General features: G+C 48.9%; 45 protein-coding genes (1 of these 45 cut by a window edge). 26 read left to right on the top strand and 19 right to left on the bottom strand.

Going from position 1 to position 57,671, the window contains the following annotated elements:
- Together ACJJIJ_RS13500 and ACJJIJ_RS13495 are read left to right on the top strand one after the other, a co-directional pair.
- A protein-coding gene (locus ACJJIJ_RS13500) for an aminotransferase class I/II-fold pyridoxal phosphate-dependent enzyme (RefSeq protein WP_252083093.1) crosses the window boundary here: on the top strand, positions 1-1,677 show its 3' portion. Its footprint begins 387 nt before the window's first position; the window shows 1,677 of its 2,064 coding nt (coding positions 388-2,064); its start codon lies off the left edge, out of view; it ends in the stop codon at positions 1,675-1,677.
- Positions 1,678-1,709: 32 nt separating this feature from the next.
- Entirely contained in the window at positions 1,710-2,450 is a 741-nt protein-coding gene (locus tag ACJJIJ_RS13495) for an SDR family NAD(P)-dependent oxidoreductase (RefSeq protein WP_252083092.1), read from the top strand.
- Between the two features lie 4 nt (positions 2,451-2,454).
- On the opposite strand, the gene ACJJIJ_RS13490 is transcribed toward ACJJIJ_RS13495, so the two are convergent.
- From ACJJIJ_RS13490 to ACJJIJ_RS13465, 6 genes are all read right to left on the bottom strand, one after another.
- Positions 2,455-4,215, bottom strand: a complete 1,761-nt coding sequence (locus ACJJIJ_RS13490; protein ID WP_444937618.1) for a hemopexin repeat-containing protein — start codon at positions 4,213-4,215, stop codon at positions 2,455-2,457.
- Between the two features lie 200 nt (positions 4,216-4,415).
- A complete protein-coding gene (locus tag ACJJIJ_RS13485; protein ID WP_444937617.1) occupies positions 4,416-5,117 on the bottom strand; it encodes a UTRA domain-containing protein in 702 nt (233 codons plus the stop codon).
- Positions 5,118-5,196: 79 nt separating this feature from the next.
- On the bottom strand, positions 5,197-6,006 hold the full coding sequence (gene phnX, locus ACJJIJ_RS13480; protein WP_444937616.1) for a phosphonoacetaldehyde hydrolase: 810 nt from the start codon (positions 6,004-6,006) through the stop codon (positions 5,197-5,199).
- 49 nt (positions 6,007-6,055) lie between these two features.
- Positions 6,056-6,610: an HD domain-containing protein gene (locus tag ACJJIJ_RS13475; protein WP_444937615.1), complete on the bottom strand. Its 555-nt coding sequence runs from the start codon at positions 6,608-6,610 to the stop codon at positions 6,056-6,058.
- Positions 6,600-7,784 (bottom strand): TIGR03364 family FAD-dependent oxidoreductase, encoded by a 1,185-nt coding sequence (locus ACJJIJ_RS13470; RefSeq protein WP_444937614.1) that lies wholly within the window; start codon positions 7,782-7,784, stop codon positions 6,600-6,602. The genes ACJJIJ_RS13475 and ACJJIJ_RS13470 overlap by 11 nt, the downstream gene beginning before the upstream one ends.
- A gap of 19 nt (positions 7,785-7,803) precedes the next feature.
- Positions 7,804-9,267 (bottom strand): DUF5690 family protein, encoded by a 1,464-nt coding sequence (locus tag ACJJIJ_RS13465; RefSeq protein ID WP_444937613.1) that lies wholly within the window; start codon positions 9,265-9,267, stop codon positions 7,804-7,806.
- A gap of 134 nt (positions 9,268-9,401) precedes the next feature.
- Between ACJJIJ_RS13465 and ACJJIJ_RS13460 the strand changes: the two genes are divergently transcribed.
- Positions 9,402-11,987 (top strand): TonB-dependent receptor, encoded by a 2,586-nt coding sequence (locus ACJJIJ_RS13460; protein WP_444937612.1) that lies wholly within the window; start codon positions 9,402-9,404, stop codon positions 11,985-11,987.
- A gap of 65 nt (positions 11,988-12,052) precedes the next feature.
- Here the strand turns inward: ACJJIJ_RS13460 and ACJJIJ_RS13455 are convergent, their stop codons facing one another.
- Positions 12,053-13,741 (bottom strand): acyl-CoA dehydrogenase family protein, encoded by a 1,689-nt coding sequence (locus ACJJIJ_RS13455; protein ID WP_444937611.1) that lies wholly within the window; start codon positions 13,739-13,741, stop codon positions 12,053-12,055.
- 668 nt (positions 13,742-14,409) lie between these two features.
- Here ACJJIJ_RS13455 and ACJJIJ_RS13450 point away from each other — a divergent pair.
- From ACJJIJ_RS13450 to ACJJIJ_RS13425, 6 genes are all read left to right on the top strand, one after another.
- A complete protein-coding gene (locus ACJJIJ_RS13450) occupies positions 14,410-15,093 on the top strand; it encodes a LuxR C-terminal-related transcriptional regulator (protein WP_444937610.1) in 684 nt (227 codons plus the stop codon).
- Entirely contained in the window at positions 15,072-15,503 is a 432-nt protein-coding gene (locus ACJJIJ_RS13445) for a CsgE family curli-type amyloid fiber assembly protein (protein WP_444889576.1), read from the top strand. The genes ACJJIJ_RS13450 and ACJJIJ_RS13445 overlap by 22 nt, the downstream gene beginning before the upstream one ends.
- Entirely contained in the window at positions 15,503-15,904 is a 402-nt protein-coding gene (locus ACJJIJ_RS13440; protein ID WP_444937609.1) for a curli assembly protein CsgF, read from the top strand. The genes ACJJIJ_RS13445 and ACJJIJ_RS13440 overlap by 1 nt, the downstream gene beginning before the upstream one ends.
- Before the next feature lie 42 nt (positions 15,905-15,946).
- Entirely contained in the window at positions 15,947-16,795 is an 849-nt protein-coding gene (locus tag ACJJIJ_RS13435) for a CsgG/HfaB family protein (protein WP_444937608.1), read from the top strand.
- Between the two features lie 321 nt (positions 16,796-17,116).
- Positions 17,117-17,596 carry a hypothetical protein gene (locus ACJJIJ_RS13430; RefSeq protein WP_444937607.1) on the top strand — a complete coding sequence of 160 codons (480 nt, stop codon included), beginning with the start codon at positions 17,117-17,119 and terminating at the stop codon, positions 17,594-17,596.
- A 55-nt stretch (positions 17,597-17,651) separates the two neighbouring features.
- Positions 17,652-18,842: a hypothetical protein gene (locus tag ACJJIJ_RS13425; RefSeq protein WP_444887022.1), complete on the top strand. Its 1,191-nt coding sequence runs from the start codon at positions 17,652-17,654 to the stop codon at positions 18,840-18,842.
- 95 nt (positions 18,843-18,937) lie between these two features.
- On the opposite strand, the gene holA is transcribed toward ACJJIJ_RS13425, so the two are convergent.
- The 3 genes from holA to leuS all read right to left on the bottom strand — a co-directional run bounded on the left by holA (position 18,938) and on the right by leuS (position 23,176).
- Positions 18,938-19,942, bottom strand: a complete 1,005-nt coding sequence (gene holA / locus ACJJIJ_RS13420) for a DNA polymerase III subunit delta (protein WP_444937606.1) — start codon at positions 19,940-19,942, stop codon at positions 18,938-18,940.
- A gap of 11 nt (positions 19,943-19,953) precedes the next feature.
- Complete coding sequence (locus ACJJIJ_RS13415; RefSeq protein WP_252083076.1) at positions 19,954-20,478, bottom strand: LPS-assembly lipoprotein LptE; 525 nt, start codon at positions 20,476-20,478, stop codon at positions 19,954-19,956.
- Between the two features lie 100 nt (positions 20,479-20,578).
- Positions 20,579-23,176 (bottom strand): leucine--tRNA ligase, encoded by a 2,598-nt coding sequence (gene leuS, locus ACJJIJ_RS13410; RefSeq protein WP_444937605.1) that lies wholly within the window; start codon positions 23,174-23,176, stop codon positions 20,579-20,581.
- A 162-nt stretch (positions 23,177-23,338) separates the two neighbouring features.
- Between leuS and ACJJIJ_RS13405 the strand changes: the two genes are divergently transcribed.
- The 3 genes from ACJJIJ_RS13405 (at position 23,339) to ACJJIJ_RS13395 (ending at position 25,159) form a co-directional block, all read left to right on the top strand.
- Positions 23,339-23,788: a zinc ribbon-containing protein gene (locus ACJJIJ_RS13405; RefSeq protein WP_252083074.1), complete on the top strand. Its 450-nt coding sequence runs from the start codon at positions 23,339-23,341 to the stop codon at positions 23,786-23,788.
- Positions 23,785-24,582 carry a YdcF family protein gene (locus ACJJIJ_RS13400; RefSeq protein ID WP_444937604.1) on the top strand — a complete coding sequence of 266 codons (798 nt, stop codon included), beginning with the start codon at positions 23,785-23,787 and terminating at the stop codon, positions 24,580-24,582. Before ACJJIJ_RS13405 ends, ACJJIJ_RS13400 begins: the two co-directional genes overlap by 4 nt.
- Before the next feature lie 163 nt (positions 24,583-24,745).
- Entirely contained in the window at positions 24,746-25,159 is a 414-nt protein-coding gene (locus ACJJIJ_RS13395) for a hypothetical protein (RefSeq protein ID WP_252083072.1), read from the top strand.
- A 39-nt stretch (positions 25,160-25,198) separates the two neighbouring features.
- Here ACJJIJ_RS13395 and ACJJIJ_RS13390 read toward each other — a convergent pair whose 3' ends face one another.
- From ACJJIJ_RS13390 to miaB, 6 genes are all read right to left on the bottom strand, one after another.
- Positions 25,199-26,116, bottom strand: a complete 918-nt coding sequence (locus tag ACJJIJ_RS13390) for a TIGR01777 family oxidoreductase (protein ID WP_252083071.1) — start codon at positions 26,114-26,116, stop codon at positions 25,199-25,201.
- A gap of 114 nt (positions 26,117-26,230) precedes the next feature.
- Positions 26,231-27,796 carry an apolipoprotein N-acyltransferase gene (gene lnt, locus ACJJIJ_RS13385; protein ID WP_444937603.1) on the bottom strand — a complete coding sequence of 522 codons (1,566 nt, stop codon included), beginning with the start codon at positions 27,794-27,796 and terminating at the stop codon, positions 26,231-26,233.
- Between the two features lie 81 nt (positions 27,797-27,877).
- Positions 27,878-28,771: a CorC family transporter gene (locus tag ACJJIJ_RS13380; protein WP_435583622.1), complete on the bottom strand. Its 894-nt coding sequence runs from the start codon at positions 28,769-28,771 to the stop codon at positions 27,878-27,880.
- A 65-nt stretch (positions 28,772-28,836) separates the two neighbouring features.
- The gene (gene ybeY, locus ACJJIJ_RS13375) at positions 28,837-29,307 is read right to left on the bottom strand and encodes an rRNA maturation RNase YbeY (protein ID WP_444937602.1); all 471 of its coding nucleotides are present in this window, start codon (positions 29,305-29,307) and stop codon (positions 28,837-28,839) included.
- 17 nt (positions 29,308-29,324) lie between these two features.
- Positions 29,325-30,353 carry a PhoH family protein gene (locus ACJJIJ_RS13370; RefSeq protein ID WP_444937601.1) on the bottom strand — a complete coding sequence of 343 codons (1,029 nt, stop codon included), beginning with the start codon at positions 30,351-30,353 and terminating at the stop codon, positions 29,325-29,327.
- Positions 30,354-30,567: 214 nt separating this feature from the next.
- Positions 30,568-31,935: a tRNA (N6-isopentenyl adenosine(37)-C2)-methylthiotransferase MiaB gene (miaB, locus tag ACJJIJ_RS13365; RefSeq protein WP_444937600.1), complete on the bottom strand. Its 1,368-nt coding sequence runs from the start codon at positions 31,933-31,935 to the stop codon at positions 30,568-30,570.
- 181 nt (positions 31,936-32,116) lie between these two features.
- Between miaB and ACJJIJ_RS13360 the strand changes: the two genes are divergently transcribed.
- From ACJJIJ_RS13360 to olsF, 3 genes are all read left to right on the top strand, one after another.
- Positions 32,117-32,449: a DUF1820 family protein gene (locus ACJJIJ_RS13360; protein ID WP_211214910.1), complete on the top strand. Its 333-nt coding sequence runs from the start codon at positions 32,117-32,119 to the stop codon at positions 32,447-32,449.
- A gap of 317 nt (positions 32,450-32,766) precedes the next feature.
- Positions 32,767-33,558 carry a UDP-2,3-diacylglucosamine diphosphatase gene (locus tag ACJJIJ_RS13355; RefSeq protein ID WP_444900017.1) on the top strand — a complete coding sequence of 264 codons (792 nt, stop codon included), beginning with the start codon at positions 32,767-32,769 and terminating at the stop codon, positions 33,556-33,558.
- The gene (gene olsF, locus ACJJIJ_RS13350; protein ID WP_444937599.1) at positions 33,555-35,240 is read left to right on the top strand and encodes a bifunctional ornithine lipid synthase OlsF; all 1,686 of its coding nucleotides are present in this window, start codon (positions 33,555-33,557) and stop codon (positions 35,238-35,240) included. The genes ACJJIJ_RS13355 and olsF overlap by 4 nt, the downstream gene beginning before the upstream one ends.
- Positions 35,241-35,299: 59 nt before the next feature.
- Here the strand turns inward: olsF and ACJJIJ_RS13345 are convergent, their stop codons facing one another.
- A complete protein-coding gene (locus ACJJIJ_RS13345; protein WP_444937598.1) occupies positions 35,300-36,586 on the bottom strand; it encodes an aspartate aminotransferase type Ic in 1,287 nt (428 codons plus the stop codon).
- 143 nt (positions 36,587-36,729) lie between these two features.
- Entirely contained in the window at positions 36,730-37,596 is an 867-nt protein-coding gene (locus ACJJIJ_RS13340; protein WP_444937597.1) for a DUF6279 family lipoprotein, read from the bottom strand.
- A 308-nt stretch (positions 37,597-37,904) separates the two neighbouring features.
- Here ACJJIJ_RS13340 and nagB-II point away from each other — a divergent pair, with 308 nt between their 5' ends.
- Both nagB-II and nagA read left to right on the top strand, forming a co-directional pair.
- Complete coding sequence (gene nagB-II, locus ACJJIJ_RS13335) at positions 37,905-38,903, top strand: glucosamine-6-phosphate deaminase NagB-II (protein ID WP_444937596.1); 999 nt, start codon at positions 37,905-37,907, stop codon at positions 38,901-38,903.
- A 51-nt stretch (positions 38,904-38,954) separates the two neighbouring features.
- Positions 38,955-40,082, top strand: a complete 1,128-nt coding sequence (gene nagA, locus ACJJIJ_RS13330; protein WP_444937595.1) for an N-acetylglucosamine-6-phosphate deacetylase — start codon at positions 38,955-38,957, stop codon at positions 40,080-40,082.
- 16 nt (positions 40,083-40,098) lie between these two features.
- Here nagA and ACJJIJ_RS13325 read toward each other — a convergent pair whose 3' ends face one another.
- Complete coding sequence (locus tag ACJJIJ_RS13325) at positions 40,099-41,172, bottom strand: LacI family DNA-binding transcriptional regulator (protein WP_444937594.1); 1,074 nt, start codon at positions 41,170-41,172, stop codon at positions 40,099-40,101.
- Positions 41,173-41,980: 808 nt separating this feature from the next.
- On the opposite strand from ACJJIJ_RS13325, the gene edd reads away from it, so the two are divergent.
- The 9 genes from edd (at position 41,981) to tnpA (ending at position 57,254) form a co-directional block, all read left to right on the top strand.
- On the top strand, positions 41,981-43,798 hold the full coding sequence (gene edd, locus ACJJIJ_RS13320) for a phosphogluconate dehydratase (protein ID WP_444923244.1): 1,818 nt from the start codon (positions 41,981-41,983) through the stop codon (positions 43,796-43,798).
- Positions 43,799-43,852: 54 nt separating this feature from the next.
- Entirely contained in the window at positions 43,853-45,313 is a 1,461-nt protein-coding gene (gene zwf / locus ACJJIJ_RS13315) for a glucose-6-phosphate dehydrogenase (RefSeq protein ID WP_444887006.1), read from the top strand.
- Between the two features lie 56 nt (positions 45,314-45,369).
- Positions 45,370-46,080 carry a 6-phosphogluconolactonase gene (gene pgl / locus ACJJIJ_RS13310; protein ID WP_444900023.1) on the top strand — a complete coding sequence of 237 codons (711 nt, stop codon included), beginning with the start codon at positions 45,370-45,372 and terminating at the stop codon, positions 46,078-46,080.
- A 21-nt stretch (positions 46,081-46,101) separates the two neighbouring features.
- The gene (locus tag ACJJIJ_RS13305; protein WP_444937593.1) at positions 46,102-46,731 is read left to right on the top strand and encodes a bifunctional 4-hydroxy-2-oxoglutarate aldolase/2-dehydro-3-deoxy-phosphogluconate aldolase; all 630 of its coding nucleotides are present in this window, start codon (positions 46,102-46,104) and stop codon (positions 46,729-46,731) included.
- A 163-nt stretch (positions 46,732-46,894) separates the two neighbouring features.
- Entirely contained in the window at positions 46,895-47,929 is a 1,035-nt protein-coding gene (gap, locus tag ACJJIJ_RS13300) for a type I glyceraldehyde-3-phosphate dehydrogenase (protein ID WP_444937592.1), read from the top strand.
- A gap of 153 nt (positions 47,930-48,082) precedes the next feature.
- Positions 48,083-49,519 (top strand): pyruvate kinase, encoded by a 1,437-nt coding sequence (gene pyk / locus ACJJIJ_RS13295; RefSeq protein WP_444883994.1) that lies wholly within the window; start codon positions 48,083-48,085, stop codon positions 49,517-49,519.
- Between the two features lie 826 nt (positions 49,520-50,345).
- A complete protein-coding gene (locus ACJJIJ_RS13290; RefSeq protein ID WP_444937591.1) occupies positions 50,346-55,472 on the top strand; it encodes an RHS repeat-associated core domain-containing protein in 5,127 nt (1,708 codons plus the stop codon).
- Positions 55,472-56,599 (top strand): ADP-ribosylglycohydrolase family protein, encoded by a 1,128-nt coding sequence (locus ACJJIJ_RS13285; protein ID WP_444937590.1) that lies wholly within the window; start codon positions 55,472-55,474, stop codon positions 56,597-56,599. The genes ACJJIJ_RS13290 and ACJJIJ_RS13285 overlap by 1 nt, the downstream gene beginning before the upstream one ends.
- Before the next feature lie 220 nt (positions 56,600-56,819).
- A complete protein-coding gene (gene tnpA / locus ACJJIJ_RS13280) occupies positions 56,820-57,254 on the top strand; it encodes an IS200/IS605 family transposase (RefSeq protein WP_444937589.1) in 435 nt (144 codons plus the stop codon).
- Positions 57,255-57,671: the final 417 nt, after the last annotated feature.

Genomic DNA, 57,671 nt, shown 5'->3' with positions numbered 1-57,671 from the left:
AAGAGTGGGGTTAAGTCACTGACCAACCTGCGCCGCCGCTTTGACGAGTTGTTTGATCGCCGAGAGGGCAATTTCAACCATATGTTCCGCCTGGTACAGGCGTTTATTGCCCGCCGCGCCTCCACGCCTTTTGCCGATACCCTGAAGGAATATGTATTCTCCGCACGTGACGCTTGGCATACTCCTGGTCACTCCGGTGGCGACAGCCTGCGCAACAGCCCCTGGGTAGGGGACTTTTACCGCTTTATGGGCGAGCATGTATTCAATACGGATTTGTCTGTTTCCGTACAGATACTCGACAGCCTGCTGGAACCGCACTCGGTAATTCAGGAAGCACAGGATCTTGCCGCCCAGGCGTTTGGTTCGCGCCATACCTTTTTCCTGACCAATGGCACTTCTACTGCCAACAAGGTCGTGATTCAGCAGATACTCGGTGGCGGCGGCAAGATTATCGTCGACCAGGCCTGCCACAAATCGGTTCACCATGCGATAGTGATGAATCGCTGTGAGCCGGTTTATCTGAAGTCGGTACTGCACCCTGAATTCGGCATTTATGGCCCGGTGAAGCGCTCGGATATCGAGGCGGCGCTTGATGAACATAGCGATGCGCGCTTATTGGTTATCACTTCCTGTACCTACGATGGTCTGCGCTACGATTTGAAACCTATTATCGATTATGCCCATGAGCGCGGTGTCAAGGTGCTGGTCGATGAGGCCTGGTTTGCCCACGGTTTCTTCCATCCAGAATTGCGCCCGACCGCGCTCGAGTGTGGCGCCGACTATGTGACCCAGAGTACCCATAAGATGTTGTCGGCTTTCTCCCAGGCCAGCATGATTCATGTGCAGGACCCGGACTTCGACGAATTCCGTTTCCGCGAAAACCTGAACATGCATGCGTCTACCAGCCCGCAATACGCCATGATCGCCAGTCTCGATGTGGCGCGTAAGCAAATGGCGATGGAGGGTTATGGACGTCTCAAGCAGTGTCTGCAGATGGTGGAAACCCTTCGCCGTGCAGTCAATGAAACCGGAGTATTCCGAGCCCTGACCCGCGACGACCTGATTGCTGAGCCTCTAGCAGGTGACAATATCGGCCTGGACCCCACCAAGGTAACCATCGATATTTCCCGCAGCGGTTTCTCGGGCAACGAGATGCAGATCAAGCTGTTTGATCAGTACGGTATTCAAGTGGAAAAGACCACCTACAATACCATCACAGTACTGGTAACCCTGGGCAGTACTGAGAGTAAATTGTTGCGCTTGATTCATGCGCTGAAGCAGCTGGCGGGGAATACTCACAAGCGTATTCATGTCGGTACTCCGCGCCGCCTGCCTGAGTTTACCCGCTTCACCTGTCTGCCGGCGGATGCCTACTTTGCCGATACGGAAGAGTTGCCGTTGATGGACAATGGGGTGGACGCTACACAGAATCTTATCAGTCGCACCAGCGCCGATGAGATAGTGCCTTATCCGCCGGGCATCCCTGTTCTGGTACCTGGCCAGGAGATTTCTGAGCAGATAGTGCAGTACTTGCAGCAGTTGTTGCAGGGGCAGAATACTACGGAGATTCACGGCCTGATTTTCCGCTCAGATGAACCTATGCTGCGTGTAGTCAAGGAAGTCGCTGAGAAATCAGAAAACAAAGACAAAAAGTCCGGCGGCAAAAAGGCAAAATAAAGCCACACGAGCTATCCGGCATGGAGGCCGGTATGTTTGATCAACCAAGGATGGTATTACTGGCTGGTGCCTCGGGCGGTTTGGCTCGCGCGATCGGCGCCGAAATCGTTCGGCGCTATCCCGATATTACTTTGGTGACTTTGAGCCGTGGTACAGTAGATCGGGTACCTGGACACGCCGGCGAGCGTCGTCACCTGACAGTCTCTCTCGCGGACGAGCACTCTATCAGGGCTGTCGAGACTTTCCTTTCTGAATTTTCCTCTCCGCCTGACTGGGTAATTAACTGTTGTGGATTGTTGCACGATGAATTCCATGGCCCGGAAAAATCTCTAGCGCAATGTGAGGATGATTGGTTGATACAGTCTATGCGTATCAACCTCCTTACTCATATGCATCTGGCCCAGGCGCTGGATAGAAAATTACAACGCAAGCAGCCGCTGCTATGGGTATCCCTGTCTGCCAAGGTGGGTAGTATTGGCGATAATGAGTTGGGGGGCTGGTATAGCTATCGTATCAGCAAGGCGTCACTCAATATGTTGGTAAAAAACCTGTCTATTGAATGGGGGCGCCGATTGGAAAACAGTTGTGTGGTAGCAATTCATCCGGGCACTACGGATACAGCACTTTCCAAACCCTTCCAGGGTAATCTGGCGCCGGGAAAATTATACAGCCCGGCACTGAGTGCCGGGCGTATTGTGGATGTACTACAACAACTGGCGCCCGCCGATAGTGGTAATCTGTTTTTTTGGGATGGTAGCCGTTTGCCCTGGTAGTGAATCAGGGGGTCATCAAGCCTGGCCAGGTTTCATTATCTGTTGTTCTCGGATACCCACTGTATGCTTGATCAGATGTGATGGAGTAGCGTATATAGCGCTGGTTTTTGAGGAAAAAATATGCACGAAATGCGTTCCATTGGTGGGCTGCGGTAATCTCCGTAGCATAAGGACCGAGTCCTGGCCAATTGCTGTCATTGATAGGTTGGGGGTAGCCGCTGTCAAGTTGGTCTTCTTCCAGGTCATAGCGTAAATAATTCCCGTCTTTGAGAAAGAAATAAACTTTGCTATTAGGCCATTTCAGGACAGCGCGAATTTTTGTCGCGTAGGTAGCCAAACCAGGCCAAGTATTGTTGTCCACCAATTTGGGATAGCCGGAATCGACCCGATCTTCATTGAGGTCATAGCGCAGGTAACGCCCGTCATTTAAGAAGAAATAGCCTTTGTCACTGTTGGCTTTAAATGCAGCAACAATCAGGTGGGCATAGTCGCCCAAGCCAGGCCATGTACTGTTATTGGTTATGCGTGGATAACCGCTAGAGGCTTTGTCCAGGGTTTTATTGTAGCGTACATATTGATCGTCACCGCGAAAATAGTAAGCACGTGCAGTGCTCCAGTCCAGGCCAGCAGTAATTTCCAGGGCCGATTTACGCAAAGCAACTGGGGTATCGTTATGTACGAATACATAGTCCAGGACTCCCTGTGCTTCTGTATAGTCGGTCCAGCTTTGTGAGCTAGCGTCGACGACATCAATGAACTGGTCGTTCTGGTGAATCTCCACGGGTCCGCTATCTGTGGAATACCATTTAATTGTCTTATTGTCAGCAGCCATCATTTTACGTATTCCAGGGCTGCCAATCAGTGGGTTACCATCCAGCTTCCAATTCGTTTGCAGCTCAATATCCATAAAACGCAACACCGTTGGTGCAATGGAGGTTTGGGCAGCATGGCCATAAATTCCATTGAAATCTCCATTGTGGATATCTCCAATAAACTCGCTGTGCTCAGCATTTAACGGCAAATTACTGCCAATAAAAATTGTTTTCTCGCTGGCAGTTTGTGCCCCATGCCCGCAGCCGCGAGAATCACGGCCGTGGTCTGTAGTTACAAGCACTAACCATTCTTCACCTTTTGCAATACGTGTATCTACGGCATCTAACAGAGCGCCCAGCTGAGTGTCGCTTGTGCGAATGCTTTCGTTATAGTGATTGCCAAAACAGGAGCTGTGACCGACACCATCGGGATCATCCAGGTGTAGGAAAAGGAAATCTACATGACCTGAGGCTATTTCCTGCACGCCGCGTGTGGTGACATCCGCATCGGAAAGGCCACTTAAAACCAGGTTAGCCTGTGCCAGGTCGGTAGTAAAAAAGTTGGTATTTATAGGGCTCCAATGGGATATGCTGCCCACCCAAAGGCTATTATCAGCCTCCTTTATCCGTTTGAACAAACTGGGGAATTCTGCATTTGCCAGGCCTGAGTCATTGGACGTGACTTGGTGCTTGTCAACCCAAACTCCTGTAAGGATAGTGGACCAGCCGGGGCCACTTTTAGTGTCCTGTTGACTTTGAGAGCCACTGATACCACCGGTATAAGCCTTGTGTAGAATTAATCGATCATAATTGGGGGTGTCTATATCCTTGAGCTTTTCGTACTGCAGCCCATCAACGCCAATTAGAAGTACCTTTTTATTATTCTGGGCAAAAACGCATTGGTTACTGGAAACAAACGAAATTAACAACAGGCAGGAGATAAGTGTCTTCATATCGAATATCCCGTATTTTCAATGATTTTCTGGTCTAGACCAGTAATGATAGAATAGACGATAGCTATTAAATCCCAATGAAGGGATTTTTACAGCGATACTGCAAAGAAAAGACAGCTATTTAAAAGCTAACAACTAACCAATCTCCCTCATTAAAATTAAAGAGCAAGGAATTTTTTAGGTGCGTTAAAAAATAAGTACTATCTAGTGGCTACTTCCATTTCTATGGCGTGGGGTAGCCAGTATTCAATATTGTAATCAATCAGATATTCAGCAGAATCATAGCGAAGTCTTAAGATTCTCAGGCCTGGAGCACCAGCGTGTATACCCAATGGCTCTGCATATTGCAACTCCAGGTTCGCAACCTGAATATTACAGCGCTCGTGAGTGATATTTAGCATATAATTATCTTGCAATATTTCGGTAATAGATCCGGATAAATCGAAGTCAGATAATTCAGGAAAACACTCTGATGAGAGATAACTCTCTTCTACCATGACTGGCCTTTGGTCCAGGTAGCGGACTCTTCGGATTTCAAAGTACCTGGTACTTTTAGTGGCGTTAAAGGCGGAATAAATATTGTGTCTTACGGTCAGCTTACGGACCCCAAGTACTTTGGTGGTTGCTCTAAAACCCTGTTGTCGGGCCATGGAGTTGAAATTTACCTTTTGTGTCGGGTTCATCACAAATCGATTTGGTGCAACAAACCAGCCTCTGCGATTTTGTCGGTACACCAGTCCCTCACCTTCAAGACGGTTTAAACCATCTCGTAAAGTAATACGTGTGACTTGCAGCTGCTCCGCCAGCTCGCGCTCAGCGGGCAGCTTGTGATTGGCGGCCAGGCGACCATTACCGATCAACAATTGGATATGTGATTTAATTTCTACGTAACTGGAGGACACAGTATTTCTCTTGGGTTTGACTGAAACTCGGTGTTAAGCCTGGGCTACCAAACTGGTATTCCTGAAGTTTGATAGCCTATCAGGGGCGTTGTCCAAGAGCCAGTCGGCGATTGATATCGACCAGTACGGGTTCAAGCTTATTGATATCGTCTATCAAATAATGAGCGCCGCAATTCTCAAGTTTTTGATAAGCGACAATACTGTGATTTCTTTTTTCTTCCTCCGAGAGTGCTTGCCAACTTCCCAGGGATAATCCCGAAGCATTTCCTGAAAGTACCACTGCAACTGTCCACATGCCGGCATTGCGCCCCTCATGAATGCCTGCGGCGGTATCATCGATCTTGACACATTGGCTGACAGAAGGGATTTCCATTTCAATGACGTTCTTTAATGCAGCTGCGGGTCCTGGTCTTGCGCCCACAGCTTCATCTGCTGCAATAACACAGTCGGGTGCTAGGCCTTGTTGTTGAGCTTTTGCCAGCATGCCCTCTATCATTATGCGACTGTAACCTGTGGTGCTACCAATACGTATATTACGCTCACGTAAGCGGACAAATAGTTTGTCGGCTCCGGGTATTATTTGGCTGTGCTTATCGATCTCCTGAATCTGTATCGGGGCCAGACGGCGATATAGTTCGTCTATATCAGATTCCTGGGATGGGCGTCCATGAACCGCGTGCCAGGCAGTTTGAATGGAATTTTGTTGTAGCATCTGGCGGATATGTTCTTTCTTCTCTGTACCCATTGGAATACGGGTTTGCTCTTCACTGACCGTAACTCCAGCCTCAGCAAAAATTTGCATAAACGCTCGTAAAGGGGCGCGGGAGCCAAAATCTACTAAGGTTCCGGCCCAGTCGAGGATAGCAGCTTTAAGTTGCAGTGGTTCCATGGATTATCTCCTTTTTGGTAATTGATAAGGGAGTTGAGCGGTAAAATATCTATCGACTAAGTACCTTTGAGCAGATCTTTAGCCAGTGATCCAAAGGAGCTACGGCTAAACCAGGCACTTTTCCTGAATCATCCCACTCGCGCAGACGCAGAGCATCCTCGGCGAAGGGGGTATTAAGAAAATTATCTTTTTCTTTATCTGTCATTATTTTGCCTTGTTTTTTTAGGGTTTTGTGGCTTGCCCCGGATAGCCGTGTCTCATAAAAGCTATCTGTACTTATTAAAAATTTTTTAGCTTGAACATGTAGGGCGATAGGCTTCGTGACTGTATTAGGAAAACCCCACCTTTCGAGTAAATCTGCACCTATTAGGTCATGTGCACTGTAGCCTTCAGTATCCGTCCCGGGTATTTTTTCCTTTATAGCGTGGAGATGGCCGATATCATGAAGAAACGCAGCAACAGTCATTTCATCGGAGATACCAGAGTGTTCCGCCAGGGTGGCACACTGGTTAGCATGCTGTAGCTGCGTGCATTTTTCTCCAATTGTTAAATTACCGTACTGCAAAAATAACTGTTTAATTTTATCTACAACATTAGCTCTCATCGATTAAGCACTCATCTAGAGGGATCTTGTCCGAAATACCCTTCATCACCCGTTCCATTAATGCTGGTCCAGTTGTCATACCTTTTCCTCCAATACCGGTTATTAAATGAATATTTTCTGTTGCGGATTTTAGGAATACGCCTTGGCTACTTTCCTGGCTGTAATAGCCATTCCAAATCCTGGCAACATTTAAATGGGGTAGATTAAGGATACGCTTGGCTTCGGCTAACATCAGTGAGTTGATTTCCTGACATATTTCATAGTCCAAAGTGCCTGAGTCCTGGGCAGTGAAGTACTCATGAGAATCGCCAATGATGATGCTGCCATCGGCAGATTGTCGAAACAGAAGGTGGATGCCAAATTTTCCATAGTTTGGATCAATATGGGGCTTCGGTAAATTTTTATAATTAGGGCAACTTTTAAATGCTTCATAGCGGCGTATTGTCAGACCTGTAAGCAGGTTCCCTGGTATTTTGACTCCCTTGATTTGTTGGGTACGCAACATCTGCAATTTACTAAGCTGTAGTTGTTCTGTTTGTAATAAGTGCGGAAATAAATGACTAAGTTGGTGGCCACAACAAATCATTACCTGTTCTGAAATAAAAGACTCACCTGTTGAACAGCGAAGCTGGACCCCATTTTTGACTTCCTCTACGGCTATTACCGGAGATGCCTTCTTAAAATGTAAATTTTCCGTGTCTTCAAGTAGTTTCCAAAAATACTTCATTAGCAGGGAGCTTTCGGCACTCATTTCCTGTGGATAGTAGAGGCCTCCATGGCAGTAACTCTGCTTTAGTAAATTAATTTGCTTGTGACACTGCGTCGAGGTAAGAAGCCTGGAAACGTAGTTAGTCTCACGATTAATCTCATGCATTTCCTCTAGTAGATTGGCCTCTTCTAAAGAAGAAGCCACGTAGAGAGAGCCATGCTGCCAGAGTGCGTCCGGCATTATTGTCGCCAACTCGCCATAAAGTTCCAGCGATCTTCGCCCCAGATTTCGCCATAGTTTTAGATTCATACCAGATGGTACTACTTGGCCAAAATTGCGTACCGTGGCTCCGTGAGGCTTAGTGCTTGCTTCAATTAACAGTACTTTTTTTCCGGATTTGAGTGCATGGTAAGCAGCAAAACTGCCTAATATCCCGGCACCGACAATGGCAATATCAAATTTCATAACTGCTCTATAGTCTTTTTTACACTGGAGAAGTAATAAGCCTCGACCGTGAAGAAGAATTACGGTGCAAGCGGCGAAAGAAAAGGAGCGAGAGCAGCATTAACAAAATACATGTAAAACCAGTAGCATAGGAAAGTTGCTGAGTAAACTGTAACCAGTTTAGGTTTGGTTGCGCGAAAGTCTTATAGAGCATGACGCTAATGCTGCCGATATAACCCACACTATCTGCCAGATAAATCACAAATCCCGCGTTACCTAGGCTCTTGGTGCAGGCGACCAGACGTTCAAATAACAAACAGTTAAATGGAACATAGCCTATATAGAGCCCGATATTGATCCCAATCATCCAGGCCGCCCCGGATACAATATCTAACTCAAATGCGAGTGTTGAAGTTATACAGATTGCTCCCCCAGCCGCGACTAATAGCTGGTTTAGCTGCAGTGCGCGATAGTTGTTACGTACAAAAATAAGTAGCGCCAAGGATGCTAAAACTACCAGTGCCACAGGTAGAGTACTGGTAAGGAAGATCTGGGGTGCTTGGCCATGACCCAAAGTTTGCCAAAGCTCTGCAGCGAAATTATCAGAGAAGTCACGAAATGCCGTTAGGAATACATAAGCGATGATTAAAGCCAACAATCCCAGATTCGTTTCGTTGACGAAAGTCCAACGCATTTCATTCGTCATTGGTACTCTTTGTTTTCGTGCACGGATGTCTGCTTGGTTGGGTTGGGGAATTCTACTGAGTGTAAATGTCGATAGAATCAGTGCAGGTAAAAATAATAAGCCCACGGTTGCAGGCATCCAGATTTCCGGCACTTTCCATTCCAGCATTAGATATGCGGCTACTGCTTTTACGGCTCCTGAAGAGACGATTAAGCTAACACATAAAATGGCGCCTAGTGCTTCAGTAAGACGACGCCCCTCTAAATAGCTGAATACTAGTCCCCACACCATTCCAAGCGGGAGACCATTAAAAAAAAGCATGACAATATTATAAGGAGCGGGGATCAATGCGAATGCTATCAAGGCCAGATGACTGAAAAGAATTAGAATTACCAGCATTCTTCCCCGCTGCAATGGCCGTAACTCTGAGACAACCTTAATCCCGATAATTTTTGAAAACGCATAACCCAGTACTTGGGAAATTATAAGTGCGGTTTTAAAGTCTAGAGTGAATTCCCAGCCGGAAATGTTGGCGTAAGATGCTGCTGCAAAGGGCTTGCGGAAAGCATACATACAAAAATAAGTGAAAAATGCAGCAACTCCGGAAAAGAGTAGCAAGAAAAGCTCACTATTGAAATCTTCACTGGAATCAGATTCCTGTTTTTTACCGGTTTTTTCCATTTTATCGATAGCTGTCATTTGGTCTAGACCAGATTTTAGGTGCTTATGATTGCGTTTTTGTGACAGTCTTTTTTTAAGTTCAATAACCGTTCCAGATGGTAAAAATTTTTCATTAATATATTCGCAGGGAATATTCACACACCTGTTATACAAACGTCATAGCGGCAATTTAGGATTCTGGTCTAGTCCAGATTTATGTTGATGATCGAGCAAGTTAATTTGTGTCGATAAAAATTTGTCAATCATTTTTTGATTGATACAGGGGAAGTAAAATGATTTATGTCAAATTATTGCCTACAACGATTGCTCTGCTGGTGGGACAAGTAAATTATGCTCATGCACAAGAAAGTAGTAAGCAGAGTGTCCAGGATGATAGCGAAATAGAAGAGATTGTTGTGCTTGGACGAATGTTTGAGACAGAGTTACGTTCCCTGGAGTTACAGAGGGAATCTAACCGGATTGTTAATGTGGTATCGGCAGATAGTATAGGTAAGTTACCGGATCGTAACGCCGCAGAGGCAGTTCAAAGAGTCGCAGGCGTATCTATCGAGCGTGACCAGGGGGAAGGGCGGTTTGTCGCTGTGCGTGGCCTCCCGTCCCAATGGAGTTCTTCTAGCCTTAATGGTCATCGTTTGCCATCTGCAGAAGAGGAAACTACCAGCAGGGCTACGGCGTTTGATTTCTTTCCATCGGAGCTGATTGAACGTATTGAGGTCTCTAAGGCTGTTACCGCGGATCAGGAAGGTGACTCTATTGGCGGCAATGTTAATTTTGTGACTCGTACAGCTCCTGAAGAACGCACTTTGGATATATCCCTATCTGGTGGCTATGCGGATAAAGCCGACGGTGATATTAAATCCATGAGCATTCTTTATGGGGATAGAAGTGAAGGTGGTAAATGGGGATTTTTGGCCAATGTAACTGGTTGGAGCAGGGATTGGGCAACAGATAACTACGAGCCCCGCCGTAAAGGGGAGGGAATATATCGATTGGAACTGCGGGATTATACCGGAACCAGAGATACCCTGGGGTTAAACCTTGCTACTGAATACCGATTGGAAGAAGGAGGTAAGATTTTTGCTCGTGGTTTGTATGGGACATTAGAAGATGAGGAGACACATTACAAGCACAGGTTGCGGTTCGATAAAGATAGAATGGAACTTCAGCATATCCACAATACTTTGATAACACGTATGCAAGGTGTTGAAGTTGGTGGAGAGCACTTTTTTGGTGATGATAAGCAGCTGAATTGGAATTTAGCCAGCTATGATAATGAATTCCGCTATGGGAATACACCCAATAAAGATGATCGCTCTTATTTTGTAATGCGTTTTGATCAAACGGAAGTAGGTTATGTTGGTCTGGATGATGATGGGCTGGCTTACAACCAAATCGATGGTGGTACTGACCCAGCAGAAAATATACCCACTCACCTCCCGGATGGTTTTGTAATGGACCCAACGCAGTCCAGCCTATCTTGGGTTGAACTATATAAAGTGTATGTCAACGAAAAGGATAAAGTGGTAGCCACTTTTGACTTTTCTTCCCAGTTTTCCAGTGAGCTGGAGTTAAAGTTCGGTATGAAATATCGGGACAAGGAACGGGTCTCTGAATTCTCCGATGCATTTTACATTTGGGATGAGGAAAACTATGGGCCTGCTCCAGTTCTCTCTGACTTTACCTTGTCTGATCAGCCTGGCAGAAATGATTTCCTATCCGAGTTGGATATCAACTATGACTCCCAATTCTCTCAGGTTGCTTCAATGTCTCAATTGGAGAATTTTTGGAACCAAAACCGGGATAAATTCATTTTGATTCCCGAAGAATCAGCTCTAGTTGAAAATGGAGGGGCTCTTGGGCGAAATTTTGAGCTTACTGAGAGGCACCTATCGGCTTATGGTATGGGTAATTGTGAGCTTTCAGATAGAGCCACTCTTGTAATGGGATTACGACTTACTCAGACACAAACGAAGGTGGAAAGCCAGGTATTTGTTAACGATGAAGCTAATAACGGCTATTTGGTGCCGTTTAATGGTGATAAAGAGTATTTATCCATTCTACCATCGGCACATCTAAAATATGCGCTCACAGAGGATAGCAATATCAGGCTCGCGCTGACCAGAACCTTTGCCAGGCCGGACTTTGGTGACCTGAATCCGGGAGGGTACTATGCCGAGCACGATGATGAGTTTATAGGAGGTAATCCAGATCTTGATCCTACTTACTCTTGGAATCTGGATTTTATGTATGAGTACTATTTTAATGACTCGGGGATTTTATCTGCTGGTCTATTTTATAAAGATATTACAGATCCAATTTTTGAGGATGTGAAAGAAGGTGAATATAAAGGAGTGTCAGGAGTCGATATTTATAGTCCGGAAAATGGTGAAGATGCGTGGTTGGGGGGGGTGGAATTTAATATCGTGCGAAAATTGGATTTCCTCCCTGGATTTCTTTCAAATATTGGGGTATCGACAAATTTAACCATGATGGATTCAGAAATGCGTGTTCCGGGCCGTGATGGTGCGGTGCCGATTTCCCGTCAGGCTGATTTATTACATAATCTCACTATCTATTATGATGACGGTGCTTTCTCCATTCGCTTAGCTCAAAACCATAAGGGAGAGTATATTGAAGAGCATGGTGGCAATAAAAATGAAGACCAGTACTACGGTGCTTACACAAGCCTGGATATGAGTGCAAATTATACGATTGGGGAAAATTTAGTTATTTTTGCTGAGGCCTTAAACCTTACGAATGAACCTTTAACTTATTATATTGGTGATAAAGATAGGCCAAAGCAAGTTGAGTATTATGGGGTTCGTGGTCAACTGGGTTTTCGCTATAGTTTTTTTTAGCTAATCTTTTATCTTGCACAGGAGAAACATCTCGGTTGTCGTCGAGTTGCTTCTCCCAAAAGCAGTTAAACACCAATTGTAAGCGGGTCGCCGCGTCTGAGTAATGTTTCAATGTCAACACCCTTTGGTAGACTGCCAGTGCTATGAGCTCCTCTAGTTTCCAGTCTTGATCGAATAAATGCATCACTAATCGATTCGTTGCCTGACTGTAAAAGTAGATGAACCTGCATTGCAATCGCCATTTGATCAATAATACTGCGTGCTCTGTATTCAAATTGATCCAAATCAGCAAGCTCTTTTTTTAGTGAATCTATAGCGTTATTGAAGCGGATATCCATACCAATGCTTGTTGCCATCTCATCCAGCCAGTGATTTACGACATTGGGTGTTTTTGTGATGGCACGCAGCACATCAAGAGCCTGGATATTACCGGAACCCTCCCATATGGCATTAATTGGAGCATCGCGGTAGAGTCGTGCAGTGATAAAACTTTCAATAACACCATTTCCACCGAGGCATTCCATCGCCTCATAGGCATGATGCGGGCTGCGCTTACAAATCCAATACTTACCCACAGCTGCTCCCAGTCTTAGGAGCATTTGTTCGTGTTCTTGATCTTCATGATCCATAGCTCGGGCCATGCGCATGGTCAAGGCCACTGACCCTTCAACTTCTAATTGCAGGTCTGCCAGGACATTTTGCATTAGGGCTTGATCAATTAGCTTTTTTCCAAAGGCTTCTCTATGGGATGCATGGTATATCGCTTGCAATACGGCTTGGCGTTGGCCCCCAGAGGAACCGACCATACAATCAAAACGCGTTATCGCGACCATCTTGATAATTGCATTGACTCCCCGACCTTCTTCACCCAAGAGCCATCCTAAGGCACCTCGCATTTCCACTTCGGAAGAGGCATTGGATACATTGCCAGATTTCACTTTGAGCCTTTGGATTTCTAATGGGTTTTTACTTCCATCCGGACGCCATCGGGGAACCAAAAAACAAGAAAGCCCGCCCGGTGCCTGAGCCAGAATTAGAAAACCGTCACACATAGGAGCAGACATAAACCATTTATGCCCAAGTAGCTCATAAGTTCCGTCATCCATGGGGATTGCACAGGTTGTGTTGGCACGTACATCTGACCCACCTTGTTTCTCTGTCATACCCATACCGATAGTCAGAGAGTGTTTTTCATAGTAGGGGCGATTACTGCCATCGTAGCCCCGGCTAAGAATTTTAGGGATCCACTCCTTGGCGATTGATGGGTTTAATTTTATCGAAGGAAGAGAGGCAAAAGTCATCGTGATTGGGCACCCATGACCCGCCTCAAGTTGACAATGCAGATAGTTCTTTGCCGCTCGAGCAACATTGGCACCGCTACAAGGATGACTCCAGGGGGAGCTGTGTAGTCCTTCTGATAAGGCAAGCTGCATAAGTTGATGGTAAGAAGGATGATAGCGAACTAAGTCTATACGGTTTCCGATTCGGTCATGACTTTCAAATATGGGTTTAAACTCATTGGCAGCATAACCCCGTTCAATCATTTCTGGTCTTCCACAAACCTCGCCATAGCGTTGTAGATCATTTTCGGCCCAATGTCCGCCATTAAGGTGTACCGAATCGAGTAGAGCCTGATCGCCGGCATACAGATTGTGCCCTGAGAGAGGGGAAGTCTGATTCTTTACCGTATGAGTGGTTGCATGGGCAGAGGGGTGAAGGTGATCGCTCATGATCAGGGCCTCAATGGTTAACATAGTTATATGTTCTTTGATTCATCTACTTGTACCAAAACACCAAACAGGTACCAAGAGACATGGTGATAGCGTACCAATACAAAATCATAAAGTAGTCCCACCCTGATTACTATTTGCGCACTCATTAAATCTATTACGCACTATAAAAATATTTAATAAGTATAATTTATAGGGTTTCTTTGGATAGGTTATCCAAAATAATATTACTTTCATGAAAGAGAGTGTGTTTATTATTTTAGTGTGATTGATTAGCTAAATTTTAATTTTTGTTGCTACTTGGCTTTTTGTGCTGTTTATAGGTTTTTAACTTTTCTAGGTATGCTTTTTTTTCATGCTAATATTTAAAATAAATCCATTAATTTTGTGGGTTAGTGCAAATTTATTACTGTTTTTTAAGCTCTTTATTTTTTTTAAGTTTAGACAAAAGGATGTTTCTAGTTGGTTACTTAATAATCGTCTTTAATACCTTTGTATGAAAAAATGACATTTGTAATAATCGCTGGCACACTTAAGATTGAATTTTTGTTATCTGTATCACTTACTGTTGCAGTGTGTTGGTTGATCGAATAGATTTAGCTCTCAATATCGAGAATGTGGATAGAAAATAATAAAAAAGTAAGAAGTCATTAGATAAAATCTTAAAGAGATTGCATATTGGGGGAACCCAGATGAATTTGCATAAGGAATATGCACGCCTCAAAGTTGTTTCGCAGGATCATGTTTGTAAGGGTCCCGCTGTTACCTTCTTAACCTCATCAGTCAACTTGCAGAGTTCAATTTTTGCAGGGCATATTGAAGAGGAGTTTAAAACCAGATGCTCCATTGTTCAGCGAGTCCCATCTTTTTCACTTGATGGAGTTAAGGCTGATTATCTCTTGCTCGACTGTATTGGGCTTTTTAAAGCGGATCTTGATCAGTTATTACGTGATATTCATGCTTCTACTAACTCGCCTGGCATTATTCTCTTAAATGTTGACGACCCTAATGAGTTTGACTTTGTCTTACACTGGGAGAAGGTCCTAGGATTGATGCCGGCAAAATGTGAGCCCGGGGTTATTATGGAGCGATTAGGTAAGATATTCCTGGGGGAATATTGGTTCCCTAGAGATGTTCTGCATAACTTTTTAAGGCAGCATAGACGTCCTAAAAGATGGATGGATTCTAGCGCAAACCTTACACAAAGAGAAAGACAGATATTGGAGCTTATTTGTGAGTGTAGAACCAATGCAGATATTGCGGAGGTACTATGTGTCAGTGAGCATACCGTTAAAAGTCACCTATACAAGGTTTATAAAAAGATTGGTTGCAAAAACAGATTGGAGGCAAGTAGTTGGGCGAGTCAAAATCTGTGAAATTAAAAATTCTATTTTTTTCTATTTGGTTTATTTCTAGTACAGTTATTTCCCAGGAGTCAGAGTTTGCTCAGAGCGAAGAGTCAATCCTTACCGGTTTGGTTATTGATAACACAGTAAGCGGCATAGGGCATGAGTTCGCACGCTCTTTATCGCTGTATATTACATCCAACTTGACTGACTTTGATTATAACCTGACTGTGTATGAAAGGCCTTCTGCGCGGTGGGGTAGTGTTGTGTGGGTAAATTATGAGAATAAGCAGGTGTTCAGGACTGTTATTTACCCAGGTAGAAGACGTTTTGGGCAGATAGTTGAACAAGCTGTTGCTCAAATCAATAATAATGTACGACAGCAAAGGCTGCAGCAGTTATTTTCGCAAAACTTGGACTTGGCCGGGGAGGAATTATAGTGAGGTTCTATGTTTTCTTGGTTTTATCTTTCTTTTCTGTCTCTGCCTATTCGACAGAGCTAATTTACACTCCAGTAAATCCATCCTTCGGAGGTAATCCATTAAATGGTAATTATTTGTTAAATAATGCCAGCGCTCAAAACAGTAAAAAAGATCCTAAAGCTGGTAAATCACCATACTCTGATTCATCTTCACTTGACAGGTTTACGGATACACTAGAATCCAGATTGTTGTCTCAGTTGCTCACAGATGTTGGAGATGGAAATGATGGTACTCTCGTAACCGATGACTTTATCGTTAACATACTTGATGTAGATGGTACCCTAACTATAACTATTACAGATGCTGTCACAGGAGAGCTTTCTGAGATCGTAGTCGTTGGCCTAAATCCTGGTAACTGATTTAATTGGCCAATAGATTGTTTGTTCTTTAGGGTGGTGGTGATGGTGGTTAGAATAATAGTTATATTTTTGGTTTTTATTTTAAGTGGTTGTAGTTTCTTTCAAAATCCAGGAGAGGCGTTGTTTGGCCCAGGGCATCAAAAAGCCACTTTGACAGATCGAATGAGTACTTATGCAGATCTTTTGAATTTGCCCTTACCGAGGGGGAAGATCGTAGTAGCGGTTTATGGATTTAGTGATCAAACTGGCCAGTACAGGCCAGCACCGTCTAGCTCTTTTTCTACTGCAGTAACACAAGGCGCTGCCTCTATGCTCGTACAAGTACTCAACGAGTCAGGTTGGTTTGTTACTCTTGAGCGTGAAGGGCTACAAAACCTGCTTACTGAAAGAAAAATCATACGAGCAGCAATCAAAGAGCAAGAAACTCCCCAACCCTTTGAGCTCCCCTCACTGATGTCAGCAAATATAATGTTGGAGGGCGGTATAGTCGCTTATGATACCAATATCAAAACCGGCGGAGCCGGTGCGCGTTATTTTGGTATTGGACTTTCTGAGCAATATCGAGTAGACGAAGTGACCGTGAATTTGCGTGCGGTCGATGTTAGAACTGGAAGAGTTTTAAATAGCGTTTTAACCAGTAAGAAAATTCTATCAAGGCAGGTTCAGGGAGACGTTTATACATTTGTTGAGTATAAACGTTTATTAGAGATTGAGGCTGGAATGACGACCAATGATCCGGCTCAACTTTGTGTGCTTTCTGCGATTGAATCTGCAGTTATTCATCTTATTGCCAATGGTGTGACGAATAATATTTGGGCAATGCAGGATGTCAATGAATTCCCTGCATCTGTACTTAGTGAATATGCGGATGCAACTGTGAAAATTCTTTAGAATAATTTTTTTATTAAATATTCTGACTAATTTCTCTGTCTTGCAATGGTTGCTGGCTGCTCACATTCCTGTGTGGGCGGTTTTTCTTGTTGAATCTTTGTGTAAGTTTGTGTAATTTAGTAAATCTACTTGTCGATATCTTACATCTTCGTATTAAATCAACTTTCTAGAAAGGCTTTCATACAAAAGTCTTAAATATTTATTGTTTTCCCGCCCCAAAAAATATTCTTTTTTCTGATTTATTGTTTTCGCTTAAATTCCTATAGTGGTCCTCGATGAGCGGAATTGCTCTCGCTTTAATTAACCTTTAGGAGAATTTTGGTGGGCGTTATCAAAGTGAGCCTATGTGGTTTATTTTTACTCCTTACCTGTATTAACTCTGTCTGGGCTGGTGACTTAGATGATCATGATGAGCTGTTTTCTGGTCAGGGAAAGCTGGATCTCATGTTGCAACGGGATGAGTCTATTACTGGTCAGTTAGCTGAGGTCATTCAGACAGGGGAATACAATTTTGCAGAAGTTTCTCAGTTTGGGCAGTTCAACCAAGTTTTTTTGGTTCAGGATGGCTATTCGAATGAAGCAGCAATTCAGCAGGCTGGGGAATATAACTATGCTGCAATTTCCCAGTCTGGAGCTTATAACCAAGCTACCGCTATACAAAATGGTTTAGATAATATTGCTCTAATAAATCAAGTGGGCAATGGAAACTCAGCCAACATCATCCAAAACGGAGATGGGCTCTTTGGATTTGTCGCGCAGTTCGGTGACAACCATGCGGTGCAGGTCGTTCAGCACGATTAAAGCACTGCTTTCTTTTTGTTTGTATTTGTTTACTTAGTCTGATGGAGAAACATAAATGAAAAAGCTTTCACTTGCTGCTGCGATTGCAATGCTTGTTGGTGCTGGTCACGCAATGGCCGATGCTAATTATGGTGATCAACTGCAGGTTGGAAATGACAACGCTGCTGATATCTATCAAATGGGCGAGTCCACCAATAATGCGGCTTATCAGTGGCAGGAAGGTAATGACAACCGTGCTTACGCAAGTCAATCCACCGCCGATGCGAACTATATCGACCAGACTCAGGTAGGTAACCGTAACTACTCTGAAACCACGCAATTCGATCAAAACAGCTCCCAAGCCTATTCCTATCAGCAGGGAGAGGGTAACTGGGGAGTTGTTCATCAGTGGGGCGGTAATGGCAATGCAGCTTATGCTACTCAAATGGGTAGTGAAAATACTATGCATCTAGATCAGTACCGCTCAGATGGTGGTGAGGCTAATTACAATACCCTTGATGCGGTTCAGGAGGGTAATGACAATATGGCTGCCCTGCAGCAGGACGGAGATAATAACCTGTTTGTCAGCACTCAGTCTGGTGATGGAAACAGCGTTTGGAGCAGCACCTGGATGAGCTCTGATGAAGGCTTCGTAGGAGGCCAAGTTGGTGAAGGTAACGTCGGTTTTGTTTATCAAGGCGGTGTTGAAAACACTTCTAACTTGGTGCAGTCAGGTGACTTCAACTATCTGAATATGTCCCAGGATGGGGCCAATAACTTCAATACTATTGCTCAGAATGGCACTGGTAACTCTAGTGTTACTGGTCAGTATGGTGATGCCAACACCATGACCGTTACGCAGAATGACCTCAACAATATTGGCGATATGTACCAATACGGCAATGATAATGCTGCAATTCTGCAACAAACGGGTGATCATAACGAAGCTGAATTCTCTCAGTTTGGGGATCTCAATACAGCTAATATTGATCAGCTGGGAAGTGCCAACTTCACTTATGGCCATAGCGAAGGTATGGCCAACACAGTTGATGTTGACCAGAGCGGTGAGCTGAACTTGGCTGAGATCCATCAGGACATGGGTGAGTTTAACCTGATGGTTGTATCTCAGGATGGCTTTGAGCACGGTGCTCACCTGGGACAGTCTGGTAGCGAGAACACTACCTATGTAACTCAGGCTGGCAATTTCAATATGGCCAGTGTGCACCAGGTCGGCAACAGCAATATGGCTACAGTTTCTCAAAACTAATACGCCTATAATGACTATTATCTAAACCCTCCTCGTTTCGGGGAGGGTTTTTTATTAGCGGCGTTTAAAAGAATCCGATTGCTTGGGCTAACTTTCTAAACGCTTTTCTGTCCACTCAAATTAAGCGTGAGTTCCATAAGACCATTCCATGGGGACTGGTGAGTGTTGCCACCTTTGATCGCCGAATCCACGGCTCTGGCTTTTAAAAGAAGAGCCTCCAGTATATTTGGAGTTAGACGGTTTAAGGCATTTTGTACAAGTGGTTGGCGTTTTTGGATGCGAACTAAACGTGCTAGTTGCTGGCCCTGATTGAGTTTCTCCATTAGTTCCAGTAATGAGCGCATCTCTCTTGTTAGGGCCCAGAGCACCACAGGTGGCTCAATACCTTCCGAGCGTAAGCCTTGTAGCGTTTTGATCGCTTTCTCGGCTTCTCCTGCCAAAGCTCTGTCAATTAAATCGAAAATACTGTATCGCGCAGAGCTGGTTACACTTTGCTCTAACAGTTCGACCGTTATTGTCCCGTCACTATTTAAAAGTTTGAGCTTTTCGATTTCTTGGCTTGCTGCGAGCAGATTACCCTCTACTCTTTCGGCGAGAATACGTATAGCTTCTTTCTCAGCAGATAACCCTGCGGCATTGATCCTTTGGTTGATCCAGTGTGGCATTTCCTGGGCGCTAACAGGCCAAATTTGTACGAGAGCACCATGCTGCTCAAGTGTTTTAACCCATTTGCTATTGAGTTGTGATTTGTCCAGCTTGGGCAAAACCAGCAGTAGTATCAAATCCTGACTGGCGAGAGCGGCAAATTCCTGTAAGGCTTTACTGCCTTTATCCCCTGGTTTTCCACTGGGAGCGCGTACCTCGATAAGCTTCCTCTCTGCAAAAAGAGACATATTTCCGGCTGAGGCAAGTAATAAACCCCAGTCGAAATTATGCTCTGCATGTAGAAGTTCCCGCTCAGCGAAACCATTCTGCCTCGCTGCCGCACGTATTTGGTCGCAAGATTCCTGAACCAGGAGTGGTTCATCGCCTGAGATAATATAAACCGGCGCAAGCCCTTTCCGTAGTTGCTGGGGAAGCTGTTGGGGATTAATACGCATGACAGAACTACCTAGTAGCTCTTATCTTGCAAGGGGGCATTGACATCGATACGGCGCAAACGGTTGATCATTCGGCTAATCAACTCGCGGCGCATTTCCGCGCGTAAGAGGCGTTCCTCTTCTCCCTTGCTGACTATTTCTGAGACGTTCCACTCCAATGATCTATAGACATCGGCCTGAGCTTTATTTAGCAGTACTTCGCCACTGTGTGTACGCACGCTATAAATCGCGCTGGTAATCAACTCGTACTCAGAAGCCCGTCCTTCAGAATCCACGGCGACAGTTAATTTTCGTTCTATTTCTTTATGAATGGTGAGTAGGTAGTCCGCTTCAATAGGGGATGGAGCAACAGGGACCCCGCCATTTTCCAGAAGACGGCTAATTTCATCGGCAATATCACTACGAGGGTTCTCACTCGATATGTAAATAGTACTGCCTGGAGGAAAGTTTTTTGGCGCTCCCCGCAGGTGCCAACCGCAACTGGCGATGGCCACAAGGGTAACTAGCAGGACGATACGACGTGCAAATGTTTTCATAAACTACCTGGCTTTAGTGCCAGCAAATAAAGGGTTTGCAGATATGGGCCGGGAGCATAATGCTCCCGGCTATTGGTTGGATATAACTGCGCAGTAATTTTTACTTCGCGACAATATTTACCAGTTTGCCTGGCACAACGATGACTTTGCGTACGGTGGCATCGCCAATAAATTTCTGGACGTTTTCGTCGGCTAGGGCGAGTTTTTCCAAGCCCTCTTTGTCCGCATCAGCTGGCGCATCCAGCTTTGCACGCACTTTGCCATTGACTTGAACGACCAAAGTAATTGAGGTACGCACCAGAGCCTTTTCATCTACTACTGGCCAGGGAGCATCAATTAAGGTGTTGTTATTGCCCAGGATTTGCCACAGTTGGTGGCAAATATGCGGAGTTACCGGAGCCAGTAGTAAGACAGCTGCCTGTAGAGCCTCTCTCTCCACTGCCAGCCCCTGCTCATTACTGCGATCTGCCAGTTTACCAACCTCATTGAGAAGCTCCATCACTGCGGCAATAGCCGTGTTGAAGGTTTGACGACGTCCGTAGTCGTCGCCAACCTTCTGAATCGTCTCGTGGGTTTTACGGCGTAATTGTTGTTGCTGGTCGCTCAAAGATTGTTGGTCAATCTGAGCGCTGCTAGTGCTTACAGCAACATGTGCATGTACAGTTTTCCAGAGTTTTCGCAGGAAGCGGCTGGCTCCCTCCACGCCGGCATCGTGCCACTCCAAAGTTTGCTCGGGCGGTGCTGCAAACATTGTGAACAGGCGTACAGTATCGGCACCGTATTCTTTAACAGCAGCATGGGGATCGATGCCATTGTTTTTTGACTTGGACATCTTCACAACGCCACCGGCAATTACTTCTTCACCTGTTGCGCGCTCAACTGCCTTGATGGGTTTTCCTTTCTCATCCCGCTCGACATCAACATCGGCGGGGTTGATCCAGGTTTTATGGCCGTTTTCTTCCTTGTAGAAGGATTCAGCCAACACCATGCCCTGGCACAAAAGCTGCCTGAAGGGTTCATCGCTGTTGACCAAGCCCTCATCCCGCATCAATTTGTGGAAAAAGCGCGCGTAGAGAAGGTGCAGGATGGCGTGCTCAATACCACCTACATATTGGTCGACAGGTAGCCAGTAGTTGGCGCGATCGGGGTCGAGCATGCCCTCTTCGAAGTCTGGGCAGGTATAGCGAGCGTAGTACCAGCTGGACTCCATAAAAGTGTCAAAAGTGTCGGTCTCACGCTCGACCGGCGTACCATTGAGTTCGTCTTTGCGCCACTCGGGATCGGCTTTAATGGGGGACTGAACACCGTCCAGCTCCACATCTTCCGGCAGTAAAATAGGGAGTTTCTCGGCGGGCACCGGGATTTCTCCACCATCTGCGAGGTTGAACATGGGGATAGGGGCACCCCAGTAGCGCTGGCGGGATACACCCCAATCGCGCAGGCGATAATTGGTGGTCACACGGCCTTTGTCTGCTGCTATTAAAACTTCGGAAATCGCGGTAAAGGCACCATCAAAATCCAGACCATCAAAATTGCCGGAGTTCACCAGTTTGCCTTTTTCGGTGAAGGCTTCTTTGTTGAGATCGATTTCCTGGCCATCGGCGGGCGCTATGACTTGAGTCAAAGGCAACTGATACTTGTGTGCGAACTCCCAGTCGCGTTGATCGTGGGCGGGTACTGCCATCACCGCGCCAGAGCCATAATCCATCAGTACATAGTTAGCTACCCAGACGGAGACTTCCTCCCCGCTGATGGGGTGAATAGCCTTGAGACCGGTGTCCATGCCTCTCTTGTCCATTGTGGCCATATCGGCTTCAGACAGAGACTGCTTTTTGCACTCAGAGATAAATGTTTTTAGCTCGGGGTTAGTCTCTGCTAACTCCAGAGCGATTGGGTGTTCAGCGGCGAGGGATACATAGGTGACGCCCATCAGGGTGTCTGGGCGGGTGGTGTAAACATCGAAGTGATCCATACCAGCCACAGTGGTGGGCAGGCTAAAGCTCAGCTCCACACCTCGGCTCTTGCCGATCCAGTTGCGCTGCATGGTGCGCACCTGCTCAGGCCACTCCGGCAGCTTATCCAGGTCCTTGAGCAGCTCTTCTGCGTAGTCAGTGATCTTGATAAACCACTGGGCCAGCTCACGCCTCTCCACGGTAGTGCCGCAGCGCCAACATGCACCATCTTCAACCTGCTCGTTGGCGAGCACGGTCTGGTCATTGGGGCACCAGTTCACCGCGGAATTTTTCTTGTAGACCAGGCCCTTTTCATAGAGGCGGGTGAAGAACCACTGCTCCCAGCGATAATAGGATGGCTGGCAGGTGGCTAGCTCGCGGGACCAGTCGAAGCCAAATCCGAGAGCTTTCAATTGCCCCTTCATATAATCAATATTGGCGTAGGTCCATTTTGCTGGCGCGGTTTTATTCTGGATCGCAGCATTTTCAGCCGGTAAGCCGAAGGCATCCCAGCCCATGGGGTGCAGGACATTCTTACCCTGCATACGCTGATAGCGGGAAATAACATCGGTAATGGTGTAATTGCGCACATGGCCCATGTGCAGCTTGCCGCTGGGGTAGGGGAACATGGATAGGCAGTAGAACTTTTCCCTGCCGGTATCTTCCTTTACCTCAAAGCTTTTCTCTGCCTCCCAGAATTCCTGGGCGGAAGCTTCGACTGCGGAGGGGTTGTACTGCTCTTCCATTGATTGGGGACCTATACTCTGTGATCAAATTTTGCGGGGAAACTTTTCAGTGTTTTAGTGGAAGCAGCTCTGGATCGACAAGCAAAAGGATTGATTGCGATCAAGGACGGCCCCCAGAGCATCTTTTAGGATGCGTAAACGCGAGATTATAGGAGGGATACCGTGACGAAGGAACCGAAGTTACCGCCGAAGGACGATCTGGCCGATGAGTTTCGTGAAGACCTGGAGGATTTGATTGAGGGAGAGTTGGCAGTTGAGGACCTGACCGCAAATAAGGTCGCTTTTCTTCGCGCCTGGTTAAAAGATGATCTGCATCGAGCCGGGGATTATATGCGCGGTCTGGGAGGGGAGCTGATTACTCTGGAAGAGCGCGGGGGTGACTGGTTGCTGAACGCGGCGGACCCTACGGAAACGGCTTGGCCCAATCTTATGCGCTGTATCCGTGAGGGCAAACCCTGGGCCCTTGCGGGTGAGATAGTGGGGGCCGACGAGGAACTTCAATGTCTGGGGTGTGGTTATCTCGCTCAGCCGCCGGAGAATAGTCAAATTACACCCTGTCACCGCTGTGGCTATGGTTGCTTCAGGCAAATAGAAGGCGGCCTTGAGTATTGATTGAGCTGTATAAAATAGCGGCCAATTTGTTGATGCCACCACTGATGCCACCACTGGCGCCAATGCTGGGGCTGCTAGCGGCATTCTTGATACGCTTTTTTCCTGAAGGCTCTTTGCTGGAGAAATTGTCCCTGCCATTGGCGATCCTCTCATTTTGTCTGCTCTGGCTTAGTGCTACTCCGGCTTTTTCAAGCTGGATCGGTAAGCGCTTGGGCGTTGTAGCAGATTTACCTGATACAGAGGCTGCTCCCAGGGCTGTGGTGATCCTCGGAGGCGGTGTTTACCGGGATAATCAGCAAGGCTATGAGTACCTATCTGCGTCCAGTTTGGAGAGGGTGATCTGGGCAGCAAAGCATGTCCCAAGGGATATGCCAATCCTGGTGTCCGGCGGCCGTGTTTCACCGGATGAGCATGTCTCTGAGGCAGAGTTGATGGCGAAAATGTTGGATGAGATGTCCCGCCCGGTGAGTTGGCGCGAAGCTTGCAGTCGAACTACCGCAGAGAACGCGGTAAATAGCGCGGAGATATTGCGCAATTCAGGTGTGGGAACTATTGTGCTCGCCACTCACTGGTGGCACATGCCCAGGGCTGCGGCAGTTTTTACCCGCGCAGGCCTAAAGGTACAGCCTTTATCAGTGGGCAGTGCTTCTGAGTTAGAGTCAAGGGAAAAGGGTGGGGTCTTAAATTGGGTTCCCAGTGCTGAGGCGCTGCTGCGGACTCAGGCCTATTGGCGGGAACTATTGGCACAAGCCTGGTATCAATATCGACCACTGCCACAGGCCAAAAAGTGCTGAGGAACTTTTGTGATGTGGTGCTCTCAGATACTTATCAGGCATGAGGGAATAGGCGTCGGCGAGGGATTGCATCTGTTTTTTGAAAGCTGGTTGTACTAGGTAAATGGACGACTGGCGCCACAGATCTCACCCGCTAATTACTACTTACATTGGAGTAGCGACTGTGGATAACAACCATAACAATAAACGAGATAACCTTATGATGAAGGGCATCCCGGTTTCCTTCACTCCCATCCAATTGCACAACCGACTCAACCGGGCTGTTTGGATCGGCTTCAAGCGTGTGGACCAGGATGGCCGAATTCTATTTTTCCTATGTGGCGGTGCTGAGAGCGGGGCCCATTTGAATAAAAATTTCGAGACATTTGCGGGGCAAATTGTCCGTGAGTTCGGTTTAGATCCTGCAGAAGTGGAATTCATCGAGCTGCGGGTAAATGCAGAGGAGTCCCAGTGGTATCGCTGGCACGCGCACTGGGTTGGCTCAGCCCCTATGGGTAGTCACGGGGATTTAGTCACCAGTGAATCCAGTCGGCGTTATTTAATGCAGGCCCTGGAGAGTAGCGTGGTTGCGGCTTAAGCAGCATAGCCTAATCCAGCCAATAAAAGTGCCCAGGAATCAGACACTTACCTTATTACTAGCATTGTCTTTAGCTAGTAGGTCGGCTAGTGCTTGTTCCAGGGTAGGAAACTGGAAACTGTAGCCGCTGTTTAAGGCGGCTCGGGGCTCCACTCTTTCGCTGGCAAGGAGTAGCTCTTCTGCCATCTCCCCGAACAGGGTTTTCAGCAGCCAGGCTGGAGAGCGGAAAAAGCAGGGGCGGTGTAACTGTTTTGCCAGTAAGCGGCTGAAGCTGTTATTGGTAACTGCTTCTGGAGCACTGGCGTTAAAAGGGGTGCATAGGCGTTGGTCAATAGCGTGAAGTATCAACCCGACTTCGTCGTCTTCGTGAATCCAGCTCATCCAGTGTTCGCCAGAACCCATTGGTCCACCAAGTCCCAGGCGAAATGCCGGTAGCATTTTGGGAAGTGCTCCCCCTCGGTTGGAGAGCACAATAGCGGTGCGTATGATTCCGACGCACATCCCGGCCCTTTGTAGTGGCAGTGTGGCCGCTTCCCAGTCACGGCACAGTTGTGCGGAAAACCCTCCGCCTGCAGGGCTGTCCTCCTTGAGCAGTTCGCCGCCACGGTCTCCGTAGTATCCAATAGCAGATCCTGAGAGAAAGTAATTGGGGCGTTCTCTTTGGGCGAGTGTCCAGCGTACTAGCCGTTCGGTAGTATTCAGGCGTGAGTTGCGAATTTCGGCACGGCGTTTCTCAGTCCAGCGAGAGGAAATGGGTTCCCCTGCCAGATTGACAACAACATCTACCCGCTCTTGCACCTCTTCAGGAGCGCTGGCGGCATTGACAGACTCTCCGCAGAGTTGGTGTATCTTATCCGGATGGCGACTAAGTACTGTAAGTGTGTCGCCACGAGCGAGCCAGCGTTGGCAAAAGAGTCTACCGATCAAACCGGTGCCACCACTGATTAAGCAATGCATTGACTGCCCATCCCCGCCATAATTTCACAGGTAAATTGCATGCAGCATAGCAGTCATCTGCACATGCGGGGTGTCTCGGCGGCGCACTTTAGAGTGATCAGTGGCAGGTCATTACTATTCGGTCACTCCCCCGGTCATTGGCTTGGCAGCGCTGTTCTTTCGCTTGCGATTGAGAATTACAGCTAGCGCCAACATTGGTAGTGCCAGGGCAAATACTGAGAAAATTCCGGCAAGCATAAATGGTGTTGAGCCGCGCATCGCACGTATGTCACCGCTCATATTGGCTTGCTCAAATTGTGGCAGCTGCTCAATGATAAGCCCGCGGGGATCGACAATCGCGGTTACACCGGTATTGGTGCCGCGGACTAAATAGCGACCGGTTTCCAGTGCGCGCATTTGCGCCATTTGCATATGCTGCAACGGCCCTATGGATTCACCGAACCAGGCATCATTACTGATGGTCAGGAGTACCTGGGAGGTGAGAGCGCTATCCGCCACTAGGCGAGGGTAGACAATTTCATAGCAGATTAGTGGAGCCCAACGTGCTCCTGCAGCATTCAGTGGCCCCTGTTGGTCGGGTCCGGAGCGAATAAAGGAGGTGGGTAAATTGAAGAATTCAATAGTGCCTCGAATCAGCTCCTCCAGTGGGACATACTCACCAAAAGGTACCAGGTGACGCTTATGGTAAACACTGGGGCTGCGGCCAAAGACCGCTGCGGAGTTGTGTACTTTGCGAGAGTTATCCACAGGGCTGTGGGTGTCGTAGAGAATTCCGCTGATAAGATCAATGCCGGTTTTCTCTGCATTGCGTTGCAGAGCCTGCATTAGGTTTGGGGCCTGGCCGTAAAGCATGGGTAGCGCTGCTTCAGGCCAGATTATAACGTCGACATCACGCTCGCTCAGGGTGCGGGTACCCTCCTGATAGCGGCTAATAGTCTCGCCGCGAAACTCCGGCAGCCATTTTTTTTCCTGGGGAATATTAGCCTGTACCAGTCCAACGGTTATGATGCCTCCCTCTGCCTGAGTCCACTGAATATTGGCGAGGGCAGCACCGAGGGGCCAGGGTACGATTGCTGCACCAATTAGTACAATATGGGCCGGTCGCTTGAGGGGGGACAAGCGGCCACTGGCAGCCAGTGCGATGACCGCACCGGAGAGGGCCAGAAAAAGTCCAATTCCGTAGACACTCACCACCGGAGCCCAGCCAGATAACCAGGTCTCCAAGTGGGCATAGCCGGCGAACAGCCAGGGAAAGCCAGTGAACATCCAGCTGCGGAACCACTCACTGATAAACCAGAGTGCGGCAAAGGCGAGGGCGAAGCTAAATTTGTTGGCGGTAAAGCGACCGAGGAAATAGAACGGTGCTGCAAGCAGCGCCGCCATCAGCGCGACGAAGCTGGCGGTGAGTGCGAATCCCAGCGGCGGCGAAGAATTGCCAAAATTGGTAATTGAGACATAGACCCAAGAGCCACCAGTGGCGTAAAGGCCTAGCCCATAACAGAAGGCTAGCCAGAGGCTGGTGCGCCCACGCAGCGGCTTGCCGCGAGAGGCAAACAGGAATAGCTCGGCAAAAAGCGCCAGAGAAAGTAGGCCGCACAACCAATAGTTGAAAGGGGCCAGGGAGAGCGTCATTAGCCCGCCGGCAGCTGCACCAGCGGCAGGTAAAAGTAATCTTCGCATAGACTCGCTTAATCGGTAGCCGCCGTTGCGGCTGCATCCTACCCGAGAAAATCTTGGCTAGAGCCCCAGAGGGGGCTTAACTCAATCTTCATCGGGTGGTTTACGCATATGGGCCACGCGCAGCAGGTGAATTTGCCGGCTGTCCGCGTAGAGCACCCGGAAGAGGAAGTCTCCCAAGCGGGTGACTTCATCGCGACCGGGCAAGTGGCCGAAAGACTGCATAATCAGACCACCAACTGTGTCGAATTCTTCATCGCTGAATTCGGATTTAAAAAATTCATTGAACTCTTCGATCGGCGTGAGGGCCTTGACTATGTAGTCATTTTCTCCCACCCGGCGGATAAAGCTATCTGCCTCTTCCTCATCGGTTTCGTCTTCGATCTCACCGACAATTTCTTCGAGGATGTCCTCAATGGTCACTACGCCGGAAACGCCGCCATATTCGTCGATAACGATGGCCATGTGGTAGCGGTTTTCACGGAACTCTCGCAGGAGAATGTTGAGGCGCTTACTTTCAGGGATGATATTGGCTGGGCGAATAATATCTTCGAGTTGAAATTCGCCGACGCCCTTGAGGAGCAGGGGGAGCAGGTCTTTGGCTAGCAGTATTCCGCGGATATCGTCGATACTCTCGCCGACGACAGGAAAGCGTGAATGGCCTGACTCGATAATCTTGGGGAGAAACGTTTCCGGCTTGTCCTGTAGCCCTACAACCACCATCTGCGAGCGAGGGATCATTATCTCCCGAACCTGCTGGTTGGATACGTCCAGGGCGCCCTCGATGATGGACAGGGCCTCGGCGTCAACCAGCTGATTTTCAGCGGCGTCTTTGATGATGTCCAATAGTTCATCGCGGGACTTGGGTTCGGCAGAAAATGCACCAAACAATCTTTCCAGCCAGTTCTTTTCACTCGACCTGGCTTTGCTGGAAGAGTGACTACTTGGGGGCTCGTCAGTGGTCATGGAAGTGGCCATGCTCCGAATATCTCTCGTCTATTTCAATCAGTAATCGTTAGTGGGTAGATTCATTTCAACCCTCGTTATCCCGCCTCATCGAGAGGGGTGTAGGGGTCCGCAAAGCCGAGATGGGTCATTAGGCCAGTCTCTAGCCTTTCCATGATTTCCGCATCGCTGTCTTTGATATGGTCATAACCCAGAAGGTGCAGTGTGCCATGGACTAGCATATGTGCCCAGTGCGCCTCAGTCGTTTTGTTCTGTTGCTCCGCTTCCTTCTCCACAACGGGAGCACAAATTACCAAGTCTCCTAATAGTGGGAGGTTCAGCTCTGCGGGAAAGTCTGCTTGGAAGGACAGGACATTGGTCGGCTTATCTTTGCCGCGATATTGCGCGTTGAGCGCTTGGCTCTCCTCTTCGTCGACGATTCGAACTGCCAGTTCGGCCTCATCTTTTCGGCCGGACAGAGCGTTAATGACCCAGGTGCGGATCTTTTCATCGGAGGGTAGGTTTGTGCAGCGGCTAGCCCGCTGCACATCAAGGGTTAAATCAATCATAACTCTGTGGAGGAACCTCAGGCGGCATTCTCGTCGGCTTTGTTGCTGACACTGGCATCCCGCTCAGCCTCGTGGATATCGTAGGCTTCGACAATACGTTGTACGAGAGGGTGGCGGACAACATCCTTGGCGCCGAAATGGGTAAAGCTGATGCCGTTGACCTTGCCCAGGACTTCCACCGCGTGACGCAGCCCCGAGGCCTGTCCTCGTGGCAGGTCCACCTGGCTAGGGTCTCCGGTAATCACTGCAGTGGAGCCGAAACCGATCCGGGTCAGGAACATTTTCATCTGCTCGCGGGTGGTGTTTTGGCTTTCATCGAGAATGACAAAGGCGTTGTTGAGGGTGCGCCCACGCATATAGGCCAGGGGGGCTACCTCGATCACATTGCGCTCAATGAGTTTGCCCACTGTCTCAAAACCGAGCATTTCATAGAGTGCGTCGTACAGGGGCCTAAGGTAGGGGTCTACCTTCTGACTCAGGTCACCGGGGAGGAAGCCGAGCTTTTCGCCTGCTTCTACCGCCGGGCGGACTAGTAAGATGCGCTCCACTTGGTCTTTGAGCAGGGCCTCGACCGCACAGGCTACTGCGAGGTAGGTCTTGCCGGTACCCGCTGGGCCAATACCGAAATTGATATCGTTACTCTGAACCGCATGCACATACTTGCGCTGATTCAAACCTCGGGGACGCACAGAGCATTTCTTAGTACGAATCAATACCACCTGGTCTGCTTCAGTGGATTCGCCCTTCTCTCCCTTGTGGAGAAGCTCCTCTACACCGGCTTGTTGCAGGGCTAAGTGAATCTCATCGGGGGTTAGTTGATCCCGAGAGTCAGTCTCCTTGTACAGGAAGCTAAGTAATTCACAGGCAGCCTTGGCTTTTTTAGGTTCACCATAGACGGCGAACTGATTGCCGCGATTGCGGATCTCAATATCCAGTCGCTGTTCTATTTGGCGCAGATGTTGGTCGAACTGACCGCAGAGGTTGGCGAGACGGCGAGCATCGTTGGGCTCGAGGGTAATACTTTGAGCGAGGGTTTGCGTTTCCAAACTGGTTTCCGGCACCTTAATCTAGAGGGTTCATAGCTAGGGTATACCCATTTTCCCCAGATAGGAAAGCTTTGGGTGCTACCAATAGGTTCTAACTTTACCCGATTTTAATTACAGCTTGTAATTTCAGAGGTGTTATTAGGAAATTTGGGTGGCAAGGGGTGGTTTTAAAGCACGCCTTGCCAGGAGGGTAGGGGGGCCACAAGGCCTCAGATCAGAATAAGTCCTCTTCCAGTTCCGAGGTGAGTAAAGTACCGCGTAGGGAGTTAGGCAGGGCTTCCTCAATCAGCACATCGGCAAATTTACCGATCAGGGCCAGGTCATCGGCGCGGAAATTAACCACCCGGTTATTCTCAGTGCGTCCTTGCAGCTGGCCTGGATCCTTCTTGGAAACTCCGGTCACCAAAACCCGCTCAGTATTACCTACCATGTGCCGGGCAATTGCCTGGGCCTGCTGGTTGATACGGTTTTGCAAAAGCTGCAGGCGCTCTTTTTTGACGTCTTCCGGGGTGTCGTCGGGGAGATCCGCTGCCGGAGTACCTGGGCGCGGGGAATAAATAAAGCTGAAAGATATATCAAAGCCCACTTCCTGAATCAGGTTCATGGTAGCTTCGAAATCTCTGTCGGTTTCACCGGGGAAGCCCACGATAAAGTCCGAAGAAAGGCAGATGTCCGGGCGTATTTTCTTCAGGCGGCGAATCTTGGACTTGTATTCCAGCGCGGTGTGTCCACGTTTCATGGCCATTAAAATACGGTCGGAGCCACTTTGCACTGGCAGATGCAGGTGGCTGACCAGTTCAGGCACCTGTGCATAGACGTCGATCAAAGCGTCGGAGAACTCTACCGGATGCGATGTGGTGTAGCGGATGCGGTCGATGCCATCAATTGCCGCTACATAGGTGATCAGCTCGGCGAAGTCCACTTCCTGTCCGTCTACCCCGGCGGCGCGGTAAGCATTGACGTTCTGGCCAAGTAGGTTCACTTCCCTTACACCCTGCTCTGCTAAGTGTGCAACTTCTTCCAGTACATCGGCGACTGGGCGGCTTACTTCCTCGCCGCGAGTGTAGGGCACTACACAGAATGTGCAGTACTTGGAGCAACCTTCCATAATGGAGACAAAAGCCGTGGCTCCGTCGGCTTCAGGTTGTGGCAATCGGTCGAACTTCTCGATCTCCGGGAAGCTGATATCTACAACGACCACGCCATTCTTCTGCTCTTTGGTTTCCATCATTTCTGGAAGGCGGTGCAGAGTTTGCGGGCCGAAGATCAGATCTACATAGGGCGCGCGCTTGGCGATAGCCTCGCCCTCCTGGCTGGCTACACAGCCTCCGACGCCGATAACCAGCTCGGGATTTTCTTCCTTGAGGCGTCTCCAGCGACCCAGCTGGTGGAACAGTTTTTCCTGAGCTTTCTCGCGAATGGAACAGGTATTGACCAGGAGAACGTCCGCCTCTTCGGGATCGTCGGTGGGTACCATAGCGTGAGACTCGCCGAGTAGATCGCGCATCCTGGCGGAATCGTACTCATTCATTTGGCAGCCGTGGGTTTTGATGTATAGCTTTTTCGCCGGTGTATCGGACATATCGTGCCTGATTAAAAACTGGTCAATTAAACGGGTGGGGCATTATAGCGACAGGACCCGGCACTGCATAGATGGCTATATTAGCGGTTGAGAACCTGTGCTATTCTTGCGCGCTTTTTCGGGCTTTGCCCGCTTTCTGAACAACTTCGAGCTTCGGGGTATTCCCCATCCTGAGAGACTTATGGCCAACCCGATATATAAAGTGATTTTCCACAACCAGAGCCAGGTGTATGAACTCTATGCCCGGGCGATTTATCAGAGCGATATGTACGGCTTTATTGAAGTCGAGGAGTTTGTTTTCGGGGAGAAGGCCCAGCTGGTAGTGGACCCCAGTGAAGAAAAGCTAAAAACCGAGTTTGCCTCGGTAACCCGTTCCTATATCCCGATGCACAGTATTGTGCGTATCGATGAGGTGGAAAAAGAGGGGACAGGCAAAATTGTCGAAGTTAAAGGCGATAAAGTTGCAAAGTTTCCCTTTGCGCCGCCCATTCGTCATCCCCAAGACACCGAATAACCCTCTCCTCTTTACCGAATCAGCTGGCCTTGGGCCAGGCTGATTCGGGCGCCTAAAGCCCTCGCAGTCTAGCGGGTTTCACTGCAATATAAGCTTCAATAAAGGTCCTCTGGACTGTCATCAAATCGCTGCAAAGTGACTGCGCAGGCGATCATTGGCCTTAATGGTATTTGATCGATATCCAATAAGCGTTCGCCTGTTCGCGGCTTGCAAACTATTGACCGATAAATTCCACTGCATGGCATAGGTTGGCGCTCGGCAGGCAGGTTATCAGTCTTTACGCGAGTTGATTACTGGTCAAAGGTTGGAGCCTTGCTATGGGCAATCGCTACCATGCGCTGTGGATATCTGATGTCCATTTGGGCAGTAGAGACAGTGAGCCTCATCGGTTGGCGGATTTTTTGGCACAGAATCGTGCCGATAAGGTGTACCTGGTAGGGGATATTTTCGATATGTATGCCCTCTCTAAAGGGAAGGGCACCTGGTGTCAGGCATCCTCCATGTTATTGGGGATGCTTTCGGAGTTAAGCAGTCTTACTCCGGAGGTTATTTATATTCCCGGAAATCACGACGCCCCCATGCGCAGCTGGGCGGGTAAACGTTTGGGCAATATTCGTATCGAGCGCGATTGGATTCACACAGCTGCCAGCGGTAAACGCTACTGGGTAACCCACGGCGATCAATTTGAACATAATATCAAAATTAATCCGTTCAGTTACCACATTGGGGATCGCAGTTACTATCTTATGCTGCGATTTAACCGCTGGATTAATTATTGGCGCAGCCGTTTCAACAAGCCCTGGTGGTCTCTGGCCAGCCAAGTAAAGAACCGTGTGAGTGCAGCCAGGCAAATGATGACCGATTTCGAAAATGTTGCTGTGGGTGAGGCTCAGGCCAAGGGGATGGATGGGATTATCTGTGGGCATATTCATCGCCCGGCGCTGCGCAATAAGAACAGAGGTGGGCGTACGGTTACTTACGCAAACTGCGGTGATTGGGTTGACTCGATGAGTGCCGTGGTAGAACAACAAGATGGCAGCCTGGAACTGCTTCATTGGTACCGGGCCCCAAAAATAGCCAGCATAATGACAGAGGTGGTGGCCGCATGATTCAGCTTGAAACACTGTTACAAAAAAATGCCTGGTACAGCGCAGCGCCGCAAAAGCCCACACGAAAATTGGTCTCCGCTACCCTTAAAAAAATTTGTTGTGAGGAACAGATTGTAGAATTTGGGCGGCGTTACCCTCACTTGGGAGGGTTGGATTTTATTCGCCAATTATTTAGTGACCTCAACTTCCGCTATGAGTTAAATCCTTCGGAATTGGAGCGGGTGCCAGTGACTGGGCCCTTGATTATTGTGGCTAATCATCCCCTGGGCAGCCTGGATGGCCTGGCATTAATCGATATGGTTGCCAGAGTGCGCAAGGATGTGCGTGCAATTGCCAGTCATCTTTTATGGAATATTCACCCATTGCGTCCATATTTTTTGCCGGTAGATAACTTTAACGGACGTACCCGCCGTGCCGATGTGCAAGGGATTTATGATTATCTCGGCCTGGGTGGGGCGGTAATTATTTTTCCCGCCGGTGAGGTTTCACGCCTAAGCCCCCAGGGGGTGCGCGATGGGCGCTGGAACCCTGGGTTTGTCCGCTTTGCTGAGAAGGCCAATGCACCGATCTTACCTGTGCAAGTGCTCGGCAGAAATTCCTGGTGGTTCTACGGCCTGTCGATGCTGAATAAACCACTTTCAACCCTTTGGCTTATTCGAGAAATGTTTAAGCAGGCCAGCCGTGGTATTGATATCCGTATTGGCCGCCCCTTGGAAGCGGAGCACTTCCGCAGTTGGCCGCTAACTCCCCGTGCCCAGGCGGCTCTCTGGCGTAAACATGTTTATAAATTGTATCGTTCTCCCGCGCCTCTGGGGCCGGAACTTATTGCCGCTGCTGAGTCTAGGGGGGAGGTGAAAAAAATAATCGAGAACTGTGAAGCTCTGACCTCCCAAGGGAATTTCTCCGTGCGACTCTATCGACAGCGGCCGGATTGCCCAGTTATGCGTGAGCTGGCGCGTACGCGTGAAGTGGCTTTCAGGGCAGTGGGTGAGGGAACAGGGCAGAGTCGGGATTGGGATGCATTTGATGCGCACTATGACCACTTGCTACTGTGGGACCATCATTGCCAGCAGATAGTGGGCGCCTACCGTATAGCGGGCACCGAGAGCTTGGCAGAGAATGAAATCTACAGCAGCACCCTGTTCAATTATCCCTCCCCACCGCGATATTGCCTGCCCGGTTCGGCAGAGCTTGGTCGCAGTTTCTTACTGCCTGAATACTGGAGGGGCAAAGGGCTGGATTTGTTATGGAGTGCTATCGGCCAGTGGGTCTTGCGTAATAAAGTACGCTATTTATTTGGCCCTGTTTCTATGCCGGGAACATTTTCGGTGCGGGCAAAGTCGGCAATTGTAAGATATTTTTCCCATTATTTTGCTCCACAAAACCCACTGGGCGATGCGCGTCTGCCTTTCCTGCAAGCCGGTGCACCTCTGCCAGATCTCTCTGGGGATTCAATTGCGGATATGCGCCAGTTAAAACTGGTGTTACGTGAAGAGGGGGTGGTTTTACCGCCACTTTTCAAAAAGTATGCTGCATTAACCAAGCCGGGTGGCACTAGTTTTCACGCCTTCAATGTTGATCCAGACTTTTGTGATTCCGTTGATGGGCTCGTGGTGGTCGATTTAGATTTAGCCGATGAGAAGTTCGCACGACGCTATCTCTCAAGCGAAAACGCTGCTTGAATCAAAAGGGCAGTTTTTAATGCCGCCCTTTTGATTCTCTGCCAAACCATTTCAGAAGGTTATCCTGCCTTTCGCTGTTGCTCCAGCTTCTGGCGCACACTGGCTAGTTTCACGCACAGTACAAACACCGACATGGCGGTGTCGAGTTCTTCCAGGGGGGGGAAACTCGGTGCTATGCGGATATTGCTGTCCTCAGGATCTTTGCCATAGGGGAAGGTGGCACCTGCAGGGGTGAGTTTTACACCGGCCTCTGCTGCCAACTTGACTACGGCCTTGGCACAGCCTTTGCGGGTATTGAAGGAGACAAAATACCCTCCTTGAGGTTTTTCCCATTGGCCCAGATCCATTTCAGCCAGACCGTTGTGCAGGTGTTCCAGCACACAGTCAAATTTGGGCTTAAGGATATTGGCATGCTTGCGCATGTGTTCCTTCAGGGTGGTGAATTCGGTAAAGAAGCGTGAGTGGCGCAGCTGATTCACTTTATCTGGGCCAATAGTCATGGTCTGCATCTGTTGCTGCAAGGATTGCAGGTTGGCACTACTGGCACTGACAAATGCGACACCGGCGCCGGCATGGGAGACTTTAGAGGTGGAGGCAAATTGAAGCACTGAGTCCACAGTGTCATTTTCCAGAGTGGCAGCACGAATGCTGGCGAGACTGACATAGTGGCCAAGGTCGTGTACAGCATAGGCGTTATCCCAGAAAATTCGAAAGCCCGGATTGGCGATTTGGCCGAGCTGAGCCAGGCGCTCTACGGTTTCATCACTGTAAGTGATACCACTGGGATTGGAGTACTTGGGCACGCACCAGATGCCGACAATTTCATTGTCCTCACGAATATACTTTTCTACAAGGTCCATATTAGGTCCTTGATCATTCATGGGGATGCTGACCATACCGATCCCCAGTTGTGCACAAATACTGAAGTGCCGATCGTATCCGGGCACGGGGCAGAGGAATTTGGGGGCTTTCAATTCTCGCCAGGGGGTATTGCCGGCAAAGCCGAACAGGTAGCCGGTTAGCACTGCGTGATACATCAGGGTTAGGGAGCTATTACCTGAGGCGATAACCTCCTCTGTGGGTACTTGAAGCATATCCGCACCAAGTTCACGGGCACTAGTGAGCCCGATTAAACCGCCGTAATTGCGGGTGTCAGTGCCTCCTGCGGCGCGGTAATCGTTACACAGGATACCGTCGAGTTTGTCGGATAAATTCAACTGTTCTGTAGAGGGTTTGCCACGGGTGATATCCAGATTTAGCTCGTGTTGACGGATGCGCTCATAGTGGGTGCTCAGCTCTTTTTCCCACTCGGCTAACTGGTCAAAACTGGCGGATTCGATTTGCACGTGAGGTCCCCTGGCTGGTCATTAGAGTTGGCGAGCTTAGCAGTATGAGCTGGGCTTAGTCAGCCCCATGTTACGATTTTTGAAGGTTACTTTTTAGGGGGCACTGGCTTATAAGTGCGCTTTATCTTTTTTCTTCGGTATTTTTATTGGTTGGCGAGGGAGTGAAAGTCCTGCGCGTATTCTCTTAGTGTTTTACTGAGATGTCGGCGTTGTTCAAGGCTGGTACTGGTTAATATTTTTTGGGCCAGTTCTTGCGCCTGCTGTTGGCGCTGTTCCTGATTCTGGCGATATTCTGGCGACCAGAGTTGTTCTGGATTGAGTAGCAGGCTGCGGATTTTTTCCAGATATCCTTCCGGTTTGTTACGCAATAATTCGAAGGTTTTGGATTGCCAGAGTCTTCGTTGCTCGATGCGCTGTAGAGGGTTGTACTCCATTTTGGATACCCAGGCGGTAATCATTTTTTTTTGCTCTTCAGTAAGGGTGCCGAGCCAGCGAATGCTTTCTCTCCGGATAATTTTGTCGCGCTTATGTTGTACTTTTTCCGGAGAGCGTTGCCATTTTTCCAATCTCTTTTGCTCTTTTCTCCACATACTGCCTTGTAGTTCATTAATCTGTTGTTCACTCAACTGCGCTGCCAAAGGCAACATCAGGTTGTAAGCATTTTCACTGGCGGCGGCTAAAAACTGATGGACCTGCTTATCGATAGGTTGCAAGTTGGGATTTTCCAGTGCTCCTTCATCGACCCTTTTTGCTAGGTTTTTCAAAAAGTTGGCGTAGCGAGGGAGTTGGGTCTGTCGGTGCCAGCGAAAAAAGCTGTTGAGGGCGCCCTGCAGTTCACCTTTTTGGGTGCGGTCCAGTTCTACATATTTTTGGGCTTTCCAGCGAATCCAGTAATCCACATTGTTGTAGGCAAATTGGATGCTGGAACAACTGTTAATAAATAGCAACAGGGTTAGGAGCGTTATAACTCGCCAGAAATGGTGTATTGGCGTGCCACCCGCTTTTGTCATTGATTTTTCCTGTAGGCATTGCCCGATTGATGTCGGGGAATTATTAGAAAGCATAGATGATTAGGGTATAAGCGTCTTGTGGCGTGAAATCTCCTGTTTCTCTCGTGTAGGCCTGCTTTGGGAAGCTTTGTACGCTTATCGGGAATGAGTTGAAAATGGCTTGATAAAAGAAGTGACAATGACCTCCCTAGCTATTAAAACAGCCGCTCTTTATGTGCTACCTGCACATAAACTGATAGTTGGATTCCTCCAAAAAGTTTGCCGGGAGTCCGGTTTCGGGGGGAGGGGTAGCCTGAGTGAATGATGGAATGACTACGACGATCATGGAGGCCGAAGCCCGAGAGGCTCCGGCAAGAATTGCTGAACAGCTACAAACGAATGCGAAAGTGATGAAGCGCCTGGGGGAGCGTTTGCAAGCTCATGCTCCACGCTTTGTCATGATTGTTGGGCGGGGTTCTTCTGACCATGCTGGTGTTTTTGCCAAGTATCTGATCGAAATAGAAACAGGGACGCCCACTTTTGCTGCGGCGCCTTCAGTTTCCAGTGTGTATGGACGCCGATTGAAATTGGAAGGGGCATTGGTGCTGGTGATCTCTCAGTCGGGGCGCAGTCCGGATATTCTGGCTCAGGCGAAGATGGCCAGGGAGTGCGGCGCCTATACGGTAGCCTTGGTGAATGATGAGCAGGCGCCAATCAAGGATATTGTCGATTTACTGATCCCCTTGAAGGCGGGGCCGGAAAAAGCGGTGGCAGCTACCAAAAGTTACCTGACCACGCTTTCGGCAATTTTGCAGCTGGTGGCTTGCTGGAGTGGTGACAAGAGGCTGCGCTTGGCCTTGGAAAAACTACCTGAAACTTTAGAAGCTGCTGTTCGCGCAGAGATACAATTGAGACCTGAGGATCTGGCTTCGGTGCAGAATCTGGTGGTGCTCGGACGCGGTCCCGGTTATGCCATAACCCGCGAGCTGGCGCTGAAATTAAAAGAAGTGTGCAATATCCACGCGGAGTCTTTTTCCAGTGCAGAATTTTTGCATGGGCCGGTTACTCTCGTTGAAGACAAGTTGACCGTGGTAAATGTTCCTATTGAAGATGAGTCATTCAAGGCGCACAGTGAGCAAATTGATGACATAGTGCAAAGAGGGGCAAGCCTGATCAATCTGCATGTGCCGAGTAAAGGAGTACATCCCCGCATCGCCCCCCTTGCTTTGCTGCAGCGCTTTTATATCGATGTTGCCCATGTGGCAGTAAACCGCGGTATTAATCCTGATGAGCCGGCAGGCCTAAAAAAGGTCACCCAGACCGTGTAATAATCTGCCAGGAATTTCGGTGTAAATAATATTCAGTGTTAAGGAGAGGTTGTGGCTTTCGCCCTGGTCGCAGAGAAGCTTTTTGATGGTGAACGGATCTTGGAGGACGTGTCACTGATTATCGACGATGATGGTCGCATTGCCTCCGTTGGAAAATCCCCGCAGTCCTCAGCGACATATTTACAGGGCCTATTGGCGCCGGGGTTGGTGGATGTGCAGGTGAATGGTGGTGGTGGTGTACTGTTTAACCAAGAGCCCAATGTTGCAGGGCTGCGTACAATGGGCGAGGCTCATGCCCGGTTCGGCACTACAGCTTTTCTCCCCACGCTGATTACCGACCGTCTCGATATTATGCAGGATGCTGCGAATGCGGTTAGTGCTGCGCTGCATCAGCAAGTACCCGGTGTGATCGGTATCCACTTTGAAGGACCACATCTTAGCGTGCCGAAAAAGGGGACTCATGAGCAGTCATTTATTCGTCCTCTTAGCGATGAGGAGTGGGAAATTTATGCGCGAGAGGATCTGGGTATCAAGGTTGTTACCTTGGCGCCGGAAACAGTGCCCATGGAGGATATCAGTCGATTGTCTTCTATGGGGGTGCGGGTGTGTTTGGGGCATTCTAATGCCGATGGGGAAACCGTGCGTTCGGCATTGCAGGCTGGCGCAGTGGGTTTTACACATTTGTACAATGCCATGTCGCCGTTGCATTCTCGCGAGCCGGGTATGGTGGGATCCGCTCTTGTTAGCGACGAAGCTTGGTGCGGAATTATTGCTGATGGTCATCATGTCAGTGCCGAGGCTATTACCCTGGCGCTCAAGGTTAAGCCGCGTGGAAAGCTGCTTCTTGTGACTGATGCCATGTCCCTGGTGGGGAGTGATGCGCTGAGCTTTCCGTTATTTGATCGGGTGGTAACTAGAGAGGGGGATAAGCTCACTTCAAGTACCGGAGAGTTGGCCGGTTCGCATCTGGATATGATGGGGGCAGTGCGTAATATCAGCGACTGGTGTGGCTTGGATATCTGTGAATCCTTGCGAATGGCAAGCCTCTATCCTTGCCAGTTTCTGGGTTCGCAGGGCGGAAGTATTGTTCCTGGAACCAAAGCGAATTTTATTTTGCTCGACCGTAGTTTTAATGTACAAAAAACCTGGATCGGTGGGCGTCAGGTTTATGGTGAGTAGTGTGCCCGCCTCTCAATCAAGTTTGAGGGTTGTAGGCTTTCTCAACTACCGGACCGCTGGATTCTCGCACGATTAGACTCGGAGTAAAGCTGCGGTAATTGCTATCTGACTTTACGCCGTTTAGTTGTTCTTTTTCCTGTCCTCCACGACATTGAATACGCTCCAATAACAGTTCTGCAGCGCGACGGGCAATATCTTCGTTCGGTTGGTGGGCGGTGGTGAGCTTCGGCCAGGTCTGGCGTGAAAAGGGGCTGTCTTCGAAGCCAGCGATAGAAAGTTGTTGTGGCACCTCAATGTTTAACATGCGCGCGGCAAAAAGTGCTCCTGCAGCCATTTCATCATTACCGGCAAAGATGGCCGTGGGAGGGGTGACTGAGTGTAATAAGGCGGTCGCCCCGGCTACGCCGGAGTCAAAGGAATATTCGCCCTCTATGACCTGCTCCTCAGTAAAAGGTAAGCCAGCTTTTTGCAGGGCCTTTTTGTAACCCGCTAGGCGGCTGAGGGTGGATAAGTGTTCGGCGCCACCGCCAAGGTAGGCAATTTGTCTGTGCCCCAGCTGCAATAAATGTTGGGTAATTGTGAAAGCGGCGGTTTCGTCATCAATTGCAATGCAGTTTTCCTCTCCCTGGCCGCAACCTTCAGAGGAAATTATCCGTACAAACTCCACATCCAGTGACTTCAAAGTATCGATAACTTCTCGGGTCTCGGAGAAAGGGGGAGTGAGTACCAGTCCGGCAACCCGGCTTTGCTCTATTAGTTTGCGCAACTCTTCATGGATGGTTTCTCTTCGGCCACTGCCAGGATGGATAAGCAGTTCGTAGCCCCGTTCGCGGCAGGCTTCGAGGATGCCGTTTTGCATGTCGATCACATAGTAGGCATTGGGGTTGTCGTAAATAAAGCCAATGGAATAGGAATGGGTACCTGCCAGATTGCGCGCGGCCAGGTTGGGACGGTAGTTTAGGGCTTGTACCGCCTGCATGACCCGCTCGCGGGTGCTGGGGCGCACAGAAGGTTCATTGTTGATGACCCGGGAAACTGTCTTTATTGATACGCCTGCGCGTGCGGCAACGTCGTTAATGGTGACTTTCATCGGCACCGATTCCTCTAGCAAAACCTGCCCTGGGGGGCCTCAGCCTCAAGCTCATCTCATCTTCTTTGTTCGGACCATCCGAAGTAAAAAGGATCACTCGGTACTGACAGTTTGGCAGCAGCTAGTAATCCCGGTTAATGGCGGTAGTGGGCATGAGCAAAATATACTGATCTGACATCTTTTTGTAATTTTCTTACATTATTACCTTTTGGTACCAAAAATTTATTTCCCGTATATCTTACTATTGTGGCGTTTAATTCTCCTTATTGGAGGATTTCGCATCGTTTCACTTGGCCTTTCCAGGCAAATGGCTTGGTTCTTATGTCGGCTATAGACTGGCTCTTGATCTTTTTTGTAGTTTTACTACATAATGCGCTTCATTAAGCTTGCAGGACCTTATTTGCTAGTGCCATTTGAGGTTTGTGAGCTTTCTACTCCATATGGAGGGGGGAGGATTTGATCTCACTGGCCCACTAGTATCCGATGGGGTTAGTGGGCTCCGGTAAAAATTAGGCCTGGTAAGAAAGTGCATTTCTTGAGGTTTGGTAGGGATGTTGATCAAGCCTATTAGTTTTTTCTTGAAAAAAAAGTGCACTTTTTTTTGCTAGGTGGGTGATGGAATTCTCCAGCTTGTCCATCGCCTGCCGGGTGATAGGGCTTCGCCCGCACTACAACCCAGTCAGGCGGCGGGATTTTACTTGCCGGAAGGCTTTCAGGGATGAAAACTCAATGGTGGCTGTGCCGCCACCGCAATAAGGCATCGATGTCAGCTCAAGCGTGCATCGAGCAGAATTAATACGGAAGAGTCATGGTTCACAGCAAGGTTCAGGCAGTTACCGAGCGAATTATCCAGCGCAGTGAGGAAACCCGCGCTCAGTATTTGGCTCAGGTGGAGAAGGCGCACATTGAAGGGCGTGCCACTACGCACCTGTCCTGTGGCAATCTGGCCCATGCTATTGCAGCTTCTCCAGAAAAGGACAAGCAGCTTATTGTTTCCGGGCGTGGTCCCAATCTGGGGATTGTTACCGCTTATAACGATATGCTCTCAGCGCACCAGCCCTATGGGCTTTATCCGCCACGCTTGAAAGAGGCGGCGGCGCGTCACGGTGCCACTGCGCAAGTAGCCGGTGGGGTACCGGCGATGTGCGATGGGGTGACGCAGGGGCGGCCAGGTATGGAGCTGAGTCTCTTTTCCCGCGATGTAATTGCCATGTCCACAGCCATCGCCCTTTCCCACGATGTCTTTGAAGGCGCTATGTTCCTCGGCATCTGCGACAAGATAGTGCCGGGACTGGTAATCGGTGCCCTCGCTTTTGGACATCTACCCTCAATTTTTGTACCGGCGGGCCCAATGCCTACTGGGCTTTCTAATGCGGAAAAAGTACGAGTTCGCCAGCTCTATGCCGAGGGCAAGGTTGGTCGTGCCGAATTGTTGGAGGCGGAGAGCGCTTCTTACCACAGTGCTGGCACCTGTACTTTTTACGGCACCGCTAACAGCAACCAGATGTTGGTGGAAATTATGGGCCTGCAGTTGCCAGGCAGTTCATTTGTCAATCCTGGCACTGGCCTGCGCGATGCACTTAATGAAGCGGCGGTGGCACAGTTAGCAAAAATTACTGAGCCCAGCCAACACACACCCATCGCGAAAATCCTCACAGAAAAAACATTTGTTAACGGTATTGTGGGACTGCTCGCCACAGGTGGTTCCACCAACCATACGCTGCATTTAATAGCGATGGCGCGAGCTGCCGGTATCCAGATCACGTGGCAGGATATGGCCGACCTCTCTGAAGTGGTGCCTCTGTTGTGCCATGTCTACCCGAACGGTACAGCCGATATCAATCACTTTGCGGCAGCTGGCGGTATGCAATTCCTGATGAGTGAGTTGCTTGAGGCTGGCCTGTTACATGGTGATGTATGCACGGTGCTGGGTGATAGTGGTCTTGAGTCCTATTGCCAAGACCCCTTCCTCAACGAGTCTGGTGATGGTGTAGTTTGGCGGCCAACGGCGAAAGAGAGCGGCGACACTACAGTGATTCGCCCTGTTAGCGATCCTTTCTCCCATCACGGCGGCTTGCAGCTACTGGAGGGCAACCTCGGCCGTAGTGTGATCAAAGTTTCCGCGATTAAACCAGAGCATCTCAAGGTGAAAGCGCCGGCGATTGTGCTGCATAACCAGGATGAATTACTAGAGCGTTTCAAAGCTGGCGAGCTGGAACGGGATTTTGTTGCGGTAGTGCGTTTTCAGGGACCACAAGCAAACGGTATGCCTGAACTGCATAAGCTGACTCCAACCCTGGGTGTACTGCAAGATCGAGGCTTCAAAGTGGCCCTGGTCACCGATGGGCGGATGTCCGGTGCTTCCGGCAAGGTGCCGGCGGCTATTCATATGTCTCCTGAGGCCGTCGAAGGCGGCCCCATTGCCAAGGTGCGCGATGGTGACATAGTGGAGCTAGATGCCGAAGCTGGCGTGTTGCGGGTCTTGGTGGATGAAACGGAATTACATGCGCGCGAACTCGCTCAGTGCGATTTATCTGATAGCGCCCGCGGTATGGGCCGGGAACTCTTTGCCAATATGCGCGCTATCGCCAGTGGTGCCGAGAGTGGTGCCAGTATCCTTTATTAATATGTGTCGCTCAAAAGAAACGGCGCAGTAGAAAACGATTTCAGAGCAAAATTTATGTCTAACCCATTTGATATGGTGTTATTTGGTGGTGGTGGTGATCTTGCCCTGCGCAAGTTGATTCCAGCACTGTATCGCGCTTACCGAGAGGGCAGCTTAGCAGAGGGCTGCCGAATTCTTCCTGTTTGTCGCCACCAGCAAGACGCCGATCAATATCTAAATGTGGCACTTCAGGCCCTACAGCAGCATTTGCGCGATGGTGAATATTGCAATTCCATCTGGACTGGTTTTAGCCAGTTATTACGCCCTGTGGCCCTGGATATTTCTGTACCGGATCAACAGTGGACGCACTTATCGGACATCCTCGAATCAGATCCCGAGCGAGTACGAATTTTTTATTTGGCGATTCCCCCTGGTGTTTTTGGCCCCTGCTGTGAAAACCTTTCATCCAAAGGCTTAATTAGTAAAAATTCCCGGGTGGTGGTAGAAAAACCTCTCGGTTATAACGCGCAGACTTCCGACGAAATCAATAGCAAAATTGCGAGTTACTTTCCGGAAAATAGTATTTTCCGCATCGATCATTACCTGGGTAAGGAAACCGTTCAAAACTTGCTGGCCTTGCGTTTTAGTAATGTATTGTTCGAGCACCTTTGGGATGCAAAAACTATTGACCATATACAGATTAGTATTTCTGAAACTGTCGGCCTTGAAGGCCGCGCGGGTTTTTATGATGAAACCGGTGCGCTGCGGGATATGGTGCAAAATCATCTTTTACAACTTTTGTGCCTGATCGCTATGGATTCTCCGAATTCCATGACCGCGAAAAATGTTCGAGCGGAAAAAATCAAGGTATTGGAGGCGTTGCGCCCACTAAAGGGCGGTTTGGTAGATAAAAACGTTGTGCGTGGCCAGTATGTTGCTGGAGAAATTAATGGTCAAAAGGTGCCGGGGTATCTGGATGATCTGGAAGGTGGCGCTAGTGCCACGGAAACCTTTGTCGCTTTGCGTGCATATATCGATAGCTGGCGTTGGGCGGGAGTACCTTTTTACCTGCGTACAGGCAAGCGTATGGAAAAACGCTGTGCGGAAATTGTGGTGCAGTACAAAAAAGTTTCCCACCTAGTCTATGACGAGAGTGCCGGCAATGTTGTCCCCAATCGTTTGGTTATCCGCTTGCAGCCGGAAGAGAGCATCCGGCTGATTTTGATGGCCAAGAAAATGGATAGCCTGACCACTGAGCTACAGCCGGCGGAATTGAATTTAACGCTTTCAGACACTTATGACAGCTTCCGCAGTGATGCCTATAAGCGGTTGATGCTCGATGCCGCTGCCAATAACTCGGCCCTGTTTATTCACCGCGATGAAGTGGCGGCAGCCTGGGCCTGGGTGGACCCTATTATTGAACACTGGCGTGAAACCGAAAATCAGCCCAAGCCCTATCCTGCGGGTAGCTGGGGACCAGAAGAAGCTAACGAACTGCTAGCGCGTGATGGTCGCCAATGGTTTAACGCCTACTAATGATTTTGTGGATTACCTATTTTTACGGTGATCCATAACGATGGATGGAAGTATTCATGGCAGAAGAGAAATTCTTTACCGATCGTGAACGCCTGGTACAGGCACTGGCCTACGACTGTGCCTGCGAACTGCAGCAAGGCATTAAAGAATCTGGTCAAGCCACTTTTCTTGTCTCGGGAGGCAGTACCCCGGAACCGGTTTATCGCGAACTTTCCAAGCGTCCACTGCCCTGGGCGCAGATTACGGCGGCGCTGGTGGATGAACGCTGGGTAGCAAAATCCCACAGTGGCAGCAACCAGGCATTTATTGAAAACAGCCTGCTGCAAAATAATGCCGCCGAGGCCACTTTGCTGGGCATGAAAAACACTCATAGTAGTGCTGTAGAGGGTGAAGCTGATTGTGAGCGCGCCTATGACGAGCTGCCGCGCCCCTTTGATGTGTGCATTCTGGGAATGGGTAACGACGGCCACACCGCTTCTTTATTTCCCCATGCGCAAGGGCTTGCAGAAGCACTAAATCCAGATTCGGACAAATTGTGTAGCGCCATTACCGCGCAACAGAGTGCCGTAACCGGTACCAATACCGAACGTATGACGCTGACCCTAAATGCCATTTTACAGGCAAAAAATATCAAGCTACTGATTACCGGTGAGGAAAAACTCAAGGTTTATCGTGAAGCCCTGCTCGGTAGTGATGAAATGGAAATGCCGGTGCGCAGTATTCTCAAGCAGGGACTGAAGCCGGTCACTGTGTATTGGGCGCCTTAACGAACGATTTGGAATTGATTGATGCAGAAAAATATCGCCGACATTTTGCAGTCTGCTGGCGTTGTCCCAGTGTTGGTTATCGAGCGGGCTGAAGATGCGTTGCCCCTGGCTGAGGCCTTGCTCAAAGGTGGCTTGAATGTTCTTGAGGTGACCCTGCGCACAGAAGCAGCCTTGTCTGCAGTAGAGCAAATTGCCAAACACCTACCCGAGGCTGATGTGGGTACCGGCACAGTGCTAAATGGCGATGATCTGCGCCGCTCTGTCGATGCAGGAGCGCGCTTTATGGTAAGCCCTGGTGCAACAGAAAAACTATTGGCATCTGCGGATAAAAGTGATGTGCCACTATTACCCGGTGCCTCAAGCGCCTCCGAAGTGATGGGCCTGTATGAGCGGGGTTACCGTTATCAGAAATTTTTCCCTGCTGAGGCCGCCGGTGGTGTGGCCATGCTGAAGTCCCTTGCCGGTCCATTAGCGGAAGTAAAATTTTGCCCAACCGGTGGTGTGAGCCCCAACAACGCGGCGGATTACCTGGCACTTAACAACGTGGTTTGTGTGGGAGGTTCCTGGATGGCCTCCAGTGCCTTGGTACAGGAGAAAAATTGGGCCGAGATTACCCGTCTTTCGCAACAGGCTGCAGCACTGAAATTCTAATCTGTTAATTGCCTGTGCCGTTCCCGAATTGTTCGGGTAGTACTTTAGTGACTGATGTAAGTGCGCTACACCATCAGGCAAATCGTCATAAAAGTTCGCTAGAGTGCATTCATAAATGGATGCAATAGGGGATAACCAGAAGCTAATAAAAAGGTAAAGCCAGATGAAAATTAAACTCGCCATCAATGGTTATGGCCGTATCGGTCGCAACGTCACCCGTGCCATCTACGAGTCTGGTTACAGCGATCGTATCCAGCTGGTTGCGATTAATGACTTGGCTCCGGTTGCCTCCAATGCGCACTTGACGCGTTTCGATACTATTCACGGCCGCTTTGCCACCGAAGTAAAAGTGGATGGCAATGCGTTGATTATCGGCTCCGATAGAGTTCAGGTCTATCAGGAGCGCGATCCGGCTAAACTGCCTTGGGCAAAGCTGGGGGTGGATCTGGTATTGGAATGTACCGGCCGCTTTACTGACAAGGCTTCTGCCTCTGCCCATATCGAAACTGGTGCTGCAGCGGTGCTGATTTCCGCTCCTTCAAAAGATGTAGATCTCACCGTGGTTTACGGCGTGAATAATAGTAACCTGACCTCGGAGCATCGCGTAGTTTCCAATGCTTCCTGCACCACCAATTGCCTAGCACCGGTGGCACAGGCGCTGCACCGTACGCTGGGAATTGAGCGGGGCTTTATGACCACGGTGCATGCCTATACCAACGACCAAAACACTCAGGATGCGGTACATGCGGATATTTATCGGGCACGTGCCGCGGCCGACAATATGATTCCCACCAAGACTGGGGCGGCGGCGGCCGTGGGTCTGGTATTACCGGAATTAAAGGGGCGTTTGGATGGAATGGCGGTTCGGGTGCCGGTAAGTAACGTCTCTCTGGTGGACTGTCAGTTTATTGCGGGCCGCGATACTACGGTTGAAGAGGTAAACCGCATTATGCGGAGCGCCGCAGAAGCCAGTGGTGGTGTCTTGAGCTATTGCGACCAACCTTTGGTTTCTGTGGATTTTAATCACACCACCGCTTCCAGCCACTTCGATGCCAATCACACGCGGGTGAATGGAAATCTGGTGAAGGTGATGGCCTGGTATGACAATGAATGGGGCTTCTCCCACCGTATGTTGGATACCAGCTTGGCCATGGCAGCAGCTTTACAGTTGGATCTGCCGGTGGCGGAATCTGCCTGAGTGTACTCTTATGATAGGTTGCCCCTAAATTAGAAAACCCTTGTGGGAAAGCCTGTGAATTCGTCTTGTACTCTAGTGGGCCGGCTAAATTTACTTTTGCAGTGCTAGCCGGTCGTAGACATTTTCTTTCAAACAAATATCTAACGGGACCATATGATTCGCCATACAAAAATCGTCGCCACTCTGGGACCCGGTACCGATAAGCCGCGTGTGATCGATGAAATGATTCGTGCCGGCGTGAATGTTGTGCGTTTAAATTTCTCCCATGGTAGTGCCGATGACCATCGCCGTCGGGTGCGGGAAGTACGAGATGCTGCTGAGGCCCAGGGGAAAACTGTCGCAGTGCTGGGCGACTTACAGGGCCCCAAAATTCGAATTGCCCGTTTTACAGCCGGCAGCGTGGCGCTTGAGAACAATGATGAGTTTACACTGGATCTCGACTGCCCTCCGGAAGGGGGCGATGAGCATCGTGTGGGGGTCGACTACCCCAGCCTGATCAGCGATTGCCATTCCGGTAATATTCTCCTGCTCGACGATGGCAAGATTCGCCTGGAGGTGACGGGTACAACTGCCAGCAAACTGTATTGCCGTGTGCTACAGGGCGGTAAACTCTCCAATAATAAGGGCATTAACCTGCTCGGTGGTGGCTTGTCCGCGCCAGCTTTAACTGAAAAAGATTACCGCGATATTGAATTGGCTGCCGAATTGGAAGTGGATTTCCTCGCAGTGAGTTTCCCCCGCTGTGCCGAGGATCTGGAGACCGCGCGCAAGGCCATGCAGGCTGCCGGTAGCCAGGCCGCCATTGTGGCCAAGATTGAGCGCGCCGAAGCCGTTGCCGACAATGCACAGATGGATGCCCTGATTCTCGCCTCTGATGCGATTATGGTGGCACGTGGCGACCTAGGGGTAGAGATTGGCGATCCCGCTCTGGTGGGTGTGCAAAAGAAACTGATCAACCGTGCCAATGCGCTCAATCGTGGCGTAATCACCGCGACGCAAATGATGGAGTCCATGATTACCAGCCCAACGCCCACCCGCGCGGAAGTGATGGACGTGGCCAATGCCGTGCTGGATGGCACCGATGCGGTGATGCTCTCTGCCGAGACCGCCGCTGGGGATTATCCTGTCTCCGCAGTGGAATCCATGAGCGAGGTGATTGTGGGGGCTGAGCAGTATCTCGGCAGTGTGCCTTACTCGCCAGAGGAACATGGTGCTTCGGATCGTATTGATACCGTGATCGCCCAGGCCGCTATTGATGTGGCTGCCCGAGTGGAGAATCTCTGCGCAGTGGCTGCGTTGACAGAGTCTGGCCGAACCCCGCGTATGATGTCCCGCGCCAATACCCGCCTGCCGATTTACGCTATGACAAGGCACCCCAATGTTGCACGTCAGCTGGTACTCTTGCGCGGAGTAGAGCCCATCAGTTACGATCCAGCCACGGTGCCTCTGGGGCACCTTACCGAGTCAATTATCGAAGTGCTGGGTGCGCGCATAGACCTGCAAAAAGGCCAGCGGGTATTGATCACCCAAGGTGAGCGCCTCAATGTCGGTGGTCATACCAACTCGATGCGTATTAAAGAAATCGAATAAATCTTTATGGTGTAAGTCATTACTAACGGTTTAGGGGTTGAAATTAGTAATGGCTTTCACCTGAAGAGAAAGATTGTCGATAAACTTTTCATTTCTCCATTCTCAGCTGCTCACTTTTTCACCCAGCTCTAAATTCTTTCTAATCTTTTCTCCTCTCTTGGTTTGTGATGTTGTTCACGTTGCGCCTGATCCTGGAGTGGTTCTATAGATCCAACTAGTAGCTACTAGTTAAAGCAGTGAAGAGGGATGGCAGCACAAATAACTTTTTTAATGAGTTATTGCCGGTTAAATTCGAATTTGATTTTTCTTTTAGATCTTTGCAGTAAATTATCTGTTGTTAGGATGATTGCCTTTATATTTATTACGCTTAATTCAAAATATTTTCAGTAATTTATTTGTCTGCAGCGCTACACTCGTTGTCGTACTCGTGTAATACCGTTTATCTATCCCCCTCGACCTATTTGCGGTAATCTGCCCAGATAGGTCGCAATTTCAGGTATCCCTTACCGGTAGCTTTGGCCTCATCCCATCCAGGTGCCGGTAAATTGGAGCTATTGGCAAGTAGTTTTCCATAAGCTTTCGGGATCATGAGGTTTACTATTTAAGATTTCACAAATTGCGAACATCCTAATCCAAAAGATTTTGGGCTGTGACAAGTACTCGTCGTGTTATTACTTGCAGGGTGAAAAATTTTTATTGGAATAGAGGCCGGCCATGTGCGCCGGGTTGTAAATAGATGTGAAGATAAATCGGGATGATTTATTGGATCTGGCAAAGATAAAAGAAGCTGGCGTAGAGCGGGCTTACGGCGTTTGAAGGATTATCCATGCAGCTAAGTGTCGAGAATAGGCAAGGCATTCGTTATATGGTGAGAGTTGGCTGGGCGTACCAGATGGGTATTCCCCTGCAGGTGGATGCCACCCAGCTCTTATCTATGTTCGATAACGCCGCCATTCAGGAGATCTATGAATACTTTTTCGGCTTGAATGGGATTTCCTGCAATACGCTGAGTGTCAGTATCCAGTCCAGTCAGTCGGGTACGATATTTCTTGGCCCCTTAAGTGAAGCTCCGGGACATTTAACCAGCCGGGAAAAAGAAATCTACCTGGCCCTGGTACAAAACCGCCTGATTATTGAGGAAGCCCCATTTGCCGCTACCGAGCTGGTCGACAAGCAGGCGCAACTGCTCAGCAAAATCCGTATAGGGTTTCAGCAGATTATTGCTCAAGAGCGGGCTGAGGCTGCGTTGATTCAGCAGCGCCATGAACAGCGCTCGGGTCTAGAGAAGGTAGGTGCTTATATTAATCGAGGCGCTACGGGCCTGGGCAACGCTGCCTGGGGGCTGGCCGTTTGGGCTAAAGACGTGCTTGAAGTGGCTGCACTAATCCATCCTGTACGTCAGTCCTTTGAGCAAAATAAAGCGGTTGTCAATTACCTGCTCCATGATAAAAGTCTTGTAGAGTCTCAACGGGAATATTTATCGGCTGTTCAGCGAGAAGCGGTAGATGTACTCGGCTTCGACCCCTCTAAAATCACCAAGCAGCAATTTGATCTGGCCCTTGAGGTGGCTGAACTGATTTATGACGATCCGGCGCTACGCGATATCATCATCCGTTTTGCCAAGGATTACGCCAGTGCCCAGCACAGTTTAGAAATCACCGAAATGGCCGGTGGTGGAGCTTTTGAGATTATTCTCACCATCGTGTTGGCTGCGGCTACAGGGGGTATTGGTGCGGTAGCGGCTATGGCGAAAAATACGCGCCTGCTAACAGCCTTCCGTGGCATCGGCGACCTGATGATGGATTTTGCCAAGCTGAAAAAGCAGCGCAATCTGCTCTCCAAAAAACGCGGCGGCAATGCCAAGGGCAATGGAGCCAGCTTCTCCGATTTAAGCTCTTCAGAGGCTTCAGTGCCGTCATCTTCCGGCGGCCCCTCGTCACGCGGTTCCTCCTCAAGCAGCACTTCCTCTAGTGGTAGCTCTAGTACTAGCAATAGCTCTTCTAGCGGTTCCAGCAACGGCAATCAAAGTAGCCAGGGTGCTGGTTCCGGCTCCAACGCAGTGGGCAGGAGTCAAGCAGGTGGCAACTCCGCCTCCAACGAGCCTGATAGAGCTAACAGTGAAACAGGCACAAACCAGAATGGTGGTACTTCCCAGTGCAATGCGAATGCCTGTGAGGGCGGAGAGCCCATCAACTTAAAAACCGGTGAGGAGCGTCTCACTCTGGTGGATACGGTATTAGATGGGCCCCTGCCACTCACTGTAACGCGTACTTACCGCAGCAGTAACCCCAAAGATTTTGGTCTGGGACATGGCTGGACTCATACCCTGGGGGAAAAACTGCTATGGCGACCCGGTAAAGCGGTGCAATTCCACGATGCCGAGGGCCGAGTGATTAACCTGCCGGCACCAGGAGATAGCGGTCGCAGCCACAATGTGGTGGAGCAGTTATCGCTTACTCGCGTTAATGATGAACATTGGATAGTTACCCCCTATGGTGCCCCCAATGGAGTGCAGAGGCACTTTAAAGCTATCGGGGATAAGGGGACTCTTAAGCTTGCAGAAATTCGCGATGGTTACGGCAACTTCTACCTGTTCCACTATATCGATGAGCGTTTAATCTGTATCGAGAGCAGTCTCGGTGAAGCCCTGCATATCAGTCCTCCGGAAGGGCAGGCAAAAAGTTTACATATTGGTGAACTGAAAAAAGAAACCCGCGATGGTCGTATTAAAGTTCTCGCAAAATATGAGTACAACAATGAAGGCGACCTGATCAAGGCCACCGATGCTGATGGCCACAGTGAGCAGTATCAGTATCACCAGCATGTTATTAAGCAGCGTACCCTAAAAACCGGCTACCGCTTCCACTTCGAATGGGATGCCGAAGGTCCCTCCGCCCGCTGTGTTCGTCAGTGGGGTGACCCTATCGATGGGCAGGACACTTACAATTATCAGTTTGCCTGGGATGATGATGGTAAGGGGGTTAGCGTCACGGATACCCGCGGCGGTAAAGAGCGTTACCGTTTCAATGAGCGCGCCCTGCCCATTTATCACCGCGATCCGGAAGGTGCCGAGACCCTTTATACATATAACGATCTGGGCCAGATCACTAAGGTACAGCTGCCAAGTGACGATGGCAGTCTGCGCGAAGAGATTTATCAATACGATAATCAAGGCCGCCTGGTACAAAAAACCGATGCCGCCGGCAATAAGCGCCGCATTGAATACAATAGCGAAGGTCTGCCCGCAAAAGTTACGGACCCTGCTGGCAATAAGTGGCAACGCGAGTACAATGAAAAAGGTCAGATCGTTGCCACTAAAGATCCTCTCGGCAACAGTACCCAGTACGGTTATAACCCCGTTGGTCTGATCGGCAGCGTTACCGACCCATTGGGAAATACTACCCGCTACTTGTGGAATCCCGAGGGTAAACTCGCGGCGGTCAAAGACCCTATGGGCCGCGCCCAGCACTACCGCTACGATAGCGCTCGTCGCCTGGAAGAAGTACAGCACGCCCCCGGCCAGGTCACCCGCTACGAGTATGATGCTCAGGATCGCATCCATGCGGTAATCACCCCAGATGGTGCTCGCACCCAATACAGCTACAACCCTCAGGGGTTACTGGCCGAAGTTACCGACTCCGAAGGTCGCAGTACCTGCTACGCTTACGACGGCCTTAGCCAGGTTAAGGCCCGTACTAATCCGGATGGCAGCCGCCTGCAATACCACTACGACGGCGAGCGCAACTTAGTTGGCCTCACCAACGAAAATGGTGAACGCTACCAGCTTAAATACGATCTCAACGAACGATTAATTGAAGAAGTCGGTTTCGATGGCCGCGTGACCCGCTACGCCTACAACCGCGCCGGCCACCTGATTAGCTCCAGAGCAGTGACGGATTCGGATTCAGGTAAGGGCATCGACACCATCTTCGAGCGTGACCCCTTTGGTCGTTTGTTAGAAGAAGTGACCCCGGATGGAATTACTAACTTCCGCTACAACTGCAGTGGGCAATTAATTGAGGCGGAAAATACCCACCGTAAATTGCGCTGGGAGTACGATGCTAATGGGCGTGTTGTTGCCGATTGGCAGGGTAAAGACAAACTGAGCCACCAATACGATGCCGTCGGTAATCGTATTGCCACAACATTACCCGGTGGTGAAGTACTGAACTTCGCCTTCAACCCCGCCGGTCAATTCCAAAGCCTGCACCGCCGCCCCATAGGCAGTGATACAGATCAGCTGATCACCAGCATCAGCCACGATGAACAGGGCAGGGAAAGCCAGCGCCAACACGGCAATGGGCTGGAAAGCCAGAGAGACTACGACCCTCAGGGCCGCCTGCAAAAACTGCGCCTGGGCAAAGCAAATGGCCCGGTATCAGATCCAGCTCAGTCAAACTCCATCCTGGAGCGTAGCTACCAATACAATAAAGCCGGCCAGATTGCCCAAATTGAGGACAGCCTGCGCGGCACCCGCAGCTACCACTACGACGCCCTCGACCGCCTCACTCAGGTAGACGGCCCCAACCCCGAATATTTTGTGCACGATCCCGCGCACAATATTCTTGCCGCCGCTAACTCGAAAGACGAAGCCAAGCAGCAGGCCAGCGCCACCCAGGTCAAAGGCAACCGCTTAGCCTTCCGTGGTGATACCCACTACCGCTACGATATCCACGGCAATCGCATCGCCGAACTGCGCGGTAAAGGACAAAAACTGCAAACCCGCTACCACTACAACAGCCGCCAGCAGCTGGTGCGGGTAGAAAAGCTCAAGGTAGAAGAGGGGGCAGAGCAGCTTCAACAAAAGATTCACTACCAATACGACCCTCTGGGGCGTCGTATTGGTAAAGTGAGTGAAAGCGTGCAAACCGGTTTTCTCTGGGATGGCGACGTGCTCCTGCAGGAAAATAAAGTCGATACCCAGACCAAGCAGGATCTCAATACCCGTACTTACTACTTCGAGCCGGGTACTTTCAAACCTGTTGGTTTAAAAGAAGATAATCAGGTTTATCACTACCATCTGGATCACCTGGGAACTCCAGATACCCTTACCAACCAAGATGGTGAAGTGGTATGGAGTGTTGCCTACAAGAGCTATGGCAATATCGCCGTGGCTCACGAAAACCAAATTGAACAGCCGATTCGCTTCCAAGGGCAGTATTTCGATGAAGAAACTGGGCTGCATTACAACCGGTTTAGGTACTATGATCCACAAGTTGGTGAGTTTACTCAACAAGATCCGGTTGGGTTATTGGGGGGATCGAATAATTATCGGTATGTTCCCAACCCAGTTAGATGGATTGATCCGTTTGGGCTTACTGCAAAAAGTGACGATTGCTCTAAAGGTGATGTAAATAAAATACCGGATGATTTTGACTTTCTTGAAGATTTAAATGTCAATAACGTCGTTGAGCAACATGCTGGTTTATCTTTTGTTGAAAATAGTAATCAGTTGCAAAGTTCTCTTGAGGGGTTGCCAGAAAATTTATATCAGCATGAGTTTTTAGCACTTCGGACCTATACCGGCCCATACTATAGGCAGATGAATGGGGTGTTGAGAGGAAAATACCCTGAAATAAGTGAGACGTGGGACCCTGTTAATAGTGCTGCAAGTAGGGCGCTTGAAAAACTTTCAGCTGACCCTTTAAGAAATTTTGCAGGAACAACTTATCGCGGTGCCCCAATGACAGAAGAAAAAGTTCATGAGCGTTTTCCTGGTGTGGGGGAAATATATTCAGATAAGGGCTTTAGTAGTTCAACTTCAGACCCAGATGAAGCTTTTTCTGGAAATGTGCAAATGACTATAAAATCTAAAACAGGTGTAAAAATACAAGATATATCTGCAGTTCCCTCCGAAGATGAGGTTTTGTTCCGTCCGGGAACAGAGTTTAAAATAACTAAGAAAGAAAAAGATGAAGATGGTATTTGGCGTATTGATTTGGAGGAGGAATAATGGTTGTTAAAGTTAGTGTTCCTCCATTGTCTAATAAGTTTGATGAGGAAAGTCAAACTAAAAATCAATGGCTACTAAACTACTTTATCTATCGAGAATCTTCTCGATCACAGGCAGACTTATTCAATTTTACAAGATCAATTGGGAAGAACTCTAGTATTCTAGCTGATAGATATAGAGGTTGCTTGTTAGGTCTGGCTATTGGAGATGCCCTAGGTACAACCCTGGAATTTGGTGCGAGACCAGATAAAGAGGATCTAACAGAAATTGTAGGGGGAGGACCATTTAAGTTGAAGCCTGGTCAATGGACTGATGATACTAGTATGGCTCTTTGTCTAGCCTATAGCTTGCTTGATAAGAAATCTTTCGATGCAAGAAATCAAATGGAGCTTTATCTAGCGTGGTGGAAGGATGGTCTTTTTAGTTCCACTGGTAGTTGTTTTGATATAGGGAATGCTACTGCGAGAGCCCTCAGTAAGTTCTCTGAAACAGGGCAAGAGTTTTCTGGTTCTAAACATGAAAGATCCGCAGGTAATGGTTCCCTAATGAGGCTGGCTCCGGTCCCCCTTTTTTTTGCTAGCCTGCCACAGGATGGTATCCGAATGGCTGGAGAAAGTTCAAAAACAACTCATCCCGCAATTGAATGTGTGGATTCATGTAGGTATTTTTCAGCTCTGATTCTTGGTGCTTTGTATGGCGAGACAAAAGATGTACTTTTGAGCGAAGGATATGCTCCAGTTAACGGCTATTGGGGATTTCATCCTCTTTGCGAGAAGGTAAACAAAATAGCACTGGGATCATATAAGAAAAAAACAAGAGATGAAATACTCTCATCCGGTTATGTCATTGATTCTTTAGAGGCGGCTTTATGGGCTTTTTATAATACTTCAAATTTTGAAGATGGCCTTGTGAAAGCCGTAAACCTTGGAGGTGATAGTGATACTATTGGTGCTATATATGGTCAATTGGCTGGAGCCTTCTATGGAGAATCGAAGATCCCATTTCACTTTATAAAAAAGATACATAAGCCTCATCTGTTTTATTATTTTGCAGATGAGTTGGTTGCATATTATGCAGGGAGTCCAGTTTTTGAAGAGTGTAATATTGTTAATTTACAAAAAGTCTAGTTTTGCTATGTTTTGAATGTGTATGAAGCCTCTTGGTTGTCGGAATAATATTTCGACATATGCACCTATTTGAAATTATTCCCCTAATAATAGGTTAGTTTTAATTAACACACAGGTAAACCACCGCCTCTGGCGGTGAGACTTGACAAGGCTCAGCCGTTCCGGCGTGCAGAGTAAAAATATGGCCTCCATGAACGGGCAAGTTCTAGAAGGAGGCCATATGCGAGATTGGCAGTGCCAAACTCACGTGAAACATTATTGCAGGTACCACGTGGTATTTGTGCCCAAGTATCGAAAGAAAGCGTTATTTGGGACATTGAGGCGGGAGATTGGAGCAATATTCCGAGGCTTATGTCGCCAAAAAGGCATTGAGTTAGTCGAGGGGTACGGAATGAGGGATCACATTCATATGCTGTTAATGATTCCTCCGAAGTTTAGTGTTTCCAATACGGTTGGGTTTCTGAAAGGGAAATCTGCGATCCAGATATTTCGGAAGTACAAACATGTACAGAGAAATTTCACAGGAAGACACTTTTGGGCTCGGGGTTACTGCGTGAGTACAGTGGGGCTTGATGAGCAGATGATTCGAGAGTGCATCAAGAATCAAGAGGTCGAAGAACGCCGGCAAGAACAGATTCAACTAGCGGGGTTGTAACTAGCCCTCTCTGGGGGCTTTCACCATACCACCCGCTATGCGAGTGGTTGTTGATTGCTCCATTAAGTCTTTGATAAGTTGGTTGTATATAATTTTGTAGCGTTAAATTTTAGTGGGGATCACTTCGTGAGCTAGGTGTAATATTAATTCTTCAATAAATGAAGAGGCTGTTTTGAGTGCGAACTTACATATAGTTTTTTCCATTTCTTGTTGAAAATTACATAGAAAGAAAATGGGTCGATTTAGGTCTGATCGAAATGGTAATTAAGGAGTGAAACATGTGTTGCCAATGTTCTCTTGATCTCTGGCTAGCCAGCCTGTGATTGGCTTGAGAGGAATACCGGCTAGGGGGCTTTAGCTACTATATTGGATGAGTATGAAGTGCTTAACTTCGCCTTCAATCCTGCCAGTAAATTC

The organism is Microbulbifer mixtoriginis (SeqCode), from assembly GCF_052467945.1.
Note: the sequence above shows the minus strand (reverse complement) of the source record. Positions and strands in the feature narration are given on the sequence as shown.

What these genes read in the sequence shown, in the direction of transcription:
- tnpA (WP_444937589.1), top strand. Translation starts at nt 56,820, where the DNA reads ATGCGAGATTGGCAGTGCCAAACTCACGTGAAACATTATTGCAGGTAC.
- ACJJIJ_RS13475 (WP_444937615.1), bottom strand. Translation starts at nt 6,610, where the DNA reads ATGAGAGCTAATGTTGTAGATAAAATTAAACAGTTATTTTTGCAGTAC.
- olsF (WP_444937599.1), top strand. Translation starts at nt 33,555, where the DNA reads ATGATTCAGCTTGAAACACTGTTACAAAAAAATGCCTGGTACAGCGCA.
- ACJJIJ_RS13460 (WP_444937612.1), top strand. Translation starts at nt 9,402, where the DNA reads ATGATTTATGTCAAATTATTGCCTACAACGATTGCTCTGCTGGTGGGA.
- ACJJIJ_RS13455 (WP_444937611.1), bottom strand. Translation starts at nt 13,741, where the DNA reads ATGTTAACCATTGAGGCCCTGATCATGAGCGATCACCTTCACCCCTCT.
- ACJJIJ_RS13470 (WP_444937614.1), bottom strand. Translation starts at nt 7,784, where the DNA reads ATGAAATTTGATATTGCCATTGTCGGTGCCGGGATATTAGGCAGTTTT.
- edd (WP_444923244.1), top strand. Translation starts at nt 41,981, where the DNA reads ATGGTTCACAGCAAGGTTCAGGCAGTTACCGAGCGAATTATCCAGCGC.
- leuS (WP_444937605.1), bottom strand. Translation starts at nt 23,176, where the DNA reads ATGGAAGAGCAGTACAACCCCTCCGCAGTCGAAGCTTCCGCCCAGGAA.
- ACJJIJ_RS13290 (WP_444937591.1), top strand. Translation starts at nt 50,346, where the DNA reads ATGCAGCTAAGTGTCGAGAATAGGCAAGGCATTCGTTATATGGTGAGA.
- ACJJIJ_RS13360 (WP_211214910.1), top strand. Translation starts at nt 32,117, where the DNA reads ATGGCCAACCCGATATATAAAGTGATTTTCCACAACCAGAGCCAGGTG.
- pyk (WP_444883994.1), top strand. Translation starts at nt 48,083, where the DNA reads ATGATTCGCCATACAAAAATCGTCGCCACTCTGGGACCCGGTACCGAT.
- zwf (WP_444887006.1), top strand. Translation starts at nt 43,853, where the DNA reads ATGTCTAACCCATTTGATATGGTGTTATTTGGTGGTGGTGGTGATCTT.
- ACJJIJ_RS13425 (WP_444887022.1), top strand. Translation starts at nt 17,652, where the DNA reads ATGAAAAAGCTTTCACTTGCTGCTGCGATTGCAATGCTTGTTGGTGCT.
- ACJJIJ_RS13415 (WP_252083076.1), bottom strand. Translation starts at nt 20,478, where the DNA reads ATGAAAACATTTGCACGTCGTATCGTCCTGCTAGTTACCCTTGTGGCC.
- ACJJIJ_RS13380 (WP_435583622.1), bottom strand. Translation starts at nt 28,771, where the DNA reads ATGGCCACTTCCATGACCACTGACGAGCCCCCAAGTAGTCACTCTTCC.
- ACJJIJ_RS13355 (WP_444900017.1), top strand. Translation starts at nt 32,767, where the DNA reads ATGGGCAATCGCTACCATGCGCTGTGGATATCTGATGTCCATTTGGGC.
- ACJJIJ_RS13305 (WP_444937593.1), top strand. Translation starts at nt 46,102, where the DNA reads ATGCAGAAAAATATCGCCGACATTTTGCAGTCTGCTGGCGTTGTCCCA.
- ybeY (WP_444937602.1), bottom strand. Translation starts at nt 29,307, where the DNA reads ATGATTGATTTAACCCTTGATGTGCAGCGGGCTAGCCGCTGCACAAAC.
- ACJJIJ_RS13435 (WP_444937608.1), top strand. Translation starts at nt 15,947, where the DNA reads ATGGTGGTTAGAATAATAGTTATATTTTTGGTTTTTATTTTAAGTGGT.
- ACJJIJ_RS13450 (WP_444937610.1), top strand. Translation starts at nt 14,410, where the DNA reads ATGAATTTGCATAAGGAATATGCACGCCTCAAAGTTGTTTCGCAGGAT.
- ACJJIJ_RS13340 (WP_444937597.1), bottom strand. Translation starts at nt 37,596, where the DNA reads ATGACAAAAGCGGGTGGCACGCCAATACACCATTTCTGGCGAGTTATA.
- ACJJIJ_RS13490 (WP_444937618.1), bottom strand. Translation starts at nt 4,215, where the DNA reads ATGAAGACACTTATCTCCTGCCTGTTGTTAATTTCGTTTGTTTCCAGT.
- ACJJIJ_RS13325 (WP_444937594.1), bottom strand. Translation starts at nt 41,172, where the DNA reads ATGAAAGTCACCATTAACGACGTTGCCGCACGCGCAGGCGTATCAATA.
- holA (WP_444937606.1), bottom strand. Translation starts at nt 19,942, where the DNA reads ATGCGTATTAATCCCCAACAGCTTCCCCAGCAACTACGGAAAGGGCTT.
- gap (WP_444937592.1), top strand. Translation starts at nt 46,895, where the DNA reads ATGAAAATTAAACTCGCCATCAATGGTTATGGCCGTATCGGTCGCAAC.
- pgl (WP_444900023.1), top strand. Translation starts at nt 45,370, where the DNA reads ATGGCAGAAGAGAAATTCTTTACCGATCGTGAACGCCTGGTACAGGCA.
- ACJJIJ_RS13390 (WP_252083071.1), bottom strand. Translation starts at nt 26,116, where the DNA reads ATGCATTGCTTAATCAGTGGTGGCACCGGTTTGATCGGTAGACTCTTT.
- nagB-II (WP_444937596.1), top strand. Translation starts at nt 37,905, where the DNA reads ATGACTACGACGATCATGGAGGCCGAAGCCCGAGAGGCTCCGGCAAGA.
- phnX (WP_444937616.1), bottom strand. Translation starts at nt 6,006, where the DNA reads ATGGAACCACTGCAACTTAAAGCTGCTATCCTCGACTGGGCCGGAACC.
- ACJJIJ_RS13285 (WP_444937590.1), top strand. Translation starts at nt 55,472, where the DNA reads ATGGTTGTTAAAGTTAGTGTTCCTCCATTGTCTAATAAGTTTGATGAG.
- ACJJIJ_RS13495 (WP_252083092.1), top strand. Translation starts at nt 1,710, where the DNA reads ATGTTTGATCAACCAAGGATGGTATTACTGGCTGGTGCCTCGGGCGGT.
- lnt (WP_444937603.1), bottom strand. Translation starts at nt 27,796, where the DNA reads ATGCGAAGATTACTTTTACCTGCCGCTGGTGCAGCTGCCGGCGGGCTA.
- miaB (WP_444937600.1), bottom strand. Translation starts at nt 31,935, where the DNA reads ATGTCCGATACACCGGCGAAAAAGCTATACATCAAAACCCACGGCTGC.